Genomic DNA, 57,671 nt, shown 5'->3' on the forward strand with positions numbered 1-57,671 from the left:
ACCCCCGGAGAGTGAGGCGGCTGAATATAGGTAACGAGTTGAAAAGGATGGGAAAGGAGTACAGTAATATGGTCATGGAGGTATGACCATATTACTGGGGATCCCTCAGCCTTTGGGGAGAGGGTTAGGGTGAGGGGTAAGGTTTTTTTAAAAATCCCAATCCTCATCTTCCGTCTCTACCGCCTTGCCCATCACGTACGACGAACCCGACCCGGAGAAGAAATCGTGGTTTTCGTCGGCGTTAGGCGAAAGCGCCGCCAGAATGGCCGGGTTCACCTCCGCCATTTCCGGCGGGAACAGCGCCTCGTAGCCGAGATTCATCAGCGCCTTGTTGGCGTTGTAGCAAAGGAACGCCTTCACGTCCTCCTCCCAGCCCGTGCCGGCGTAGAGTTCGTGGGTATAGCTCAGCTCGTTATCGTACAAGTCCATCAGCAAATCGAGCGCGAAGCCCTTCAATTCCTCGCGCTTCTCGGCGCTTACTTTCTCCAGCCCTTTCTGATACTTATAGCCAATGTAATAGCCGTGAACCGCTTCATCACGAATGATCAGGCGAATCAAATCCGCGGTGTTGGTGAGCTTGCCGCGGCTCGACCAGTACATCGGCAGCCAGAAGCCGGAATAGAAGAGGAAGGATTCCAGAAACACGCTGGCAATTTTCTTTTTCAGCGGCTCGTCGGCGCGATAGTACGCCAGCACCAGCTCTGCCTTTCGCTGCAGCGACGCGCTCTCTTCGCTCCAAGCGTAGGCCGCGTCCACGTCCTTGGTCTGGCACAGCGTCGAGAAAATCGAGCTGTAGGATCGGGCGTGCACCGCTTCCATAAAGCTGATGTTCGACATCACCGCCTCTTCGTGCGGCGTCAGCGCGTCGCTCATCAGCGCGGGCGCGCCGACGGTATTCTGAATGGTGTCAAGCAGCGTCAGGCCGGTAAAAACGCGGATCGTCAGCTGCTGCTCGGCGTGGCTCAGGGTTTGCCAGGCCGGGATATCGTTAGAGAGCGGCACCTTTTCCGGCAGCCAGAAGTTGCTGGTGAGGCGGTTCCACACCTCCAGGTCTTTATCGTCCTGGATCTTGTTCCAGTTGACGGCGCTCACGCGTGACAGTTTCATCCTTTCTCCTTACAGCGCGCAGGACACGCAGCCTTCAATTTCAGTGCCTTCCAGCGCCAGCTGGCGCAGGCGAATGTAGTACAGCGTCTTGATGCCCTTCTTCCAGGCGTAGATCTGCGCCCGGTTAATATCGCGCGTGGTGGCGGTATCCGGGAAGAAGAGCGTTAAGGACAGCCCCTGATCCACGTGCTTTGTCGCCTCGGCGTAGGTATCAATGATCTTCTCCGGGCCGATCTCATACGCGTCCTGATACAGCGCCAGGTTTTCGTTGGTCATAAACGGCGCGGGGTAGTAAACGCGCCCGGTTTTGCCTTCCTTTCGGATCTCGATTTTCGACACGATCGGGTGAATGCTCGACGTGGCGTGGTTGATGTAGGAAATCGATCCGGTCGGCGGCACCGCCTGCAGGTTCTGGTTATAGATACCGTATCGCATCACGTCGTCGCGAAGCTGCTGCCACATTGCGCGCGTCGGCAGCGCAATCCCGGCGCGGGCGAACAGCTCGCGCACCTTCGCGGTTTTCGGCTGCCAGTCGCCTTCCAGATACTGGCTGAAATACGCCCCGCTGGCGTAGCGCGACTGCTCAAAGCCCGCGAACCGCTGGCCGCGCTCGCGGGCCAGCATCATGGAGGTATGCAGCGCGTGCCAGGTGACGGTGTAGAAATAGAGGTTGGTGAAGTCCAGCCCTTCCGCGCTGCCGTAGGCGATGCCCTCACGCGCCAGGTAGCCGTGCAGGTTCATCTGTCCGAGGCCGATGGCGTGCGACGCGGCGTTGCCCGCCGCGATGGACGGCACGCTGCGGATGTTACTCATGTCCGACACCGCCGTCAGCCCGAGGATCGCCGTCTCGACCGTGCGGCCAAAGTCGGGTGAATCCATGGTGTGGGCGATATTCAGCGACCCGAGGTTGCAGGAGATATCTTTCCCGATCTCCGCGTAGTCCAGGTTTTCGTCATAGGTGGAGGCGCTGTTGACCTGCAGGATCTCCGAGCACAGGTTGCTCATGTTGATGCGCCCGGCAATCGGATTGGCGCGGTTCACCGTGTCCTCGTACATGATGTACGGATAGCCGGACTCAAACTGAATTTCGGCCAGCGTCTGGAAGAAGTCGCGGGCGTTGATGTACGTCTTGCGGATGCGGTCGTCGGCAACCAGCTCGTCGTACAGCTCGCTGATGGCTACGTCACCGAACGCTTTACCGTGGATGCGCTCGATATCGTAGGGCGAGAACAGCGCCATCCCGGCATTCTCTTTGGCGAGCGCAAAGGTGATGTCCGGGATGACGACCCCGAGCGACAGGGTTTTAATGCGAATTTTTTCGTCGGCGTTTTCGCGCTTGGTATCGAGAAAGCGCAGGATGTCCGGGTGGTGCGCGTGCAGATACACCGCCCCCGCGCCCTGGCGCGCGCCGAGCTGGTTGGCGTACGAGAACGCGTCTTCCAGCATCTTCATCACCGGGATCACCCCCGAAGACTGGTTCTCAATGCGCTTGATCGGCGCGCCCGCTTCGCGCAGGTTGGAGAGCAGAAACGCCACGCCGCCGCCGCGCTTGGAGAGCTGCAGCGCCGAGTTCACCGCGCGGCCAATCGACTCCATATTGTCTTCGATGCGCAGCAGGAAGCAGGAGACCAGCTCGCCGCGCTGGGCCTTGCCGCAGTTGAGGAAGGTGGGCGTGGCGGGCTGGAAGCGGCCGGAGAGGATCTCGTCGGTCAGCCGCCCGGCCAGCGCTTCATCCCCCTGGGCGAGCGTCAGCGCCACCATCACGGTGCGATCCTCAAAGCTTTCAAGGTAGCGTTTGCCGTCGAAGGTCTTCAGGGTGTAGCTGGTGTAATACTTCCACGCGCCGAGAAACGTCTGGAAGCGAAAGCCGCTGGCGTGGGCGCGTTCGAACAGCTTCACCACGAAGGCGCGATCGTAGCGGGCCAGCGCGCGCGCTTCGTAATAGCCTTCTTTGACCAGATAGTCGAGGCGCTCCTGCTGGCTGCCGAACGTCACGGTGTTCGGACGGACGTGGGCGGCAAAAAAGGCGTCCACCGCCTCGTGGTCCTTGCCGAACTGAATGCGCCCCTCGCGATCGTACAGGTTAAGCATCGCGTTTAGCGCGTGGTAATCCGGCGTCCCCTGGATTACGCGTTCTGCGGTTGTCGTTGCCAAAATTCGTTCACTCCTTTACGCACGTTTTCTACGTCCTGCTGTGTCCCCATCAGTTCAAACCGATAGAGATACGGCACGCCGCATTTTTGAGAGATGAGATCCCCGGCGCGGCAAAACGCGTCGCCGAAGTTGCGATTGCCCGCAGCGATCACCCCGCGAATGCGCTGCCGGTTGTGCGGATCGTTAAGAAAGCGAATCACCTGGCGGGGCACCGCGCCGGCCGTGCCGCCGCCGCCGTAGCTGGGCACCACCAGGATGTAGGGTTCATCTACCTGAATACGCTCCCGCTCGTTGAGCGGAATGCGGATCGCGGGTAGCCCGACGCGCTCAATAAAGCGGAGCGTGTTCTCCGAGCTGCTGGAAAAGTAGACCAGCGTACTCATGCACGGGCTGCCTGAGCGCTCAGGCGGTTGATCATATCCGGGCGAAAGCCGGACCAGCTGGTTTCACCGGCAACGACGACGGGAAGCTGGCGGAAGCCCTGCGCGCGCAGCGCGTCGGCCGCATCCGGCACCAGGTCAACGTTCACCATCTCAAACGCAACGCCGCGGCTTTCCATGGCGCGTTTGGTGGCGTGGCACTGAACACAATCGTTACGAGTGTAAATAATAATGCTCATGATTCGTATTTCCATTTAGAATGAGAAAGCGGCGCGAAGTATCGCGTCGGGTTGTGTGTCTCTTGCTAAGAAGGATACTAGATGTAGTTGTGCCAAGTTTCAACCATACAAGATATGGGAAATTTCGATTGATGTGTTCCAGATGATGAGCCGGGCGGGACAGGGGTTGCCGTACGCGATTTTCAGCTATCGGACAAAGAAAAGCCCCGCTGCCGAAGGCGAACGGGGCTGATGCGGTACGCCTGACTTATTTTCGCAGGCTGAGCAGGGCGCCAATGAAAATCCCTACGGCGGCAACGGTGCCCAGCGCGTACATCGGTTTTTCACGCACGAAGGTGTTTGCGCAGCTCATGGCGTCGCAGGCTGCCTGTGACGCGCGCGAGCGGCCGTTCATTCTGGCGCGCGTTTCGCGCAGCAAAGACTGAGCCTTACGTTTCGCGGCATCCGCTTCATCCTTTGCGTCACTTCCCCAGGATTTCAACACCTCTTCCAGCGTGTCGGCTAATTGGCTGACATCATTACGAACATCCTGAGCGTCGTCGTTAATATCGTTTCGGTTCGGTCTGTTAAACATACGATCCTCCTTAATTTGGCATTCCCGTTAAGTCTAGCTCAGGAATGCAATATCTGAAGCCAGTCACGACGTAAAAGACAGTTTATGGAATATTCTGAAAGCACTGCTATTGCTGAATACTGTAAGGTTGCCGGGCAGGAAAAGATAACGAGGAATATATATGTATTTACGACCGGATGAGGTGGCGCGCGTTCTTGAAAAAGCGGGATTCACCATGGATGAGGTGACGTCAAAAGCCTATGGCTATCGCCGCGGCGAGAATTATGTTTACGTCAACCGTGAAGCGAGAATGGGGCGCACGGCTCTCATTATTCACCCGACGCTAAAAGACAGAAGTTTGTCATTTGCTGAGCCAGCCTCGGATATTAAAACCTGCGATCAATACCAGCAATTTCCGCTCTATTTGGGCGGCGAAGCGCAGGAGCATTATGGTATTCCGCACGGTTTCAGCTCCCGAATGGCGCTGGAGCGCTTCCTGACAGGGGTGTTCGGCGACGTTCAGTAGGTTTGCGACTGGCATGCGCCAGTCGCCTCACCTCAGGCCTTGGCCTGGCCGTACTGGCTGACCTTAAACAGGCGGCGGCAGTAGTCGAGGAAATAGCCATACACCGCGCCCATCAGCATCGACACCACGATGTTGGAGCTTACGGCCGCGGCAATCTGGTGCCAGTCGGCGCCCACCACGAGCAGAATCGCAACGTAGACCGGTGACTGAAACGTCACGTAGGCCAGCACGTCTGCCAGGTTTTTCACCCAGCCCGCCGGGCTTACGCGCCGCGCATGGCGCATAATCACGTCACGATACAAACCGTAGGGCCATGCAATAAGGATATTCACCGGGATCGCAACCAGGCGAGACGAAAGGGACTGCTCAAAGGTCATTCCGGAGAGGAATATCTCGATCAGCATGTTGACGACGGAACAATAGACAACCATCGCGAACGTATCCGCTACCGCATGGCGCAGGCGAGACTGCGGTGAGAACATGACTGAACTCCTTGAGAGCACGCTAAAAATGACGTTTCCAACCGTTTCGGACAGTGATTTAGGTTGGGTTATTTAATGTGCATAGAGTATATCTCTGCCTGCAAACTCACAATGAGTGATTAATTTTTATTTAATGCCGTTTTGTCTATAAAACTCTCTAAATTTTACCGTTTGTTATCCGCGTCGTTATTTTCTCTCTCGGTGTTAATTATATTGTTTAAAATCAATTGCTTAATTTGATTGAGTTGTTTTGGCGCTCACAACGGGCTGCACCCGATGGCCGGTTACGGCGGCATGGCGGGTTTGCGTAACAATCCACCGGATGTCGACCCGTTTGCAGGGTAAAATTCTCCCGCGATAATCTTGATTTTATCTATGAAAAATGAATTTTTATTCACTCGTTAGGTGCGCCGCAGAATGCCCATGCGTTGAGAAAGTCGTTTCTGAATATTGCTGTGGTGATTAATTTGCGAAACATTTATTAAGTAATATCGATAATATTTTAAAAGAAATATTTACATTAATAACGAAAGGCCAGTGCGGGTGGATATTGCGGCAAAAATGAATTATTCTGTTAACTGAATTTCGGCTTACTTACAACGAAAAGGTTTTCGATAAATATGTCTCTGACGTTACAGAATCTTAATAATATCCGTACCCTTCGTGCGCTGGCGCGTGAATTATCACTGGACGTTCTGGAAGAAGTGCTGGAAAAAGTCAGAATCGTTGCAGATGAAAAGCGTAGCGAACTGTCCGAGCTTGAACAGCAGCGTGCCGAGCAGCAGGAAAAAATTAATGCTCTGCTGGAACTGATGAAAGCCGACGGCATTTCTCCATCTGATTTGCTGGGTTCAGAGCAGGCAATCGGCGGTCAGCCGGTGAAAAAACGTAAAGCCCGCGAAGCGAAATACCGTTTTACTGACGCAAACGGCGAAGAGAAAACGTGGACCGGTCAGGGACGTACGCCTAAGCCTATTGCGACCGCGCTGGAAAACGGTAAATCACTGGATGATTTCCTGATCTAACGCCGGATCCGGGCGGAACGTGCCGCCCGGTCATTTATCTTAGCAGACGCCAAAATCACCGGATTCGGTGTAGCGGGTAACGTCCGCCGCGTTGAGCGTGAACTTTTCGCCCTGCTCATTGCTTGCCTGTACCGCCACGATCTCCTCTCCGTTTACTTCAAGAACCTTCAGTTTCGGACCGCCCTGGCGCGGTTGTACATAATCGCCGACAGAAAACATAATAACTCCTCCTCATTGGTTTACATTTCACCTTAGACCACGCGCTCCGCGGCGTACAATCTATTTCAGCGATAGCGCCCTATGCGCTGCGTCGATTCCACGGCATCACCTTCAGCAGCCGCGCCATGCCGCAAAAGCCGGTCACCCCGGCAAACAGCAGGCCCGCGCCGACGAAGCCGCTGAGCAGGAAAAAACCTGAGGACACGCTGTAGCCCAGAACGACGCCGCAGAGGATCAGCGCGCCCGCGGCAATCTGCACCTGGCGCATCAGCGGAAGCGGCTGAGATTTATCTTCCACGGTCGGCAGCCCGGCCTGCTTCCAGCCCTGAATGCCGCCCTCCAGAAGCAAGGCGTGTGCCTGGGGAGCCGCCTGCGCCAGCCGCCCGGCGTTGTTCGACGTGCGCATGCCGGACTGGCAGTGAAAAATCACCGTATCGCCGGGCTTAACCTGCAGTCCGGCGGGCAGGGCGTCGAGCGGAACAGAGCACGCCCCGGCGATGCGCTCGCGGGCGTGCTCGTCCGCATCGCGAATATCAATAAGCGTCGCGCCTTTGGCGATCAGCGCGCTGGCCTGCTGGGGCGAAATAAGAGGTAAAGACATCGCGGCTCCTTACGGGCAGTAAAGGGTTTTCAGGGTGCCGATGAGCTGGTTGACGGCATCATTTTTGATGGCATAAAGGATGCGCTGGGCGTCGCGCCTGCTGTCGATCAGGCCCTCGTCGCGCATCCGCGCCAGATGCTGCGAGGTGGCGGACGCGCTCAGGCCCGTGGCGCGCGCCAGATCGCCCGCGCTGGTGCCCGGCGCACCGCACAGCACGCAGAGGATCAGCAGCCGGTTTGGGTTGCTCATGGCTTTCAGTAACGTTGCGGCCTGCGCGGCGCTGGCCTGGAGCTGTTCGAGTTCGTTCATATTAGTTTAGATTTTGCTTAATTAAGGTAATGCTAAACTAAAGGCGGACGCGCTGCCAGCCCGCTAAACGTAAAAGAGGGTAAAAATGCGCGTTCTCCCGTGGCGTTAGCCGCTAAGCTGGCTACGCTTAAAGTGCATACTTTTTATGACTTTCAATTGGTTAGCTTGTAGGGAGACATCATGGGTTTTTGGCGTATCGTCTTTACCATCATTTTGCCGCCGCTGGGCGTGCTGCTTGGCAAAGGTTTTGGCTGGGCGTTTATTCTGAATATTATTCTGACGCTGCTGGGCTATATTCCCGGCCTCATTCACGCCTTCTGGGTACAAACCAAAAGCTAGGCGCGCCAGAGCAAATCGCTGTAAATACCGGTTAACACGCCCTGCGGGCCAAACTGCTGTTTGATCCAGCGGGTGACCTGGCCGGTAGCCGCATGCTGCGTGGCGAGCAGCATGCGCGAATCCTGGCGCGGGTTGTTGATCCGCCGCGCGATCAGCAGGCCGTCCTCCACCGCCTCCCGCACCATGTACTCCGGTAAAAATCCAATCCCGTCCCCCAGGATCTGACACTGGCACTTGGTGTTGAAGTCCGGCACCAGAATCGCCTCCTGGCCGTGCAGCAGCCAGCCGACCTTCTTGTTGATGGTGTGCGCGGTGTCCTCGACCATGATGTTCGGATACAGGCGCAGCTGGCTTTCGGCAATCGGCTCCGGCACAAACGCCAGCGGATGCGTCGGCGCGATGGCAAACACCCAGCGGATCGCGCCGATCTCGGTGTAATCAATCCCGCCGCCATCCAGTAGCGTGTCCGGCGCGCCGATCGCGATATTGGCCTGGTTGTTGATGATCGAATCCCAGACGCCGTTATACACCTCGGTCGTGACGGTAATCTGGCAGGTGGGGAACTGCTTTTTCAGCACCTGCAGCAGCCTGGCGGTGTGGCGCGGCGTGTACAGCAGCTGGTTAATGCAGATGCGCACCCGCGTCTCGATCCCCTGAGAGATGGTATCGATCCCGCGCTTGATGGCGTGAAAGTCGTTCAGCAGGTCGGTGGCCTTGCGGTAAAAGTAAAACCCGGACTCGGTCAGCTCGATGCTGCGCGTGTTGCGCACGAACAGCACCACGTCCAGCCCGGTCTCCATGCGCTTGATGGTGTAGCTGATTGCGGAGGTGGTGACGCCAAGCTCCGCCGCCGCTTTGCTGAAGCTGCCAAACCGCGCCGCGGTGGTGAAGGCCAGCAGGTTCTCTTCGGTAAAGATGGAATTCATATCACGGCTCCCTGCGGTCATCAGTTTTGAACATATTTTAACAGCGCGGCAACAATACCTTTGATGGCGGTCACAGTTCTGCATATTTCTCGAGAGCCTTGCGGGGCAAGGCCTCGTGAGCCATAAGCATAATGCAGCACCGGGCGGCTAAAAAGCGGTGCGACATAAGAAAAAGGTTGCACGGCCGCACGTTTTAACCGGATTGTTAAATCTAACTCAACAATGAATTGACTGTCGATGAATGAATTTTAAGCGGATTCTTTTCTGCCGGGGCTGTTGCTATTCTCGGCTCATCAGAAATGAATACATCGGGAGTCTGAATATGTCTGCAACTGAACTCGTAACTGAATTTCTGCTGGCGGCAGAGCAGGGAAATATCGACGCGCTCAATGCCTGCCTTGAGAAGGGCGTGGATATTAACGCCACCAACCGCCAGAAAAGAACCGCCATTATTATTGCCAGCCTGAAAAAGCATTACGCCTGCGTTGAACGATTAATTTCCGCCGGGGCGGATATCGACATGCAGGATCAGACCTGCTTCAACCCCTTCCTGATTAGCTGCCTGACGAACGACCTGACGCTGCTGCGCACCGTACTTTCGGCGAATCCCGATCTCGATCGCCTGACGCGCTTCGGCGGCGTGGGCATTACCCCCGCCAGCGAAAAAGGCCACGTTGAGATCGTGCGCGAGCTGCTGGAAAAAACCGACATTAACGTCAACCACACCAACTTCGTCGGCTGGACGCCGCTGCTTGAGGCCATCGTGCTAAACGACGGCGGCGCGAAACAGCAGGAAATTGTGAAGCTGCTGCTGGACCACGGCGCAAATCCGCACATGACCGATAAGTACGGCAAAACCCCGCTCGAGCTGGCGCGGGAAAAAGGCTACACGGCGATAGCCGAGCTGCTGCTGGCGGCTGGCGCATAATCTTCTCGGCCAGCGATAGCCGGCTGGCCGCTTTTCACTATACGCATTTCACCGACGTGCATTTTGCACGCTGGCGGCCCCCTTTTATCCGCGATCAGGAGAAAATAATGCCAACCAAAATTGTCATCAAAAAGAACACCTATTTTGATTCGGTCTCCTTAATGTCGATCTCCACCAAAGCCAATAAATTGCCGGGCGTTGAGCAGGCGTTTGTGGCGATGGCGACCGAAATGAACAAGGGCGTATTAAAAAACCTCGGCCTGCTGACGCCGGAATTAAATGAGGCCAAAAATGGCGACCTGATGATCGTCATTAAGGGCGAGGCGGCGAACGATGAAACGCTGGCCGCCATTGAGGCGCTGTTTGCCCGCAAGGAGAGCGCGGGCAGCCACGAGGCGCGCTACGCGACGATCGCCAGCGCCAAAACCCATCGCCCCGACGCTAACCTGGCGGTGATCTCCGTCAACGGCACCTTTGCCGCACGCGAGGCGCGCCAGGCGCTGGAAAACGATCTCAACGTGATGCTGTTTTCCGACAACGTGTCGCTTGACGACGAGCTGGCGCTCAAGCAGCTGGCGCACCAGAAAGGGCTGCTGATGATGGGGCCGGACTGCGGCACCGCCATCATCAACGGCGCGGGGCTGTGCTTTGCCAACGCGGTGCGCCGCGGGCCGATCGGCATCGTCGGCGCGTCCGGCACCGGCAGCCAGGAGCTGAGCGTGCGCATCCACCAGTTTGGCGGCGGCGTATCGCAGCTGATCGGCACCGGCGGGCGCGATCTCAGTGAAAAGATCGGCGGCCTGATGATGCTCGACGCCATCGACATGCTCGAAGCCGATGATTCCACCGAGGTGATTGCGCTGATCTCCAAGCCGCCCGCGCCGTCGGTGGCGGAAAAGGTGCTGGCCCGCGCCCGCGCCTGCCGCAAGCCGGTGGTTGTTTGTTTCCTCGGCCGCAACGCACCGCCTGCGGATGAAAACGGCCTGCAGTTTGCCCGCGGCACCAAGGAGGCGGCGCTGAAGGCGGTGCTGCTGACCGGCATTAAAAAAGAATCCCTCGATCTTCACCCGCTCAACTGGCCGCTGATCGAAGAGGTGCGCGCCCGCCTGACGCCGCGGCAGAAGTACATTCGCGGCCTGTTCTGCGGCGGCACCCTGTGCGACGAGGCGATGTTCGCCGCGCTGGAAAAGTTCGACGACGTCTACAGCAATATTCAGCCGGATCCGGCTAAACGTCTGGCGGATATCAACGTCAGCAAGGCCCACACCTTCCTCGACTTCGGCGACGACGACTTCACCCACGGCAGGCCGCACCCGATGATCGACCCGACCAACCGCATCAGCCGCCTGCTTCAGGAGGCGCGCGATCCCGACGTGGGCGTCATCGTGATGGACTTCGTGCTCGGCTTCGGCGCGCACGAGGATCCGGTTGGCGTCATGCTCGAGGCGATCGAAGAGGCGCAGGCGATCGCGAAGGCCGACGGCCGGCCGCTTGAGATCCTCGGCTACGTGCTCGGCACCGACCAGGATCCGCAGACGCTGGCGCAGCAGTGCCAGCTGCTAACCGACGCGGGCGTCATCTGGGCCAGCAGCAGCACCAACACCGGGCTGCTGGCGCGCGAATTTGTCTGTAAAGGGGAGAAAGCATAATGACGACCTTATTCAACCAGCCGCTGAACGTCATCAACGTCGGTATTTCGCTGTTCAGCGACGATCTCAAAAAGCAGCACGTTCCCGTCACCCAGCTCGACTGGACGCCGCCGGGGCAGGGCAATATGCAGGTGGTCGACGCGCTCGACCAGCTTGCGGAGCAGCCGCTGGCGGAGAAAATCGCCGCCGCTAACGCCATTGCGCTGGAGCGCATCATCCAGTCCCATCCGGTGCTGGTGGGCTATGACCAGGCGATTAACGTCGTGCCGGGGATGACCCGCACCACCATCCTGCACGCCGGTCCGCCCGTCTCGTGGGAAAACATGTGCGGCGCGATGAAGGGCGCGGTGACCGGGGCGCTGGTGTTTGAGGGGCTGGCGAACGATATCGAAGACGCCGGGCGCGTGGCGGCGTCGGGCGACATCACCTTCTCGCCGTGCCACGAGCACGACTGCGTGGGATCGATGGCGGGCGTGACGTCCGCGTCGATGTTCATGCACATCGTCGAAAACAAAACCTACGGCAACCGTGCCTTCACCAACCTCAGCGAGCAGATGGCGAAAATCCTGCGCATGGGGGCCAACGACCAGAGCGTGATCGACCGCCTGAACTGGATGCGCGACGTGCTCGGCCCGATGCTGCGCGACGCGATGAAGATTATCGGCGAAATCGATCTGCGCCTGATGCTGGCCCAGGCCCTGCACATGGGCGACGAGTGCCACAACCGCAACAACGCGGGCACCACGCTGCTGATCCAGGCGCTGACGCCGGGGCTGATTCAGGCCGGGTATCCGGTCGAGCAGCAGCGCGAGGTGTTCGAGTTTGTCGCCAGCAGCGACTACTTCTCCGGCCCGACGTGGATGGCGATGTGCAAAGCCGCGCTGGACGCCGCCCACGGCATCGAGTACAGCACCGTCGTCACCACCATGGCGCGCAACGGCTACGAGTTCGGCCTGCGCGTCTCCGGCCTGCCGGGGCAGTGGTTTACCGGCCCGGCGCAGCAGGTGATTGGCCCGATGTTCGCGGGCTATAGGCCGGAAGACTCCGGGCTGGACATCGGCGACAGCGCGATTACCGAAACCTACGGCATCGGCGGCTTTGCGATGGCGACGGCCCCGGCGATCGTGGCGCTGGTGGGCGGCACGGTGGACGAAGCCATCGACTTCTCCCGCCAGATGCGCGAAATCACCCTCGGCGAAAACCCCAACGTCACCATTCCGCTTCTGTCGTTTATGGGCATTCCGACCGCCATTGACATCACCAGAGTGGCGGGCAGCGGCATTTTGCCGGTGATCAATACCGCCATTGCCCATAAAGACGCGGGCATTGGCATGATTGGGGCGGGCATCGTTCACCCGCCGTTTAGCTGTTTTGAAAAGGCGCTGTTGACCTTCCGCGATCGCTACTTTTAATAAGGCAAGCATCCATGAAAAACATCAAGCTGGAGTGGAAAAGAGGTGACTGGGCGGCATATTTCGGGTTGATGACCAACAACCTGACCAATCTGCTGACCATGATGGGGCTGCTCATTTTTGTCGTCGGCATCCCGAAGGAGATTGTTTATGGACGCATCGCGCCGGCCTTCGGGCTGGCGGTGCTGGTGGCGAGCGTTTGCTACACGTGGTTTGGCCTGCAGATGGCGCGCCAGACCGGGCGCAGCGACGTGACTGCGCTGCCGTCCGGCCCGAGCGCGCCGTCGATTTTTACCGTCACTTTTCTGGTGCTGATGCCGGTCTACCAGCAGACGGGCGACGCGGATTTCGCCATCCAGATTGGCCTGGTGTGGTGCTTCGTGGAGGCGCTGATCCTCGCGGGCGGTTCGTTCTTGGGCGAAACCATCCGCAGGATGATCCCGCGCACCGTGCTGCTGTCGTGCCTCTCCGGCTTAGGCCTGCTGCTGCTGGCGATGAACCCAATGCTGCAGGCGTTCGAAGCGCCGACCGTCTCCTTCATCGTGCTGCTGCTGATCTTCATCAACTGGTTCGGTAAAAAGCCGATCTTCGCCCGCATCCCGACCGGCCTGCTGCTGCTGATTGCCGGTACCGCGCTTGCGTGGATCTCCGGCCTGCAAAGCCCGGAGGCGATCAAAGCGTCGATGTCGTCGTTCGGCTTTAACCCGCCGTCGGTACACATCGACGGCTTTATGCAGGGGCTGCCGCACGCGCTGCCGTACCTCGCCTCGGCGGTTCCTCTGGGGCTGGCGAACTACATCTTTGACCTGGAAAACATCGAGAGCGCCCACGCGGCGGGGGACGAATATCCAACGCGCAAGGTGATGCTGGCGAACGGCCTGGCGTCGATGCTCGGCTGCCTGATGGGCAACCCGTTCCCGGTGACGGTCTACGTCGGCCACGCGGGCTGGAAGGCGATGGGGGCCAGCATCGGCTACACGCTGGCCTCGGGCGTCACCATGTTCATCGTGCCGCTGTTCGGGCTGGGGGCGTTTATGCTCGCCATCATTCCGATGACCGCCATCGTGCCGATTCTGGTGTTTATCGGCGTCGTCACCGCCAACCAGGTGGTGAGGGAGACGCCCAAAGTTGAGGTGCCGGTGATCTTCATCTGCCTGTTCCCGTGGATCGCCAACTGGGCGCTGACCATGATGAACAGCGTGATGGGGGCGGCGGGCACCAGCGCGGCGAAAATCGGCACCGACGTGCTGCACAGCAAGGGCATTTACTACGAAGGGCTGGTGCACCTGGGCAGCGGTGCGCCGCTCGCCAGCATGCTGTGGGGCTGCATCGCCATCTTCGCCATCATCAACAAGCCGCTGCGCGGAGCCGTCGCCGCCGCGGGCGGGGCGCTGCTGTCGCTGTTCGGCGTGATCCACGCCCCGGTCGTGGGCTTCGCCGAGGGCAGCTCGCTGATGTTCGTCACGTCCTACCTGATGATGGGCGGCATGTTCGTGGTGAAGCATGTGCTGGATAGCCGGGAAGCGGCGAGCGCGGCGGCACCGATTTCCGAAGCTTAAAAGCGACCCCTCACCCTAACCCTCTCCCCATAGGGGAGAGGGAACGATTACACCCTCTCCCCTATGGGGAGAGGGCAGGGGTGAGGGGCCCAGACCGCACCGTTACGAAGGAAAACGTATGAAACAACTCATGGTCGTCGCCATCGGCGGCAACAGCATTATCAAAGATAACGCGAGCCAGTCGGTCGAGCACCAGGCGCAGGCGGTAAAAGCGGTGGCAGAGTCCGTGCTGGAGATGCTGGCGTCGGACTATGACATCGTCCTCACCCACGGCAACGGCCCGCAGGTGGGGCTGGATCTGCGCCGCGCCGAAATCGCCCACGAGCGGGAAGGGCTGCCGCTGACGCCGCTGGCGAACTGCGTGGCGGATACCCAGGGCGGCATCGGCTATCTAATCCAGCAGGCGCTGAACAACCGCCTGGCCGCGCGCGGCGAGCAAAAAGCCGTCACCGTCGTCACCCAGGTGGAGGTGGATAAAAACGATCCCGGCTTCACGCACCCGACGAAACCGATCGGCGCGTTCTTCAGCGAGGCGCAGCGCGACGAACTGCAGCGTGCTCACCCGGACTGGCATTTTGTCGAGGATTCAGGACGCGGCTATCGCCGGGTAGTGGCCTCGCCGCAGCCCGTTCGCATCGTCGAGGCGGACGCCATCAAGGCGCTGACGCAAAAAGGCTTTGTGGTTATCGGCGCGGGCGGCGGCGGCATTCCCGTTGTGCGCTCGGCGCAGGGGGATTATCACAGCGTTGATGCGGTCATCGATAAAGATCTCTCCACCGCGCTGCTGGCCCGCGAGATCCGCGCCGACGTGCTGGTGATCACCACCGGCGTGGAGAAGGTGTGCGTTAACTTTGGAAAGCCGAACCAGCAGGCGCTGGACGTCGTCAGCGCGGCGCAGATGACGCGCTACATGAATGAGGGCCACTTCCCGGCGGGCAGCATGCTGCCGAAAATCGTCGCCTCGCTGGCATTTTTACAGCACGGCGGCAGGCGGGTGATTATCACCTCGCCGGACCGCCTGCCCGCGGCGCTGCGCGGCGAAACCGGCACCCACATTGTGAATGAAGGAAACTAAGATGAGCGAAAACAAAAGCCGCCGCGCGTTTATCAGCCAGAGCGGCAAAATGGTCACCGCCTGCGCGCTGTTTGGCGCGACCGGCTCCGTCGCGTATGCTGCGGATACCGCGAAATCCACCTGCGAGACGGGCAAGCCGATGAACATCACCGCAACGCATTACTACCTCGACAACGTGCTGCTGGAGGCCGGATTTGCCTTCGACGGCGGCGTGGCGACGAGCACCCGCACCGAGCTGAAAACGCTCGAAATCAAGGACGGCAAAATCGTCGCCCTGCGCGAGAATAAAAGCCACGCCGACGCCTCGCTCCCGCACTACGACGCGGGTAAAAAGCTGATGCTCCCGGCGATGCGCGACATGCATATCCACCTGGACAAAACCTTTTACGGCGGGCCGTGGCGCTCGCTCAACCGCCCGGCGGGCACCACGATTCAGGACATGATCCGCCTGGAGCAGAAGCTGCTGCCGGAGCTGCAGCCGTATACCCAGGAGCGCGCGGAAGCGCTTATCGACCTGATTCAGTCCAAAGGCTCGACTATCGCCCGCAGCCACTGCAACATCGAGCCGGTGTCCGGCCTGAAGAACCTCGAGAATTTGCAGGCGGTGTTATCGCGCCGACGCGCAGGGTTTGACTGCGAAATCGTTGCCTTTCCGCAGCACGGCCTGCTGCTGTCCCATTCTGAAAAGCTGATGCGCGAGGCGATGCAGGCGGGCGCGCACTACGTGGGCGGGCTGGATCCGACCAGCGTGGACGGCGCGATGGAAAAATCCCTCGACACCCTGTTCCAGATTGCGCTCGACTACGTTAAAGGCGTGGATATCCACCTGCACGAAACCAGCCCGGCGGGCGTGGCGGCGGTGAACTACATGGTCGAAACCGTGGAGAAAACGCCGGAGCTGAAGGGCAAGCTGACCATCAGCCACGCCTTCGCGCTGGCGACGCTGAACGCGCAGCAGGTGGACGAAATCGCCACCCGCATGGCGGCGCAGCGGGTGACGATTGCCTCGACGGTGCCGATTGGCACCCTGCACATGCCGCTCAAGCAGCTGCGCGATAAGGGCGTGTTTGTCATGACCGGCACCGACAGCGTGATCGACCACTGGTCGCCGTACGGCCTGGGGGACATGCTCGAAAAAGCGAACCTTTACGCCCAGCTTTACATCCGCCCGAACGAGCAGACGCTCTCCCGCGCGCTGGGCATCGCCACCGGCGACGTGCTGCCGCTGAACGACAGCGGCGAGCGCGTGTGGCCAAAAGCGCAGGATGACGCCAGCTTTGTGCTGGTGGACGCCTCCTGCTCCGCCGAGGCCGTGGCGCGCATCTCCCCGCGCACCGCCACGTTCCACAAGGGCAACCTTGTCTGGGGGACGGTGGGGTGAGGGCATCAGGCCGCACGCTCCTTTTGTAGGCCGGGTAAGCGCAGCGCCACCCGGCAGGGCTGGCTGACCGACGACGGCGAGCGTTTCTGGGGCGTGAATCGTTATCAGGACGAAGGCCAGCGCGTCAGCAGCTGGCTGGCGGACGGTGTCATCAAATATCACCGCACGCTGGGCACGACGCTGAACGCGCTGATCGGGGCGGGGTTAACGGTAAGCAACGTTAACGAATGGGGGCCAACGCGGGCGCAAATCGAGGCGTGGCCCGCGCTGGCGGAAGAGGCCGAGCGCCCGATGCTGGTGCTGATCTCGGCCCGCAAGGCTCAGTAGCCCACTTTATACACGCGCCCGCTCTGCACCCCTTCCACGCTGCGGCGATAGGCTTGCGCCACGCTCGCGGCGGGAACGCTTTCAAAGCCGGGGAAGAAGCCGTCGTAGGCTTCGGCGGATTCGGTAAGCACCGTTGGGCTAATCAGGTTGATGCGAATGCCGCGCGGCAGCTCGCACGCCGCGGCGCGAACGAAGCCTTCCAGCGCCGCGTTCACCGTGGTGGCGTTCACGCCCTGCGCAATCGGCTCGTGCGCCACGATGCCGCTAATCAGCGTAATCGAGCCGCCTTCGTTCAGGTAATGCTGGCCGGTCAGCGCCAGGCGCACCTGCCCGAGCAGCTTATCCTGCAGGCCCTGGTTAAAGTCGCTGTCCTTCATCGTTGCGAGCGGGCCGAAGTGCAGGCCGCCGCTGGCGGAGACGATCGCATCGACCTTGCCGATGCTCTCAAACAGCGCCTGCACGCTCGCCTGCGAGGTAATATCCACCTGCTCGTCGCCCTGCGTGCGGCCGACGCGAATCACCTCATGACGACGGCTCAGCTCTTCCGTCACCGCACGTCCTACCGTACCGCTGGCACCAATAATCACGATTTTCATAGTCGACTCCTTAGGTTGTGAGCCTTCATTGTTTAATAAATAAAAAGGCGGATAAACTGGGCTAAAGTTAGAAGATTACTAACCAGGGGTTTGCAATATGGATAAGCTTCGCGGCATGGAGACGTTTATCGCGGTGGTGGAAAGCGGCAGCTTTACCGGCGCGGCCTCGCGGCTGGAGATGTCGGCGGTGATGGTCGGAAAGTACATCGCCCAGCTGGAGGCCCGGCTCGGCACCCGGCTGCTGGAGCGCAACACCCGCCGACAAAGCCTCACCGACGCCGGGCGCGTCTACTTTGACGAGGCAAAGCGGGTGCTGGAGCAGGTTTCTGTCGCCGAGAGCGCGGTCGAACGGCTGCGCGCAGCGCCAGCCGGAACCCTGCGCGTGACCGCGCCGACCTCGTTCGGCGGCTGCGTCATCGCCCCGCTCGTCGCCACCTTTTTGCAGCGGTATCCGGACGTGCGCGTCGAGCTGGATCTGACCAACCGGATGGTCGATCTGGTGGAGGAGGGGGGCGATCTGGCGATCCGTATCGGCGACATCCACACCGAGGATCTGGTGGCGAAATACCTTTGCCCGTACCGGATGGCGATCTGCGCCGCGCCGGACTATTTAGCCCGCCACGGCACGCCGCAGACGCCGGACGATCTGGTGGAGCATCTTTGTCTGTCGCACACGGTGTGGACCGCGCGCAACGAGTGGCGGCTGCCGGGCGTGGAAGGGGAGGTGCGCTGGAAGCGCGATGCGATTTTGCGCTGCAACGATGGCTACGGCCTGCGAACGGCGGCGATTGCCGGGGCGGGATTGCTGTTACAGCCGGAGGTGCTTGTGGCGGACGAGCTGGCGAATGGTCGACTTATACGAGTGTTAGAACGTTACACACCACAACCCCGACCGGTGCATCTGCTGTGGCGCCAGGACTTACGACCGTTACCGAAACTTACCCAATTTATCGCACATATCATGAAACATGCACAGAATGTCCCCTCTCCCTTTTAGGGAGAGGGTTAGGGTGAGGGTCAGAAGCGATAACCTATGCCCACATTCCAGCCGTTGATGTCGTAATCGTCGCCCAAATCGGCGGTGGTGCCTTCGTAACCGACGTGGATCGCCAGATCAGGCGTTGCGTTAAACTGCACGCCCGCGCCATAGGCAAAAGAGGTCGATTTTTCATCGATGCCGTCGCGCTGGGTGTAGTTGTCGCCGCCGTTCACCCATGTGGTGTGGCCGTCTGCTTTCACGCGCGCCACACCGCCCAGCGCATACAGGGACACGAACTCATTCAGGCGATATGCCGGGCCTGCCATCAGAGAGTAATATTTCACTTCAATATTTGGTGCCGTTTTCTAATAAAAAGAGCACCAGATTAAAAAAAGCTTTTACATCAGACGCAGGACCAACTTCTGTCATAGTCATCGCTGCAAATATTCCTACATTTTCCGCGCTTATAGCATTCATTTTCGACCTTCATCTGCTCTTTAGCCACTTGCTTTGTGGTTTACTTAGCATCAGTGCCGCTGCGATGTTCCCCTCAATTATGTATAGAGGGTATCGTCGTAGGGCGCTTCAGCCAGAATTTTTTGAATGTCAACTCGCGCTTCTGACTCCCAGTCTGGGTTCATATTCGCCATTATTTCAATAAATTTTGGAAAAGCGATGCGCCGTCCATCCCTGCCTTCAACCCTATGATCTAACTCATACTGGTAGGCAATCTTATAGGCGAATTCGCACATTATCCAATAAAGCAGCGTATTCAAAGAGTGAGTGACTTTTCGGGAGAACTCATACCCTCTTTCTGAATAAATATAGTTATATAAATCATTTTCGAATGAAATATAGGGGGTGCCATCGCCATAGGGAGCAGAACACAGATTCACTGAATGTTTTGGAAAGCCTGCTCGTAAAATCATCTCATCAGCTTGTCTTTGTATTTCATCAATATTGACTAACATATCAGCGAACCTCGCGAATATACTCCTAACGGATACCAAAAATCCAGAACACTATCCCCGCAGGTATACCTAACACACTGATTTTTAATAGAGTAATCATCTCTTCTTTGCCGAAAGGAAAAGGCTTATCAAAGTCCCAGATTAACCAGCCTTTCACCAGATAAGAAAAAACACCAATTATCATCAATGCGATGCACATCAAAAAACATAGACCCAAAAGCGTCCATAGGGATTTTTTTGAATTATCGAGTCTCATTTTACTTTGCCCTAAAGCCAACCTCCTGCCGGAAGGGCGGAAGATGTTTCACATTGCAACCTGTATGGGCTTTTTACCGGGGATAAAAAAACCAGATGATCAAACCCGCAGGCAGCCCCAACCAGGTTAACTCAAGACATATCAACACATCTTTGAAAGAGAAGGGGAAATCCTCCATCATATTCCATGCTAATCCCGCACCGACTAAACGGCCAAGGAGCGTCAGCATGAACACCGCCAGACCTATCGCGCAGCACAGGTAAACAAGGTTAATAAACGATTTAGTGCTGTTTTTCATTCTTGAAATGCCCACCTGCGAAAGCGAATCCTTTCCGTTTCTATACAATACGAGATCGCTTAGTGACCCCATTCCACTATAGAAATTTAGAAAAATGTATTGGGTGTCATCACGATCAAGCTCATATTTTTAGCCAGTTTAAAAATACTGGATGACCATTCGGGATATTCCCCTGATTCTAATAAAGTAGCCATTCGTTGCATGTTATCTACGATTAGAGTCGTTTTCTCGATAGTCATTATACCGTCTTAATATCCATATTTTCAGTGGTTTAAAGTCCATAACATAGATAATGTAGATTTGTTCCCGCCAATGCAGGTCTGTAAGAACGATTCATTAAATGAGGTTAACGTAAACCCAGCGTATCGGGAAGGGCTTTGATAAAGTCGGACTCATCTCCTTGGTACGCTTTCGCAATCTCTGCAAAGGAATCGATAACGCGCTCTTTCTCATCGTCCGTTAATACCTGAAGCTCGGCGGCAATATGTTCCATCATTTCCACAGCAGCATCTGGATTGAGCGAATGTTCGTCAGTGAATTCAAGAAAAATGGCCATATCTGCAATAACTTTAATCAAATGATGTGAGTGAGTCACAGACCTTTTCCCCTTATATGTCCCGTAAAACCAACCTTCCGCCGGAAGGGGCGGAAGGCCGTTTGTTAATCCTCATACTTGAAGTCAATACCAATCCTGAGTGTCTCTGTATCTATCGTTATTTCGCAACCCTGCCAGAACGGTGTTTGTTGTGATTTGATGTTATTAACAAATAACGTTCTAAGCTCCACGAGAAGATCCAGCAAACGACCATTGGCTTGCGCGCCCGCAGTAAACCAGTTTGTCTGCCCTGAGGTGCTATCCACATAATCAAATTCACATTTACAGTGATCTCCTTCAGGAGATAACTCTGCCCGCATAATAATTTTTGACGCGTTATCGGGTGCTGCTGCCAGTAATACTGACCCAATATCGTTGTAGATTTCCTGATCAGAACGCATTATTTTCCCCCCGGTGCATTCTTAAATGTTTCAGCTATCGGTCTGCCACCATCGATGGTGTATTCGATGTAGAACTTATCTGGTCTGACGCTATCACCCACATACGTTGGTTGAATGTTAACCTTCACCTCTTTACCTTCGCTTACTGCCTTGGCCCAGGTATTTTCCATCTGTTTCCATGCGCCTTTGTTCAGATTACCATCCATCGGCACCAGGTTTAACTTTTCTCCAGGCCCATTAAAAATACTGGCGATTAAGTGACCACCCTCATCACCGGGATTACCGCATTTCCCGGCCTTACACTGTTGATAACCATTCCTGTCTTTTACGTTCGCACTCAGGGTTGCTTCGACCTGTTGAGGCCTTGCCAGATGGTCCGTTTTGTAGACTTTGTCGCCATCAAGATTATAGGTCTTATTAGGGAGCGGCTTGTTGAGTTCCTTATTCCAGTTCCATTTAGCACCAGACACGGCATAAATCTCATCACTGGCCTGGTTAATCAGCTTAGATGCCGCTTCCAGATCGCCTGCTTTAAGCGCTTTTTCCGCACCCTTAATGGCTTTGCCCGCAACATCCCCTGCGCCAGGGATGATGCCAATCGTCGCGGCCAGATAATCAAGCGCACTGTGCGCTTCCGCAAAGCTCTTAATGTCACCAACGACCGGGACAAAATCCACCCCGAACAACGCCATATCCTTCAGCGCTTCCCGTCGCTCGGTATACATTTTAACCGCGCAGGCTTCGGCGCTCATCCCGCCACAGTTTTCGCGCTTGTAGCGTTCATTTTCGGCCTTCACCTGCTCTTCGGCCACCTGCGCGGTGGTTTTACCCTGTGCCAGCGCCGCGGCGATGTCGCCAAGGGAATTATTCTCCACCGTCGTCTTACCCGCCTGCGCCCCCGCCACGGCAGAAGCAGAGCTGTCGCCCGCCAGCCCGCCGGAAAGCCCCGCCGCCAGCGTCGCCAGCGCGGAAACCGTCTGCTTCTGGGTTTCATCCAGCTCATCGGCAGGTTTGCCGTACATCTCGGTGGCGATCATCCCTACCAGCTCGCCCGTGGCGGCCCCGGCGGCACCCGCGAGTGCGTTTTGATTCTGGGCGGCAGCCAGCGCGGCGTTGACCACCGCGTGGGCGGCCACTTTGCCCGCGTCGTTCAGTTCGCTGTAGTGACCAATCACTTCCGCCACGTACGGCGCGGCGCCGCCAGCAAGGGCCGCGCTAAGATCGCTCCCGGCTAGCCCCTGAACCGCTGCCGTCGCCGCCTGAATCGCCTGCTGATACTGACCGCCGGTGCCAAAGCCCGAGGCGTTCATCGCATCGTTATAGGCCGTCTGGTAGATCTGGCCGTTGATGTCGCTAAGGGTCGCGGTTTTGCCCGGGTTGGCTTTTTCCCACGCCGCTTTCGCCTCCTGCAGATCCTGCGCGTTAACGTTTTTAAGCTTCTCTTTCGCGGCGTTAGTGGCGCGGATGCTGCCCTCGGTGCGGGCAATATCCGCCACCTGAGTACCAATCTCGCCGATCGGCGGCGCCTGCTGGAGCCGCTCCTGTTCTTCCTCCTTGTCGCGCCTGACTGACAACTACTGGTCAACGCAAACCAAAGGTATCGGGCAGATCCTTGACGAAGTCAGCTTCCTCTCCACTGTACATTTTTGAAATGTCATCAAAAGATTTAATAAGGTTCACTTTTTCGTCATTGCTGAGCAGGTCAAGATCGGCGGCAATGCTTTCCATCATCTCAACTGCAGCATCGGGATTTAGGGTATCTTCATCATTAAATTCCAGGAAAATAGCGAAATCAGCGATAATCTTTACTAATTGATTTGGATTACTCATGGACAATTTTAACCTCTATGTTTTTAATTCCGAGCTCATCAAACATCTTTTGAGCGCGGTTTGCCTGTGTCTGATTTGGCACTTCCCAGCGTCCAGTCATGCCGTTGTTTTGGAGTGCTTCCGATTGTCTTAGCGCTTGGTTTTTCGCGTTTGCTGTTGTCACGACCGAAATTTTACGATCAATCATGATGTTACCCTCCACTCCATCAAAACGAACAGGACGAGTAACTCCTTTATCATCAATGCGATCGATAGCGGGTGCTTGCCCTTTTTTGGTTTCAATATTGGAACGAGCGCCGGAGGCAGAGTCATTGTAATCTCTGGCTCTATTACTCATACGTGCATTTTCGTCCACCCATTTAATGTTGATCTCATGGCTGGCTTCATTGATGAACTTAGATGCCGCCTCCAGATCGCCCGCTTTAAGCGCTTTCTCCGCGCCTTTTATCGCCTTTCCAGCAACATCACCGGCACCGGGTATAACCCCGATAGCTGCTGCCAGATAATCAAGCGCACTGTGCGCTTCCGCGAAGCTCTTGATATCACCCACGACCGGGACAAAATCTACGCCAAATAACGCCATATCCTTCAGCGCTTCGCGACGCTCGGTGTACATTTTAACCGCGCAGGCTTCGGCGCTCATCCCGCCACAGTTTTCGCGCTTATAGCGTTCATTTTCGGCCTTCACCTGCTCTTCGGCCACCCAGGATGTGCGAGAGATTTAGAGAGTATTTGAGGGGGAGGGCCGAACTACGGCTATACTGAAAGGACAGCTTTGATAAGGTTAATAAACGATTTAGTGCTGTTTTTGATTTGGCTAAATGTTTGAAAAATCTCATAGCCCGATGCAAATGATCGGGCTGTTCTTTACCTGAAACGGGACATTCTGGCGTGCCGACACAGATTTCAGGATTTTTACTTTTTATACTCCACAAACTTTTCTTCTAAATAATTCACCCAGTTCTCCATTAAATGATTCATATTTTCCGTCTGAGAATGCGTGGATGGATCATATCCATCAGAAGGAGGCATATATTTAACAAAACCCTCTATTTCAGCGGGGTAGTCAAAATCTGCATAAATAATTTCAACTTCAGATAATGGATCTGCAAAACTAGCACGATTGTTCCAAAGCCAGCTTAGAACAATAAACAACCATTTTTGCCTGATCGTCGAGTCATTGTCTTGCTCAAACCCTGTGCACAACTTCTCTAAAAAGAGAGACACCTCATTTGAACTCTCAGGCATAAGGAATGATAATTCAAGTTCAGAATCAGTATAACTTCCCGTTAAGACTATTTGTTCCGCCATCTTTATGGGCACGTCTGATGCAATGAGATTATTTTCATAACCCCACTTCACATCACACCATGAAAGATGAGTATTTTTAACAATAAAATCATAGGGTACCGGATATAACGTCATGTCACTTATCCTTCGGTGGCCGTTGATTAGGAAGACCGGTTATATTACCACCTTCAATAAATCTTTGGTGTGTAACGTTCCCTTGCTTATCATAGATATACTCGTATATACCTTTCTTATCATTAAAGGAACCTTCAGCCTGAAGAAGTTTTCTTTCTACACCATCACCCCCTTTGAGAGTGAAAACTTTCCCTTCCATCAATTGCTCCCGGCTCAGATAACTCGCCCCCCGATGAGTTGGGTCAGGTTTTAAACCACTACCAATTCTGTCTGCTTTAAGAATTTTATTAACAACCGAAGATTTTAATGCTGTTTCCACCATAGTCGTGGTTTTCACAACAATCTTCTCCGTGAGAACGACGCCGTTTTTCACCACGCCTGCACCACCAGCAAGCAGTCCAGCTATATCGGTAACCAGCTTGCCACCTTCGACCCCCGCATTAAACGAACCACTGGCGCCAGCTTTCTGATACTCCGCTTCCATATGGTCAATACGATCTATATAGGACTGCTTTATCGCATCTGAAACGTTACCTAACACATCGCCACTGTTAAACAGTGATTTCAGCGCTTCGTAAGTTTGCTGAGGATTTGCCCCGACCTTCACGATACCGTCAACGGCATCATACAGTCCTGCCGGCACGCCTGCGATCATCCCTGCTGCAAAGCTGCCATCCTGTCCAAGGTCAATCGCAGTCCATTTAGCCTGTGCGCCTGCCTTACACGCTAAAGTCTGACATTCGGCAATTTCTTTATCTCTCTGAGCCTGTTGTTTCTGGCTTAAATAGTTATTCTCCACCGTCGTCTTACCCGCCTGCGCCCCCGCCACGGCAGACGCAGAGCTGTCGCCCGCCAGCCCGCCGGAAAGCCCCGCCGCCAGCGTCGCCAGGGCAGAAACCGTCTGCTTCTGGGTTTCGTCCAGCTCATCGGCAGATTTGCCGTACATCTCGGTGGCGATCATCCCCACCAGCTCGCCCGTGGCGGCCCCGGCGGCACCCGCGAGTGCGTTTTGATTCTGGGCGGCAGCCAGCGCGGCGTTGACCACCGCGTGCGCGGCCACTTTGCCCGCGTCGTTCAGGTCGCTGTGGTGACCAATCACTTCCGCCACGTACGGCGCAGCACCGCCCGCGAGGGCCGCGCTGAGATCGCTCCCGGCCAGCCCCTGAACCGCCGCCGTCGCCGCCTGAATCGCCTGCTGATACTGACCGCCGGTGCCAAAGCCGGAGGCATTCATCGCATCGTTATAGGCCGTCTGATAGATCTGGCCGTTGATGTCGCTAAGGGTCGCGGTTTTGCCCGGGTTGGCTTTTTCCCACGCCGCTTTCGCCTCCTGCAGATCCTGCGCGTTAACGTTTTTAAGCTTCTCTTTCGCGGCGTTAGTGGCGCGGATGCTGCCCTCGGTGCGGGCAATATCGGCCACCTGATTGCCAATCTCGCCGATCAGCTGCGCCTGCTGCAGTCGCTCCTGCTCTTTCTCTTTGTCGAAGATAGGGGAGAGCGTCTGGTTGGCGTGCGCCACGTCGCGGCTGAGCTGATTCACATCCTGAACCTGACGATCCCGATCGCGGACGATCAGCGTACCGTCCGATACCGCCGCGTGCGTGGTGCTGCTGTCATGCCCGTCGCGGTTCGCGCCCACCAGCAGGCCGTTGGCCATGTTGCCGGCAAACTGGCTGCCGATGCTGCCCCCGGTGCTCATGCCCACGCTCTGGTGTTCTACTTCGAAATCGGCGCGGTTTTCAATATCGCTAAAGCCAATGGTGCCGGTATCGAGACGGTTTTTATCGGCGGTTGCCGTCGAGCCAATCACCGCCCCGTTGAGCTGGGTATGCTCGCCCACGCTGACGTCATACCCGCCTTTACCGGCGAAGATCCCGGTCTGTTCAACCACCGAGTCGTAGTTGCTGTGCATCTTGTCGCGGCTGACGTTGACGCTGGCCGAGCCGGTCATGGAGCCGATGCTGAAGCTTCCGCCCGCGCTGGCGTTCTGCTGTTTCGAGTCGTAGCGATCGCTGTCCTGCTCGGAGGTGAGGGTCAGATTGCGGCCAATGTCCGCTTTCACCGTTTCGCCGCTCACCTGCGCGCCGGTCAGGGTGGCGTCGCGTCCGGTCAGGATATTCACCTGGCGGCCCGCGTCCACGGTAGTTTCGCTGTGGGTGGTGCCGTTGCCGCTCTCGCTGCCTTTGCCGCGGTTGACGCTGGCGGAGATGTTAAGGCCCGCGCCGCCGGAGCCATATCCGATACCTACCCCGACGCTGCCGCCCTTGCTCTCGTTTTTGCCGTCCAGCAGCTGCGTATTTTGCGCCGAGCGCAGGTACAGATCGCGGTTGGCGGCAAGGGTGATATCGTTGCCCGCCTTCAGCTGGCTGCCTTCCACGATCAAATCGCCGTCCGCGCCCCGCTCGCCGCTGCCGGTGGCAATGACGCTGAGATCGCGCCCGGCGTTAAGGGTGCTGCCCTGGGCGGTGTTCTGCTCGCTGTATTGGGTGGATTTCGACGACTGGCTGCCGTAGGAGAGGCTAATACCTACCGTGTTGGTGTTAGAGGCATCCGCGCCCATGGCCTGATCCATCCGCGCAGCCTGCGCGGCCTGTACGCCGGAAAGCGCCGCCTTAACGCCCTGCAGCGCCTGCAGGCGGCCGCTGCCGGAGGATTTCGCCTGCTGTGAAGCCTCGACGGCGCTGTTCAGCGCGCTGCCGACGGTGCCGGAGAGCGCCAGGGTCAGCCCGGAGGTTTTCTGCTCCACCTCGTGGGTCTGCTGGCTGCGGTTGTTCACCGCCGTGATATCAACGTTTTTACCGCTGAGGGCCATATCCTGACCGGCCACCAGATCGGAGCCGCTCACCGCCAGGCGATTGCCCGCGCGCAGCGACAGGTCGCCGTTGACGCTGCCGACGGTGCTGCCCGCCTGGGTGGCATCGCTGCCGGTATCGGTAGTTTTGACGCTCTGCGAGCCCACGCTAAAGCCGATGCCGCCGGAGCTCATCAGCCCGGATTTTTTCTCCTGCTTCATGTGCTCTTCGGCATTGCGCTCTTCGGCGGTTTCCACGGTCAGGTCGTTGCCCGCCAGCAGGGCAACGTCGTCCGTGCCCGCCACGCTGCTGCCGCGAACGGTCAGATCGTTGCCCGCCGTCAGGCTGACCGTGTTGCCGTTTAGCTCGCTGCCCTCGGCGGTTTGACGGGAAATCACGTCGCGCGTGGTGGTGGTGGTTTTCGACAGGAAGCCGTTACCGCCCACCACTTTATGCCGCTCGTCCAGATCCAGGGTGTTTTCTCCCGCCGCCAGCGTCAGGTTATTCCCGGCGCTGACGTTCAGCGCCTCGCCAGCGGAGAGGGCGGCGGCGCGCGCGCTGAGGTCGTTACCGGCGGTCAGCGTGACGTCGCCTTTGCCCGTCACTTCGCTGCCGACGCTGTTGGTCTGCCCCTGTTTCAGGCTGTTGTCGGCATCCCACACCAGGCTATCGCGGCTGGCGGTTTCCACCGTGTTCAGGTTCATATCCCGCCCGGCCACCAGCTGCGCTTTGCCGTTTTCGCCGCTGGCGATCACCTGCGCCCCGGTCAGGGTGATATCGCGCCCGGACTGCAGCGCCAGCCTGCCGTCGTCGCCCTGGACGTAAATGCCGGACACGCTGTCAATGGTGGTGCGGGCGAAGCGGTTCTCACCGTTCACGCTGGAAGCGCTGTTGGTCGTGCTGGTGAGGGTGATGTCACGTCCGGCGCTCGCCAGCACGCTGCTGTCGCCCACGATGGCGCCACCAATATTGTTGATATCGGTGCGGGCGTTCAGGCTGACGTCTGCCCCCTGGATCGTACCACTCTGGTTGGTGATGTTGTCGGCATCCAGCTGCAGCACCTTGCGCCCGGCGAGGGTGCCGCTGTTAAAGAGATCGCCGTTGAGCTTAATCGAGACGTTGTTCCCGGCAATCAGCGCGCCGGAGCCGTCGATATCGCCCGGTTTTACTTTGGCGTACACCTGCGGGACCAGTACGTTTTCCATTGAACCGTTCGGCATCTTCACCTGGGTGTTGACCAGCCAGACGATATCCCCGGTCAGCAGCGCCATCTGCTCCGGCGTCAGCGCCACGCCGATCTTCAGGTCGTACTGCTTGCCGAAGGTAATACCGCGATCCATCAGCGCTTTGTACTGCTCTTCATCGTTGCTATAGCCGTCGAGATAGCGCTGCCCGGTAATGCCAATCACCTGCTCGCGGATCAGGCGTTGCTCGTAGTAGCCATCGCCCAGGCGTTTCAGCGTGTTATCACCGTCGCTGGCGAAGGCGTCCTGCATGTAATCGCTGCCGAGCCACTGGCGTTCATTGGTAAAGCGCGGATCGGTTTCCACCAGATACGGTACGTCCGCCGACGGATTGACCTTGAACAGGCTGTTGTCCGGCAGGGTGGTGTTCGGGCCAATGATGCGAATAGCGCCGTCGGCAGGCGTCACCTCAAACTGCTGGCCCGCTGGCGGTACCACGGGCTCGCCCGGCTTCACGGTTTGCTGCGCCGCAGGGGCGCCCGCCTGGCCAATCGCCACGCTGGTGCTCTGTAATACCAGAGGCGCGATGCTGAGGCTGCTGCCCTCGACGCTGCCGTTGCTCACCAACTGGCCCGGCTTGAGGGAGATGCTCTGAATGGTCGTCGGCGGGGTATACGCGGTGCGGTCGCGCCCCTGCTCGTCGTCGCCCTTGTGGCGAATACGGTAGTAGTGGGTAACGGTACCCTCATCCGTGGTGAAGCGCTGACCGGGCACGTCGTCGTTCTGCACGCTGCCCATCTGGTCAATCTGCAGCGTACCGCCTGCAATCACCTGACTCTTGTCGTTAAACAGCCTGTCGCCGGTCAGGCTCATGCTGCCGCCCGCGAGGATCTTCGCCGGATCGCTCTCTTTGATGCGCGTTTCGTCAATCGTGCGGGTGTAGTCGTACTGGTTAAAATTGTCGTTGTTCGCGCCGGTATCTTCTGGCGTATTCAGGTTCCGCAGCCCGTCGGAGGAGTTGCGGTCCACCCAGACGCCGTTCTCCGTCGAGCTCCAGCGGGAGGTGGAGCCGGAATGCTGGTAGTCGGTTAGCTGTTCTTCCGAGACGCGGACCACCTCGGTGGAGAAGTTATCGTTGATGTTGTTGATCTGCGAGGCGGCGATCGCCATATCCCCGGCGGATTCAATGGTGGCGCTGTGGTTGTTAATCGCGCCCGCGCGCCCGGTCGCCGCGCCGCTGTCGTTCAGCGCGCCGCCGATCAGCAGTGTACCAGCGCTGTAAACCAGGCTATGGCCCACGTTGTTCAGCGTCTGCACGCCGAGATCGACCCGCTCGCGCCCGGCAAGCGTCGCGGCCGTGCCGTTCTCGGCCAGGTTATTGAAGGTGATGCTGTTAACGCCCACGGCGTCGCCGTAGATGCGCCCCGAGCCGACGTTGGTCAGCGTATCGGCATGAATAAGGGTGTGAACCCCGTCAATCAGGCCGTAGTTCAGCACCGTGCCCGCGGCGTTCAGCGCGTTGCTTCCGGCGTTGATTTCACCGCTGGCCGCGTTCGTCAGGTTGGCGCTCTGCACGTTCAGCGCGCTGCCTGCCATCAGCCTGCCGCTGTTGGCGATATCGCCCGGCGTGGTGAAGGTGAGATTGCCGTTGGCAACGATGTTCCCGCTGTTGATGACGCTGCTGGCGCTGCCCAGCGTCATATCCCCCTGCGACAGCAGCTGGCCGCTGGCATCGAGGGTGTGCGCCTGAATGCTCAACGCCTTGCCCGCGTTGACCGTACCGCCAGCATTTATCAGGTTCAGGCCGCTACCGTTCAGATCCAGCGTGCCGCCAGAGGCCAGCGCGCCCGCGCTGTTATTGAGCACGCCGTCGGTGCGAACGAAGAGGGCATCGTTCGCCAGCAGGCTCCCGCTCTGGTTATCGAGGGCTGCGGCGGCGAGGGTCACGCGCTGTCCTTCCAGGCCCTGATTCTCCCCGAGGGTGTTCTGGTTAATAACGTTAAGGGCGTTCACCGTCACCGCTTTGCCACTGCGGATCAGGCCCGAGGCGTTATCCACCAGCCCTCTGGCGCTGTCGATCAGCAGATCGCCGACGCTCTGGATCTGCCCGCCGCCGTTTTGCAGGCTATCGCTGTGCAGGTCCGCGCCGGAGAGGCTGACGAGGCGACCGCTGCGGTTATCGAGCGCGCGGGTGCTGATGCTGATGCCGCTGCCCTGGAGAATGCCCGATGCGTTGCCTACTTGATTCGCTGCGTTCAGCGACAGATCGCCCGTCGCGGCCAGCTGTCCCGCCTCGTTGTTCAGCGTTTCACCCGTGAAGGCGAGGCCCGCGCCCGAGAAGGCGGTGCCGCGCGCGTTATCCAGCTCGCCGCCGCTGAGGGCCATCGCGCCGACGGATTTCAACGCGCCGCCGTCATTATGCAGGGCGGTGAACGTCGCGCTGAGAGTCTGGTTTGCGCCAATCTGCCCGCCGCGGTTGTCCACATCGCCGCTGTGGAGGGTGAAATTCCCCTCGCTGGCGAGGAAGCCGCCCCGGTTGGCGAGCGCGCCGCTTTCAAGGCTTAACGCGCCGCGCGAGAGCAGGGAGCCGGAGGCGTTATCCAGCGTGCCGCCGCCGAGGGCAACCGTCGCGCCGTTCGCGACGATCGTACCCTGGCGGTTGTTCAGCCCGGAGGCGGTGATGCGCTGGGTTTTGGCGGATTCGATACGGCCCTCCGCGTTGTTGATCTCCCGCCTGGCGGCGATCTCGCCGTCATCCGATACCGCCGAAATCAGCCCCTGCGCGTTGTTCAGCGTGCCGGTTTCAATATGGTTTTTTCCCGCCACGGCGATGATCTTGCCCTGGGTATTATTGACGGCCTCGGCGCCGATCTGCACCGTCTTCGACGCGCCCAGCGTGCCGCCGGTATTGTTGAGCTTGTTGCCGGTGCGGACGCTCAGCTCGCTGGCGTTCACCTTCGCGCTGGCGGTGTTCACGTCGCCCGCGCCGCCATCAAGCACAACGCGCTTCCCCTGCGTCTGGCTGCCGCTCAGGTCCAGGCCCTGGCCGCGAGCGCTCAGGTTGCCGCCCGCCAGCGTCTGCCCGTGGGCGCTGAGCTGGCCGGTGGTGCTAAGCTGTAAATCACCCGCATCGCCCAGCCTGCCGTCGTTTTTTACCCCGGCTGCCAGGACGCTCCCTTTGCTGCTGGTGAGGCTCGCGGCCTTGACCTGCACGCCGCTGGCCGCGGTGAGCATGCCGCTGTTGGCGAGTTCGCCTGCGGCCTGAACGCTGGCGCTGTCGCTGGCGCGCAGGGTGCCGCTGTTCTCAATGCGTCCGTCGGCGGTGATCGTCACATTGCCCGCCTGCGCGCCTATCGCCCCGGCATTGCGCACGCCCACGCCGCGCTCGGTGCCGACCATGCGAATTTTACCCGCGTACATGCCGCCCAGGCTGGAAACGTCCACCGCCAGCGTAGGGCGCGCGGTGGCGTCATCGCCGCCTTTTTCAATCTTCGCGTGGGCGGCATCCACCGTATTGCGCCCGGTGGTGACCTTGAGGTCTTTCGCCCACAGTCCGGCGTTAACCTTTACCGAACGGGCGATGATATCGGTGTAATCCGCACCGGAGGTGTCCATCCCGGCACCGTCTACCGTCACTTCGCCGCGCTCAACCCTGTAACCCGTCAGCTGCCCGTCCTTCATCTGCGCCTGGCCGGTGGTGAGGGTCGCCCGGTTGGCGTTGATAAAGCCGCAGCCGCTGCAGGTAATGCCCGCCGGGTTGGCGATCACCACCTGTGCCTTTTGCCCGGCCACTTCAATCATGCCGTTTAGCCTGCTCGGATCGCGCGAGCTGACTTCGTTGAGAATGACGTTGGCTTCCCCTTTGGCGAGCCACGGGTTGCCCGCCACCATGCCGCCAAGGTGGGTCTGCACGTTTTTATGGGAGTTGTTGAGAATGGCGCCGTTTTTGTCGACGTCGAACCGGGTGTAGTTATTGCGCGAGACGCCCGCTTGCGATGGCGTCTGGATATTGACCTGCGGCGTGCCGTTGGCGCTGCTGACCACCGTCGGCTGCTGGCTTTTGGGCGCACCGGTATTGGCTACGATCGAGGCCTGCGCCGTGTGCACAACCCCCGTGGCCAGCCACAGGCTCAGGCTGAGCGCGCTTACCCTGCCGATCATCTGGCTGTGGGTGTGGGCGATACCGGAAGAACGAGGCGAACCTGCGCGGCCAGAACGGGCGATATCCGCCACCACCATCAGCATGCCGCGCGCTTTGTTGAAGACAATTCGGTACAGGTTCTTATTCATGGTTCGTTCCTTTAAGCGCTTCCGGCAGGTTCACGGCGAGCGGGTGTTGCCGTTGCCACTCTCTTGCCTCTTTACGGCTGACGCGGCTGCCGTGGAAAATCATCACGCGCTTGCCGCGCTCCGCGCCGCGGTGATAGAGCGCGCGGCAGATATGGTCCGGGAAAACGTCGCGGCACATCAGGGCGTACATCTGCGCGGTGTGCCCGAACGGGGCGATCCAGTCGCAAAACCAGAACCGATCCCCGCTGTCCCAGTCCTCCTCCCGCATCTCGATAGCCGGGTGGGTCAGGTAGCGCGCTTCCGACTCCTCGTTCAGCCAGGCCCAGCTGAGGAAAAATACCGGCCGGTTGTTCTCGGAAACAAGCACGTACTGACCGCGCTTGATAATGGGCAGCAGCAGCGTTGGCAGGGCGTGCAGCGGGGCATCGCGGTGCATCGGGGAGTGCATCCACAGCCAGACGGTTGCGCCCAGCACCTCGGCTTCGCTCTCTTCACCGCCGAGCATCAGCGGGGCTTTGATATCCAGATTTCCGATGCGCATTACCAGCTCCAGTTGAGGTTAAACCCGAGGGTCAGGCTGCTGGTGGTAAAGCCGTCCGGCTTCGAGAACGGCGTGCCGGCGAAAAGGTCATAGCCCGTATTGAACGCGCTGCCGCGCAGGCCCACCACGCCGCCGGCGAGGTGTTTACCGATCAGGTCGTCCGAGCTGTAGCCGCCGACCTCGCCGTAATCCGCGCCGAGATACAGTTCCTGATTCGGCAGCGGCGTGCTCCAGGCCAGATCGTTACGCACGTACCAGCCGTGGCTGGCGTTCAGGGTGCGTTCCCCGTCAAAGCCGCGCACCGTCCAGCGGTTGCCGATGGCGAACTGATCCTGCGGCGTCAGCGGCGTGTTGCTGATCTGGCGCAGGTACTGCACGCTGTAGCGGAAGTTCTGCGAGCCGACGTCAAACGGCAGGTTGAGCTGGGCGTTAAGCTGGGTGATTTTGCCAAGCGCGGTGGCGTCGCCAAAGGTCTCTTCCGGCGCAGGCCGTGCGCCAAACCAGCGGGTGCCGCGCTGGTAGCTTAACCCGGTATCCAGCGTGGCCTGGCCGATATAGTGGCGATGTTCCAGCCCGATGCGCCAGCCCGCCGTCTGTCGGCGCTGAACGCCGACTTCGGTATCGTCGATGTAGTTGCGGGTTTCGCGCGCCAGCACGTCGTAGGTCAGCGTGGTTTTTTGCGTGCCGCTGCGGTGCAGCACGCGGCTTAGCTGCACGTCGAGATTTTTGCTTTTCCCGCTGTAGCGGTAGTCTCCGTTCTGCCCGGCGACGGTCTGGTGATAGTCGTAATCGCTGCCGGTCACGCCGAGCATCCAGTAGCCAAACGGCACGGAGTAGTGCGCGGTGTAGTTTTTGCTGCCCTTGCCGCCCCTGTCGTTCAGATCGTGGCTGGCAGACACGTAGAGCAGATCGCTTAGCGAGAAGGGATTATCCAGCGACAGCGTCACGCCGCCCTGATAGCGCCCGGTGGTTTCGGTGCCAGCATCGTCGAGCGACAGGCCCACGCGCCACATTTTGCTCTGCTTACGGGTGATGATGACGTCGCTTTCACCGGGTTTTTCACCGGGCAGGATCTCCATATTCGCTTCTACCGTCGGCAGCCGCTGCAGGTTTTCCAGCCCTTGCTCAATATCACGCAGATCCAGCAGGTTGCCCTCGTGCGCCGGGAACGCGCTGTAGAGCTGAATGTACTTATCGCTCTCTTCAGTAAGCTTCACGTGGCGAACGTAGCCCGGCACGATGGCGAGCTTCAGCGTGCCGCTTTTCAGATCCTGCGAAGGGGCCAGCACGCGGGTGGTGATCCAGCCGTGGTCGACGATGCGGTTTTGCATCGTGGTCATCAGCAGGTTGATGCCTTTGCCGCCCAGGCAGCGTCCCTGAGCCTGATCCGCCATGCGCTGCAGGGGCAGCCAGTGTGGCAGGGCATCCTGACCGCTCAGCTCAACGCGGTGAATCGGGAAGCAGGGCGTTTCGGTCGGGAAGTTAATTCTGCCGAAGCTGGAGGCAGGCTCAGAGAGGCGCACGTCCGGAACGGGCGGCGTCAGCTGCTGTTCCAGCGCTTTCTGGCGCTGCTGCTGGATAATAAACTGATTTTCCGGCTCGGCGGCACGGGCGGAAAACATCAAAAACAGGCCAGCGGCCGTCGATATTATTATCGCTCTATTTTGTCGGGCTATCATCGGGGTATTCCGCGCTGTGTAAGCAAAATGGACGCAATGTGAATATGTGTAAGATTGTTTAAATATTGGCGGGGTAATAAAAGGGGGATTAATCCTAAAGGTAAGAAAGTTCCGAGCCTGAATATCCTTAAATCTGGTAGTTCATGTTCGTCGGCTAAATAAATTTTACTTTAGTCCGAAATATTCCTTATTCCTTAATAAGGGTGAGGTTATGGCGCCGACCCGGCACAACGCGCGAAAAGGAGTTATCAAGGCCGCTGACATGTGCTACTAAGACGGGTCATATCATAAAAAAAGAAGGTAAAGAGAGAATGTCTGTCAGTAAACTCGCCAGCAGCGCGCAGGGCCTGCAATCGTCCGCCATCCGTGAATTATTAAAACACAGCAAAATGGCGGGCGTGATTTCGCTTGGCGGCGGTATTCCTAACCCCGACCTGTTCGATCACGAAGGGCTGAAGATAGCCGCGGATGGCGTGCTATCACAGCAATTTGGCGAGGCGTTTCAGTACGGCCTGACCGAGGGCGTGCCGGGGCTGCGCGACGCGATCGAGCGCATCTGCTCAGGAAGGGGCATTGCCTGCAAGGCCGATGACGTGGTGATCACGTCCGGTTCGCAACAGTCTCTCGACGTGCTGGCCCGCGCGTTAATTAACCCAGGCGATACCGTTGTTGTCGAACGCCCAACCTATCTGGCCGCGCTGCAGGTATTTGGTCTGGCGCAGGCAAACTTTGAATCCGTGGGCACCGACGGTGACGGAATGAAAGTGGATGAGCTGGAAGCGCTGGCGGCAAATAAAACCATCAAAGCCGTTTATATTGTCCCGACGTTTGGTAACCCGGGCGGCGTAACGCTTTCTGAAGCGCGTCGTAAACAGCTGGTGGAATTATCAAAGCGCTTTGATTTCGTTATTATTGAAGACGATCCCTACAGCGAAATTAATTATACCGACGAGACGTTTCGCCCGTTAATTGCTCACGCTAAAGATATCGGCAATGAAGATAACGTGGTGTATACCTCAACCTTCTCCAAAATCCTCGCGCCGGGAACCCGCGTGGGCTGGGTGGTGGTACCCGAGTGGCTGAAGCGCGCGGTGGTGAACCTGAAGCAAACCACCGATCTGCATACCAGCACCCTGTCGCAGCTGATGACCTACGAGTACCTGAAAACGGGCCGTCTGGCCGGGCAAATTACGATGATCCGCGAAGCGTATCGCCAGAAGTACCAGACGTTTGCCACTGCGCTGGAAGCGGAGCTGGGCGACGTGATGACGTTCCACAAGCCGAAAGGCGGTATGTTCCTGTGGGCGAAAATGAACAACGGCATCAATACGACGAAATGGCTGCAAAAAACGCTCAGCAACGGCGTGGTGTTCGTGCCGGGCGAATTCTTCTACTGCAGTGAGCCGGACCAGACGACGCTGCGCATGTCGTTTGTCACGCCGACCGACGAGCAGCTGGTCGAGGCGGTCAGGCGTTTGAAAATTTCGCTGTAAGCAAAGCCCCGGCAGGTTGAGTAAACGCTGCCGGGCTGTTGCATTCGGGTTCAGCCAAAAACATTATCCCGCTTTTCGCTTTGCCAATACTTCCGCTGCGGTTTTTACCCGGCTCAGCTCTTCCTGCGTTCTGGCGTTGGTTTGCACTTCCCAGATATCAACATTCAGCTGCAGGTTCAGCCAGAATTCGATGCTGGTATCGAACGCTTTCGCCAGCCTGACGGCCATGTCGGCGGTAAGTTTCCGGTTATTGTTCACCAGCGCGCTCGCGGTATTGCGATGCACGTTGAGCATGTCCGCGAGGTCTGCAACTTTGAGGTTGAGCGGTTCAAGATATTCATACTGCAACACGTCGCCCGGCGTTGTCGGCTTACGTAATGCCTGTTGAAAAGTCATGGGTGATACCTCACTTGTGTAGCGTGTATTTGTGGGGGGAGAGGTAAAGATCTTCTGCCTTGCCGTCCGCCCACCTGAATACCAGCCGATACTGTCTGTTAATGCGAATAGAGAAAAAGCCGTCAAGAGGGGGATTCAGCGCTTCGAACCTGTTTCCCGGCGGCGAACGGAGGTCTTTGTACGACGCGGCGGCATTGATCATATCCAGCTTTCTTGCCAGAACCGACTCGATGCTGCTCGGAATAACGCAGCTCGTCTTGCCATACAGAAAAAAATCCCTAAGCCATTCATCGCGAAAATGTTTAATGCTTTTTAGCATCATGGTGGTTAGCTCCTGTCCCTGTGAAGCTGAGGTCATGGTAATGCACCGATGCACTGTGCGCAAGTGCATTTCTTTTGTTAATGACGATAGTGTTACGGGGTATGAAAATGGAGGAAAGGGGAGTAAAAGAAAATGTGTCGATTCTGCGAGGCGGCTTCAGATAGATCCCCTCATCCCAAATGAGAGAGGGGACGGTTAGCGCATTTACCGCTCCCGCAGCGCCTCTTTCGCCCGGTTGAACGGCTTGATCATATAATCCAGCACCGTTTTCTCGCCGGTCTTGATATCCACCGTGGCGATCATCCCCGGCACAATCGAAAAGTGCCGGCCCGCCTTGTTCACCAGGTAGTCCTGGCTGGTGCGGATAAATACCCGATAGTAGAACACCTCCGGCTTGGCTTCGTCCTGAATGGTGTCCGGCGATATCGTCTCGACCACGCCGTGCAGGCCGCCGTAAATGGCGTAATCGTAGGCGGTGATTTTCACCAGCGCCTCCTGGTTGGGGTGGATAAAGGCGATGTCGCGCGGCGAAAGGCGGGTTTCAATCAGCAGGTGATCGTCCACCGGCACAATCTCCATCAGCTCGCCGTTAGGCGGGATCACGCCGCCGATGGTGGTGACCTTGATGTTTTTCACGATCCCGCGCACCGGGGATTTCACCGTCAGGCGCGTGACCGAATCCTCGCGCCCTTTGAGGATCGCCGACACCATATCCACCTCCGCGTTGGCCTTGGACAGCGCCTCGCGCGCCTGCACGTAGTACTGCGAGCGCACGTCGGTCAGCTTCAGCTCCAGGTCGCTTTTTTGCCGCTGCAGCCGCAGCACCTCAACGTGGCTGGCCGCGCCGGTTTTGACCAGCCGCTGGGTGATCGCCAGCTCTTTGTTCACCAGATCCAGCGCCGAGCGCAGCTCGCGCTGGGTGTCCTCCAGCTGCGCGCGCCGGGAGTTGTACAGGCGCGTTTCGGCCCCCGTGAGGTCCGTCCACTTCGCCAGCGACGGCGGGAATTTGAGGGGCAGATCGTTCACCTCGGCGTACAGGCGCACGCTGGAGGCGAGGGCGGCCCGGTAGCGCGCCGCGCTTTCGCCGACGTTAGACTCCGAGCGCGTCGGATCGAGGCGTGCCAGCACCTGTCCGGCCTGCACCTGATCCCCCTCGTGGACGTTCAGCTCGGTCAGAACCCCGCCGTCGAGAGACTGCAACACCTGCTCGCGCGAGCTGGGGATCACCTTGCCCGTGCCCGTCGAGACCTCGTCCAGCACCCCGAACCACGCCCAGATCCCGACGGCGACGAACAGCAGCAGGGAGAAGATCACGATGCGCCGGGCACCGGTGTAGCCGCTCTCCGAGTCGAGGGCGTTGTCCAGATCTTCCATTGCGGCAACGTCACGCTGACTGATTTTCATTTTTCCACTCCCGTCCGGTTGCCTGCTGTTGCTGCTGCTGTTGCATGCGGCTGTTGCTGAGCGCCTGCGCCTTCGGCGCATCCATCACCAGCATGCCCTCTTTCAGGACGACGACCCGCTCGACCAGTTCCAGCACCGGCACGCGGTGGGTGGCGACGATCAGCGTGCGGTTGCCGAGCCAGGCCCCCAGGCGCTGGATAAACTCGCGCTCGGTGTGCTCGTCCAGCGACGCGGTCGGCTCGTCCAGCAGAACGATGTTCGGATCGCGCAGCAGCATGCGCGCCAGCAGGATGGACTGCCGCTGCCCGCCGGAGAGCCCCACGCCGTTCTCCATGATCGGGTAGTCCAGCCCCTTCGGCAGCTTCTGCACGAAGCCCGCCGCGCCGCACATCTCCAGCGCCTCGAAGATCTCCTCGTCGGTGGCGCGCGGCATGCCGAGGGTGATGTTCTCGCGCAGGGTGCCGTAAAACAGCCGCGCGTTCTGGGTCATAAAGCCGACGTTGCGCCGCACGTCCGCCACGTCCAGGTGCGGCAGGCTGAGGTTGTCGAGCCGCACTTCGCCTCCGGCCAGATCCATGCCGCCCGCCAGCGCCTGCAGCAGCGTGGATTTGCCCGCGCCGTTGCGCCCGAGGATCGCCACCTTTTCGCCGGGCTTGATCTCCAGGCGGTTGATGCGCAGCGCCATGCGCGGATCGTCCGGGTGATAGCGGAACTGCGCCTGCTCAAACAGATAGTGTCCGCGCAGCACGTCCTGGCGGATCGGCGTCTCTTCACGCTGGTTCTCGGTCGGCAGCTGCATAATGCTGTCCAGCCCCTCTTTTGCCGCCTTGACCTGCTGCCAGCGGGCCAGCACGCCGCACAGGGTCGCCATCGGGGCGATCATCCGCGACGCCAGCATCGAGGCCGCCACCACCGAGCCGGTGGTCAGCGTGCCGTCGATCACCATCGGCGCGCCCACCACGATCACCCCGGCGTACACCAGACTCTGGATCGTCATGCCCCAGTTGATCAGGTTCTGCGTCAGCTCGCGGGTGCGCAGGCCCGATTCGGCGGTGATCTGGATATAGCTGTTCCACTGCTGCAGGAAGCGGTTTTCCGCCTGCATCAGCTTGATGTCCTCCAGCCCCTGCACGCTCTCCACCAGCACCGCGTTGCGCAGGGTCGATTCATGCGCCGACTGCTTCGCCAGCTCGGCGAGCCGCTTTTGCAGCAGCAGGCCGGGCAGCACCATGATCACCGCCGCCACCGGGGCGATCCACGCCAGCTGCGGGGCGATGATCGCCAGCACGATCACGAACAGGAAGAAGAACGGCAGATCGACGATGGTGGAAATGGTGGAGGAGGTGACCATCTCGCGGATCTGCTCCAGCTCGCGCAGCTGGGAGATAAAGCTCCCGGTCGAGCGCGGGACCGCGCTGTTGCGCAGGCGCAGGGCGTGGCCGAAGACGCGATCCGACACCCGCAGATCGGAACGCTTGCCCAGCAGATCCATAATGTGCCCGCGCGCCACGCGCAGCACGAAGCCAAACAGCGTGGCGATCAGCACCCCGATGGTCAGAACGTAGAGCGTTGGGTAGGACTGGGCGGGGATCACCCGGTCGTACACCTGCATGGAAAAGACAATGCCGGAGAGCGACAGCACGTTGATGAACAGCGCGGCGAGCATCACCCAGCTGTAGGGCCGCAGGTCGCGCATCACCAGCCGGTAGAGCCAGTCCGGGCGGTATTTCGAAATATAGGCGTCCACGCGGCTGTCCTTCAGCGCGGCCAGCGGGCGCAGGGCGATCACGTGGCGGACGCTGGGCAGCATCGCCGCCATCGACAGGCGGTTGGTGTGCATCTTGTCGTCGAAAAAACAGACCTCAAGGGTATCTTCGCCGTCGAAATGCTCAATGACGCCAATTTTGCCCCCGTCCAGCTCCACCACCACCGGCAGGCGCCAGCTGTTGATGGCCTGCTGGTCCGCCGTCAGCAGCTGAAACGACAGCCCCGCCTCGCGGGCGAGCTGGGTGAGGGCGGGCACCATCGGCTTTCCTTTTAGCCACGGCGCACCGGCAATCAGCGACCCGGGCGAACAGGCCACGCGGTAGCGGGTGGCGACGTAGCCGAACGCCTGCGCCCACTGCGCCAGCGCATCATCCGTTATGCTCTCCCCTTGCGGAATATCACCTGGCTTCATGGCTGGATCTCCACGGTCTGGATGGTGCGGTTATCAAGGTCGAACGCGTGACGCAGGCGCCCGGTGTTGTACAGGCAGTTAAGCTGCAGCTGGTGCAATTGCCCGGCGGTCTGCTGCTGGGTGAAGCGGGCCTGGTAGACCTCCTGCTCGGCGTTAAGCACGTCGAGCAGCGGGCGGGAGCCGAGGTCGAGATACTGCTGCTGGTACAGCTCGCGGGTGCGGGCGCTGAGCGTCTCCTGGCGGCCCTGAATTTGCAGGGTGCTGAGCAGGCTCATCACCTGGCTGCGCGCCTCCAGCAGCTTTTGCCGCACGTCGAGGCGCGTGCGCTGGATAGTGGCCTGGGCGGATTCCACCGCGTGCCCGGCGGCGTCGCGCCGCGCGGTCAGCCCGCCGCCCTGGTAGAGCGGCATCTGCACCTTGACCCACGCGGAGTACTGGGTGCGGTCCCGCACCTCGCTGCCGGAGTAGCGGTCGTTCAGGTAGTGGCGCACCTCCGGCTCCAGCGAGACGGTCGGCGTCATCTGCGCGTTGGCGTAGTCGAGGTTCGCCTGCGCGACGTTGGCCTGCGCCCAGGCCGCCAGCACCGCGGGCACCAGGCGGTCGTCCGGCTCGGCGATGTCGCAGCTTCGCGTCAGGCTGGCCGGAAAGTCATTGCTTACGCCGTTCAGGCCGTCCCAGCCGAGAAAGCTCATCAGCGTGGCGCGGGCGCTGTCGAGGCTCGCCTGGTACTGCATCAGCTGCGCCCGCGCGCCTTCGATGCGGGCATCGGTCTGCACCACGTCGGAGAGCGAGCTGGCCCCCTCGTCGTTACGCTGCTTTGCCAGCGTGCCGATGGAGGAGAGGGCGTCGAGCTGCTCTTTGGCGGTGTCGACCATCTGCTGCCAGGTCTGCACCTGCACCAGGGCGATGGCGGTGTCGTGGGCGATGGTGTCGATGCTCACCAGCACGTTCGCCTGCTGCTGGGCCACGCCCGCGCTTTCGGCGCGCACCTGGCTTGCCATCTTGCCAAAGTCGTACAGCATTTGTGAAAGCGAGAGCACCAGCGACGGCGTAAAGCCGTTGTCGTCGCCGTCGTGGGTATAGCCGTTGTCCATCCCGGCGCTTATCTGCGGATAGTATTTCGATTTGGCGACGTCCACCTCTTCGCTCTGCTGGTAGAGCTTGCCGACCGCTTCGCTGATGGCGGGGTGCCAGGTCACGGCGCGGTTAACGGCTTCGCCGAGCTGCAGCGTGCCGGGCGCGGCTTTGCCGGCCACCGGGGCCACGCGTCCGCTCAGGGAGGGAAGCTCCTGCGCGTCGCGCAGGTCTTCGGTATTGATCGTCGAGGCCGGGTTTGCCGCGAGCGTGGGTACAGATATCAGGCAGCACGAGAGCCACCAGCAAGGCATCTTCTTTCCCATGTCATGTCCCTAATAAATGAGTACGGCTTTATTGTTTATGCCCGGGCGCTGTGCGCCCGGGTCAGGTGGTGCTTGTTATTGTCAGGTAATGATGTGCTGCTGATTGACCAGCTCGTCGTAGGTGGTTTGCACGTTATCCAGCGTCACCAGCGTGGTGTTGGTGTACGTGCTTCCCGCGCCGTCGCGGTCGATGGAGATCACCGTGCTGCCGCCGCTCTGGGTGACGTGGAGATAGTTCCCCAGCGTCGAGGCGCTGCCGTTCCAGCCCACCAGCAGATCGCCGATGTCGATTTTGTCCCCCTGCGACAGCGAGAAGTTGGTCCAGTGGTCGCCCGCGGTGCTGCTGACGTTGCCGCCCGTACCGTTGCCTGCGGTGGTGTTCAGCACCTGGTAGATCAGCGTGTCGGCATACGCGGTGCCGGTAATCAGATCGTTGTGTTCCGAGCTGATGAACTGCGGCGCCATGTTGATGGTCAGCGTCGCGCTGTCCGTTTTCCCGGCCGCGTCGGTCAGGGTGTAGTTGAAGACCTCCTTCGAGGTGATGCTGGAGAGCGACACGCCAGCGTTCAGGGTGTAGGTGTAGTGACCGTCTGCGCCAATCGCCAGCGTGCCGTAATGGCCGACGACGTTGACCGTGGCGCTGCCGGAGTACGGATCTACCGTCGTGGTGACGCCGTTGTAGCCGGTGATGCTCAGGCGGGTATCCACCGAGTGCAGCTGATCCATCGCCCCGGCGGAGTCCGTGCCGTCAAAGATGTTGCCGTTGACGGCGTGGCCGCTGGTGGAGTCAAACTGGCTCAGGGAGTAGGTGGTCCCGGTGACGCTTGGGGTGATGGTTACCGTGCCCAGCCCGAGCGCCGGCACGCTGCCGGTGTAGCTCAGGGTGTAGGTCCCGGCGTTCAGATCCAGCCCCGACACGGCGATATCCGCGTTGCCGCCCAGCAGCAGCCCGCCGCCGAAGGAGCCGGAACGGATCGTGGTGCCGCCCTGGGAGATCGTCCAGTTGACCGTCAGGCCGCCCAGCGTCAGGAGCGAGGCGACGTTGAAGTGCAGCACTACGTCATGCAGCGCCGTGTTCGGGTCGACCACGAAGGTGCCGCTGCCGCTGCCCGAGGTGGTTGCCAGCAGCGCCGAGCTCCAGCTTGCGGTGCCCACCGAGGTATCCGAGTAGAGTGACGTGTGGTGTACCGAGGTCACATCCATCACGCTGCTGACGTCGTTGACGGCGTCCATCGCCCGCGCGGTTGGGGTGATGTTCAGCGAGGCGGTGTCCTTCGCCCCCGTCGGCGAGGTGATGGTGTAAACGAAGGTATCCGGCGTGCTGATGTGGTCCGCGCCGATGCCGGTTTTAAGGGTGTAGGTGTACTGACCGGAGGCGTTAATGGTCAGCGTGCCGTATTCCCCGACGATGGTGGTCGTACCGTTGGCGTTAACCGCCACGCCGTTGACGTCCGTGACCGTGGTGCCGGACGGCGCAATATCGTCCGCCAGCACGTCGCCCGTGGTGCTCGCCCCGACACTCGACACGCTGTAGACGTGATCTTCAAGCACGTTCAGGGTGTAGGCGGTCAGCGCGGTGATCCCCGCCGCGGTGTTGAGCAGGAACAGGTACTCGCCGGAAGGCAGGTTAAGCGTCAGCTGGGACGAGGTGCCGCCCAGCAGCGGCGCGCGCAGCCAGCCCGGCTGAACGCGCATCTGCTCGAAGGTCTGGGTCGCGTCGTTGAACTTGTAGATGTAGAGATCGAACACCGAGGCCAGCGCCACGCCGCCGACGGAGGCCTGGATGGTCATGGTGCGGGTGGTGCCTTCCTCCACGTTGTAGATGATCGGGTTGCTCAGGTCGTCCAGCAGGTTCAGCCCCAGCGTGTTGCCGAGGTTGATCCCCACCACGGTGAAGCCGCCCTGCGACGAAGTGCCGTTATTGATCTCATGCACCGTGGTGTCGTAGGTCAGCGAGCCCGTGTCGTCCACCGCCACGATGCCGGTCGCCACGGTGCCCGCGCCGAGGTTCAGCACAAGGCTGGCCGAGGCTGACGCCCCGTTGTGGGTGATGGTGTAGGTGAAGCTCTCCGTGCGCCCCAGCACGGCGGCGCTGGTGTTGGTCAGGTTATAGGTATAGCTGCCGTCGAGGTTGATGGTCAGCGTGCCGTACAGCCCCTGCACCACGGTGCCGTTGGCGGTGACGTTCACCGTGTCGCCGTTGGCGTTGGTGACCGCGCTGACGGTGGTGCCCGCCGGGGCGTTGTCGCTGCCCGTTGTCGGATCGACGTCAAGGATCACGTTCCCGGTGAGGCTGGTTTCGCCCGTCACGGTGCCCGCGCTGGTCTCCTTCACGCCCACGTCGATGCTGGTGTAAGAGCCGGTCGCCAGCAGGTTGGTGTTGTAGCTCAGCACGCGGTACTGGCCGTCGGCAAGCCCGTTGAGGTTAAGCGACACGCCGTTCGCCCCGAGCGTCAGCAGGTAGGCCCACTGCGGCTGGCCGGTATCAACCACCGTCGTCCAGGTGTTGTTGACGGCGTCGAAGCGCTGCACCACCAGCTCGAGTGTGTTCAGCAGCGAAAGCACCGCGCCCGTGGCGTTGGCGTTGACCACGATATCCGCGCTGCCGCCGGTGCCGACGGTAAAGCCGACCTGCGCGGTGTCGTTGCCGAGCAGGGTCAGGGCGTTGCCGAGTGCGCCCACCAGCAGGAAGCCGTAGTCGCTGTACTGGGTGTTGGTGACGGTGGCGGTGGTGCTCAGCTCCAGCTCCTCAAGGTTGGTGCTGGCCGACAGCGGCACCACCGGTGCCACCACGGAGCCCGGCTGCGACACGTTACCGGCCGCGTCCGTGGCGGTAATTTGCAGCGTCTGGCCTTCGGTCTGCTTGTTGAGGAAGGTGTAGCTGTAGGTGCCGTTGCTGCCCGCGACGGTGGTGACCGTGTTGCCTCCGCCGAGGTTGATGGTGACGGTGCTTCCCGCTTCGGCGGTCCCGGTCAGCACGCTGCCGTCGGCGTTGAAGGTGCCGGACGGCGCCCCCGGAGGCGTGAGGTCGACGATCACCGTGGTGGCGCCGGAGACCGGGCTGGTGCCGGAACCGTTAGCCGCCGTCGCCGTGAAGGCATGGGAGCCTTCCGTGAGCGTCGGCGTGGTGAAGGTCCAGCTGCCGGTGCCGTCGGCAACCACGGTGCCCATCGCCACGCCGTTGTTGTACAGCGTGACGGTGGCGTTGGGCTGCGCCGTGCCGCTCAGGGTCGGCGTGGCGTCATCGGTCGCTTTCCCGTTGGTCAGATTGCCCTGGATCGTGCCGACGTTATCGGCCACGGTCGCGATGACCGGCGCGTTCGGAACGGTGGTGAACGGCGCGGTTACCGACGCGCTGGTGCCCGCGTTTCCGGCCTTATCGGTGGCGTACACCAGCAGCGATTCGCCGCCCGTCTGCGCCGGGGTGATGGTGGCGTTAAAGTTGCCGTTCCCGTCCGCCGTCGCCGTGCCGAGCACCGTTCCGGTGCTGGAGGTGATGGTGACGGTGCTGCCCGCTTCCGCGACGCCCGTTACGTGCGTGCCGTTGGTGATGACGGCGAGCGTGGTGGGCAGCGCAGGCGGCGTCAGGTCCACCGTGATGGCGGTCGGCGCGGAGGCGGCGCTGGTGTTGCCCGCCGCGTCGGTGGCGGTAACGGTAAAGCTGTGCTGCCCCTCGCCCAGCGCAATGTTGGTTTGCGGCAGCGTCCAGGCGCCGTTGGCGTCGGCCGTTACGGTGCCCACCAGCGTGGTGCCGTCATAGATGCGCACGGTGGAATTGGCTTCGGCGGTGCCGTTCAGCGTCGGGCGCGGATCGTTGGTCGGGCTGCTGCCGATAATCGGGCCGGTCACGGTGCCGACGTCATCGACGATCGAGGTGATGGTCGGAACGGTCGGCGCGGTGGCATCGACGTTAACCACGAACGCGGCGGTAGGATCGCTGACGTTGCCCGCGGCGTCCGTCGCCGTCACGGTAAACGAGTGCTGCCCGTCGCCAAGCGTAGGCGTATAGCTCCAGGCGCCGCCGGTGGCGGTCACGGTGCCGACGAGCGTCGTGCCGTCGTAGATTTTGATCGTCGTTCCCGCTTCCGCGGTGCCGCTGAGCGTCGGCTGGTTATCGTTGGTCAGGCCGCCGTTGGTAATCGGCGTGGCGGCATTGCCCACGTCGTCGGTGACGCTGACGATGACCGGCACGGCGGGCGGCGTGGTGTCAATCGTCAGGCTAAAGCTCGCCGACGGCTGGCTGTTGTTGCCCGCGGCGTCCGTCGCCTGGGCGGTGAAGTTGTGCTGGCCCGTGTCCAGCGTGGTGGTGAGGGTTATCGCCCAGCTGCCGCTGGCGTCGGCCACGCCGGTTCCCACCAGCGTTGAGCCTTCATAGATCCGCACCGTTGCGTTCGGTTCGCTGGTGCCGATCAGGCGCGGCACGGTGTCGTCGGTGGTCTGGCCGCTGGCGAGCTGCCCGGTCACCGCGCCGACGTCGTCCAGCGCGTAGGTGATGACCGGCGCGTTTGGCGCCGCGGTATCAACAATCACCGTAAAGCCCGGCGAGGCAGGGCTGACGTTGCCCGCCGCGTCGGTGGCCGTGGCGGTCCAGGTGTGGCTGCCGCTGGCTAATGCCGGTGGGGTAAAGGTCCACGCCCCGGAACCGTCCGCCTGCGCGGTGCCAACCGCCGTGCCGTTTTCATAAATCGTGACGGTCGAGTTCGGCTCGGCGGTGCCGTTCAGCGTTGGCGTGGTGTCGTCGGTGCTCTGGCCGGAGGTGAGTGGGGTCTGAATCGCGCCGACGTTATCGCTGGCCGTGGTAATCGCCGGGGCGACGGGCACGCCCGTATCCACCGTCAGGTTAAACGGCAGGCTGGTCGGGCCGGTATTGCCCGCCGCGTCGGTGGCGTTGAGCGTCACCGCGTGCGGGCCCTCCGCCAGCGCCGTGGTCGGCGTGAAGGTCCAGTTGCCCTGGGCGTTGACCAGCGCGGTGCCGACCTCGGTGCCGTCGACGATGACGTGGACGGTCGCGCCGACTTCACCGGTGCCGTTGAACGTTGGGCGCGCGTCGTTGGTGGCGCTGCCGCTGGTCAGCGTGCCGGTGACCGGGCCAACGTCGTCAATCACGGCCGACAGCACGGGCTCAGCTGGCCCGGCAGTGTCGACGGTGAAGCTGTAGACCGGCGAGTTGGCCGAGACGTTGCCCGCCGCGTCGGTGGCGTTGACCCTGAGGACGTAGCTGCCGTCCGCCAGCGGCGTGGTAGGGGTAAAGCTCCACGTCCCGCCCGCGATAACCGTCGCTGAGCCGATTTCAGTGCCGTTATTGAAGATATGCACCACGCTGCCAACCTCGCCGGTGCCGCTCAGCGTTGGCGTGTTGTCGTTCGTGACCTGCCCGGTGGCGATATTGCCAATGGTGCCGCCGACGACGTTATCCTCCACGCCGGTCAAGGTCGGTGCGGTTGGGGCGACGGTATCAACCGTCACGCTCCAGGCCGCGGAGGCGCTGCTGACGTTTCCTACCGGGTCGGTCGCTACCGCCGTGAAGCTGTGCGATCCCTCCCCGAGCGCCGTTTCCGGCGTAAAGGTCCATGCGCCGCTGGCGTTGGCGGTGACGGCGCCGATTTGCGTGGCGCCGTCAAAAATCGCCACCGTGCTGTTCGGCTCCGCCGTGCCGCTCAGCGTCGGCGTGGTGTCATCGGTCGTCGTGCCGCTCGGCACGTTGCCCGTCACGGTGCCGACGTTATCGTTAACGCTCACGATCGTCGGCGTGACCGTGCTGGTATCGACCACCACGGTAAAGGCCGGCGAGGCCGCGCTCTGGTTGCCCGCCGGATCGGTCTCGCGGATGGTCAGGGCGTGGCTGCCCTCGGCCAGCGGCGTCGATGGGGTAAAGCTCCAGGTGCCGGTCTGGCCGACCACCACGCTGCCGATGGAGACGCCGTCGTTGTAGACGGTGATGGTGTCGCCCGCCTTCGCGCTGCCGCTCAGGGTCGGCTGGGTATCGTTGGTGGACTGGCCGCTGGTGAGCGCGCCCGTGCCCGGGCCGACGTCGTCCGTCACCGAGCCGATAACCGGCGCCGTCGGCGCGGTCAGGTCGATGGTAACGCTGGCGGCAGGGGAGCGACCGCTGGTGAACAGCCCCACGGTGGTGGTCGCTTCGAAGGTGTGCGGGCCTTCGCCCAGCGCCTGAAGCGCCGTTGCGGTATAGCTCCAGGTGCCGCCCACGCCGACCGGGATAATGGCGAACGGAATCAGGCTACCGTCCAGGTAGAGCGTAACCGTGCTGCCCGCCACGGCGGTCCCGCTGATGGTTGGCGTGGTGTCGTCCGAGGTTTTGCCCAGCACGCTGCCGGTGACGCTGCCCGCGTCGTCGATGATATCGGTGATGATCGGCACGTCAGGCAGCCCCGCCGTCACGCCGGTGACGGTGAGCGACGACGGATCGCTGGCGTTGCCTGCCGCATCGGTTGAGGTCACGGTGAGATCCGCGCCGTTGGCCTGCGCCGGGCTGACCGCAACGGAGAACGCGCCGCTGCCGTTCGCGACGCCGGTGCCAATCACCGTACCGCCGCCGTCTTTAATGGTGATGGTGGTGCCCGGATCGGCATTCCCGGTGACCGGCGTGCCCTGGGTATTGATGGCCAGGTTGCTCGGATCCGCAGGCGGAACGCTGTCCACGGTGACTACCGTGGTCGGGCTGGTGGTGCTGTTGCCCGCGGCGTCCGTCGCGACGACGGCGATGCCGTTGCTGCCCTGGTCGAGCGGGGCGGTCGGCGTGAAGGTCCAGGTGCCGTCTGCCGCCACGTTGGCGAAGCCCACCGAGGTTTCGTTGACGAATACCTCAACGGTGCTGCCCGGCTCCGTTTTGCCGGAGATCGTCGGCGTGGTGTCGTTGGTATAGAGCACGTTGTTTGCCAGCGTGCTGCTGGAGATGCTGTCAATCTGCGGAATGGCGGGCGGCACGGTATCAACGGTGACGTTGAACTGGGCGCTCGGCGCGCTCGGGTTCCCCGCCGCGTCCACCGACACGGCGGTGAGGTGCAGGGTGCCGTCCGGCAGAGCGGAAGGCGTCACCGTCCAGGTGCCGTTCACCACCGTCGCTTCGCCAATCGCCACGCCGTTGTTGTAGACAATCACCCTGTCGCCGTTTACGCCCGTGCCGGTAATCGCCGGGGTATTGTCGTCCGTGGCGCCGCCCGCGGCTGCGCCACCGGCCAGGGTAATCACCGGAGAGGCCGAAGGCGTGGTATCAACGTTGATGGTGATCGGATCCGAGTTCAGCGACACGTTGCCCGCTTCGTCGGTGGCGGTGGCGGTGTACTGGTGCGAGCCCTCGTCGATATTGGCGTCCGGCCTCCAGCTCCAGTCCCCGCTGGCGTTGGCGGTGACGCGGCCAACCTCAACCGGCGCGGCGCCGTCCTGGCTGTCGTAAATAATCACCACGGCGTTTGGTTCGGTCTCGCCGCTCAGCACCGGGCGCGGGTCGTTGGTGCTGCCGCCGTCCGCCACAGGGCCGGTGATTTGGCTGACGCTGTCGCTAACGGTTGGGACGCCCGGTTTGTCCGGTGCGTCGGTGTCAATCACGATGGTAACCGGCTGCGACGGTGAGCTTTCGTTGCCCGCGCCGTCCTTGTTGGTGACGGTCAGGGTCACGTCATAGGTGCCGTTAGCCAGCGGCGGGGCGGTCCAGGTCCAGGTGCCGTCGTTGCCGACGGTCACTTCGGTCTGCTTCACGCCGTCAACGTAAATCGCCACCGTATCGCCCGGCGTGCCCGTGCCGCTCAGGGTTGGGGTGGTATCGCGGGTGGTTTCCCCCGGGTTCAGCGCGACTCCCGCGCCGCCGTCCGGGTTAACGGTGACTTCCGGCGTATCCGGCGTGCCCGGCGCAACGGTATCAATCACCAGGCTGAACGGCGGCGAGGTGGTGATGTTACCCGCCGCGTCGGTGGCCTTAACGGTGAGGGTGTGCGTGCCGTCGGTCAGCGGGGTGGTTGGGGTAAAGCTCCAGCCGCCGCTGCCGTTGAGCGTGGCGGTGCCGAGCAGCGTCGTGCCGTCATACACGGTAATGGTGCTGCCCGCCGGGGCGGTGCCCTGCAACAGCGGGCGGGTTTCGTCCGTCGGCGTGCCGCTGGTGACCGGGCCGGTCACGTCACCGGTGCTGTCGGTGACCGTGCCGATCGTCGGCGTGCCCGCCGGGGTGGTATCGATGTTCAGGGTAAAGCCGCCGGTAGGATCGCTGGCGTTACCCGCCGGGTCGATCGCCACGGCGGTCAGCGCGTGGCTGCCGTCCGGGATAGCGGTTGGCGGCTGGAAGCTCCAGCTGCCGTTTGCGTCTACCGTCGCGGTGCCGATCTGCGCGCCGTCAATGCGGATGCTGATGGTGCTGCCCGGCTCGCCGGTTCCGCTGATGACCGGGCGGTTGTCGTTCGTCGGCTGGTTGCTGGTCAGCGGCCCGGTGTAGCCTTCGACGGCATCCACCACCTGGGTGATAACCGGGGTGGCGGGCGGCGTGAGGTCGATGGTGATGCTCCAGCTGTTGGACGTGCCGCTGGCGTTGCCCGCGGCGTCGATGGCCGTGGCGGTAAAGACGTGCCCGCCCGCCTGCATGTTGGCGGCGGGGGTAAAGGTCCAGACGCCGCCCGCCGGGATCACCAGCGTGCCGATTTGCGTCTGGCCGTCAAAGATGTACAGGCGGGTGCCCGCTTCGCCCGTGCCGTGAAGGGTCGGCGTGCCGTCGTTGGTCAGGCCTCCGCTCGGAATGGTGCCCACCACGTTCTGCACGTTGTCTTCCACCGAGGTGATGACCGGCGTTTCTGCCGGGAGCAGGTCCGGCGCGATCGCGGAGGCCGTCGGACCCGTATTTCCGGCCTTGTCGGTGGCATCGGCGGTCAGCGTTTCGCCGTTAAGCACTTTTGGCACCAGCGGGATGTTGAACGTGCCGTCGTCTCCCGCCTTGCCGCTGGCGATCTCGGTGCCGCCGGGGCCCTTGATGCTGACGGTGCTGCCCGGCTCGGCGGTGCCCGTAATGGCGGTACCGTCAGGAAGTACCTTCACGTTTTCAGGGGCGAGCGGATCGGTGGTGTCTGGCGCGGTGGTTGTCCCCGGCTGACTGGCGTTATTCGCCGCGTCGGTTGCGACCACCTGCAGCGTTTCGCCGTTGGTTTGCGCTGGGGTAATGCCGATGGTGAAGGTGCCGTCATTGCCCGCCTTGCCGGTGCCTATCACATCGCCTGCGGGGTCTTTTATCGTCACCGTGCTGTTGGCTTCGGCTTTACCGGTCACCGTTTTACCGTCGCCGGAGACCACCAGATCGCTCGGTGGGGTCGGCGGCGTGGTGTCCGGCGTGACCTGAAGCGACGTGGTGGTGGCGACCGGGCTGACGTTACCGGCCGCGTCGACGGCCGTGACGTTAATGACCACGCCGCCGGGCTGCGGCGGGTTCAGCGTGATGCTGTAGTTGCCGTTAGCGTCCACCGGAATCGACCCAATCCGGTTGCCGCTGCTGTCGGTGATAATAATCGTGGTGTTGGCGTCGGCGTGGCCCGTTGCCACGGTGCCCGCGGCGTTGAGCGAGACCGTTGGCCTGTCTGGCGCGGTCACGTCGACGATCAGGGTGATGGCCGGGGAGGGCGCGCCCTGGTTGCCCGCGACGTCGGTGGCGCGGGTGGTGATCTGGTGGCTGCCTTCGCTCAGGTTGACCGACGGCGTGAAGGTCCAGGCGCCGCTGGCGTTGACGTTCGCGGTGCCGATGGCGATGCCGTTGTCATATATCGTGACCGTCGAGCCCGCTTCCGCCGTTCCGCTGAGCGTCGGGCGCTGGTCGTTGGTGCTGGAGCCGTTGCTGAGCGCGCCGGTGTTAAGGGCGACGTCATCGGTGATGCCGGTGACGACGGGGGCCGATGGCGCCACGGTATCGACGATAAAGGTCGCCGCCGTGGACGGCGCGCTGGTGTTTCCGGCGGCATCGGTCGCGGTAGTGGTGATCGTATGATTGCCGTTAGCGAGGGCCGTGCCCGGCGTAAAGCTCCAGTTGCCGTTGGCGTCGGCTTTGGTGGTGCCGATCTGCTTGCCGTTGTCGTAAATCGTGATGGTGGCACCGGCCTCGGAAATACCGCTGATCGCCGGGCGGGCATCGTCGGTGCGCTGGCCGTTGGTGAGCGGGCCGGTCTCGGCTCCGACGTTGTCGTCGACAATCAGAATGTCCGGGGCGTCAGGCGCGGTAAGGTCCGGCGCGGTGACGTGCCCCGCCTGGCTGGTGTTGCCCGAGGAGTCCGTTGCCGTGGCGGTGATCTGCTCTCCGTTGGTCAGCGGCGTGCCCAGCTCAATGGTGAAGGTGCCGTCGCTGCCGGTTTTGCCTGTCCCCACTACGTGTCCGCTGCTGTCCTTCAGCGTAATCGTGCTGCCGGGCTCTGCGGTGCCGGTCACGGAGGCGCCGTCGGAGGAAAATTTCAGGTCAGAGGGCGGGTTAGGCGCCGTTGTGTCAGGCGTGGACGGGTTTCCCGGATTGCCCGGATTGCCGTTGTTGCCATTGTTGCCGTTGTCGTCACCGCCGCCACCGCCGCCGCCTCCTGCTGCCAGCGCAACCCCACCGCCGACCGCCAGGGCACCCAGCACCCACGGCCAGACGGCGGCCCCGCCGGCTTCGCCGCCCGATGAGGCCAGCAGCGCATCGACGGAGGCGATCGCTTCGTAATGTTCTACGCCGGTGGGATCTTCAATCCACCACAGCGCGCCGTTGCCTTCTTCCAGCACCAGCTGGCTCGCCCCCTGCGCATCGTTTACGTAGAAATTTTTGAGCGTAATGACTTCACCCGAATGAAGTGAAATCACCAGATCGTTGCCGCTGCGGGCGTAGTGCGCAATATCGGCACGCTCTACGTGAAGCTTAACGACAGAGGAATGGCCCAGGGTAACCTGTGTGCCCTCAGTGGTCGTTTCCACGCCAGTAAGTTTAGAAATAACAGAGATTTGGCTCATACAGTTATTACTCCAGCAGAGATATTATTAACGGCGTGCAGGACGTCGCTTTCTCAGTGTGGGGTAATACGGGCTCCCGGCAGAGCCGCCGTTATTTATGCAAAGCTCACCGTAACTTTCTTTAGAGCGACCGATGCCCGCCAGCATCGAGAGTGGCAACATCAGGGGCAAATCTATTTATTTATCAGATACAGCGATGTTTTTATTTCTTCGTAATGGATAAACCTTGTGATTAATGGAGGTATTTTTTTAAAAGGGATAAAAATGATATAGCTAGGAATTAATGAATATGCAAACTCTGCTTATGTAAACGTGACGCGTCTTAATTAAACAGAAGCGATCTTCTGTATTGTAGTCGCTTCGTTATTGTGTAACTTGTTGATTTTTAATGGTTTTGTGTTTTTGTTGGGGGTGTTTTATAGGTGGGGGTATAAATAGTAACGACACAGGCGTGATTATTTAACTTTGTTAAGTTAATGCCGCTTAAATATAATTTTAGGGCGAGTAAACTTTATTAATTATAGATATATTATATTTCTGGTTGTTTTTTGGTTATTTTCTTGAAGAGCGGTCATAATCTGCTATAGCGTAAAATAATGTCGGTAGCAGGTAATGAAAAAATACCCTAATAAATTTTTGCAGATAATACGACAGAGGTATGAATTTTGACGAGAAGTTCGCAAGGGCGATGAAAAAAGGGCCGCGCTGGCGGCCCTTTTAGGCGGGAAGCATTACTCAGTGACTTTCTTTTCCAGGTCGCTAGCGCCCTGTTTAGTCTTGTTCCAGCCTTTCTCTGTTCCTTCTTTGGTGGCGTCCCACCCTTTTTCCGTGCCTTCTTTGGTTTTGTGCCAGGCTTTCTGTGAATCTTCACTTACCTTGCTGCCAAAGCTCTCGCTTTTGCCTTCAGCGGCGTGCTTTTGCTTGAGCTTCAGCTCTTCACCTTTGTGCTGCTCTTCGTGCAGCTTTTGCTCGGCATCGTTGGCGTTGGCTTTTGCCGCGGCTACGGTATCGTCAGTGGCGTGTGTGGTCGCAGCAAAAACGGGAGAAGCCAGCAGAACGGCAGACAGTGCAATAATTGTTTTTTTCATAATTTCCTCATTTCACATTTCGGTTATGAGCGTGATTCAGCATGGCACAAGCGAACCGGCAAGGCTTTAGGAAAAAACTGTAAGTGGTTCGGGACGCCGTCGCGAGGGGATTTCGTATAAGAATGAGCGCATGTAAGAAAATATATCCAGGAAGCATTAGCTTTGGTCATGAGCCTGCGTAGAGCATTCACGCTTTCAATTACTGAGGGGGGCGAGGCTATTTATGTAGTGAATTTTTCCTGGATAAGTTTTTGCATAATGTATGGAATCGAACTTATCGGTTGCGTTTTGTTTCCTGGCTCACGGTTTTTTCCGCAAGAAAATTCCTAGGTTTTTTCCCGGATTTAAGAAGATATATCATATTATTAATAAAAGTCTTATTATGGACTCATTGGCAGTAGCATAAAGGTTTGAATTTGCTTTTACGCTGTGTATCGTATGCTCCCTGCAAGGCGTGCTTTTTCTGTGTTGATAAATATCAATTTACGGCCCGTAAGGTTGTATTGAGCCAATATTTTTAACATAATTAGATAATCATTCTTTCATTTGTTTAATAAGCAGTGACTCCCGCCTCTTTTACGCTGCGTTTGCAGTAGGCTTCTCTTCTCAATTCAGAAGAAAATTCTTAATAAAATTCCTAAAATGGATCATTGATCTGCCAAGTTGATCTTGTATGGGTGTTTATTCTATTATGGTTTCGCAAAAAAACCGCTGTTAAATCACTCTTCATTCCTAAAGGAAAGGGACTGCTATGGCTGATACGTTCCAGAACGAAGTGCCTAAGGCACGCATCAATTTAAAACTGGCTTTACACACGGGAGGCGCGCAAAAGAAAGTTGAATTGCCTCTGAAGCTATTGACCGTTGGCGATTTCAGTAATGGCAAAGAGTCCCGTCCGTTATCTGAAAGAGAGAAAATCAACGTCAACAAAAATAACTTCAACAGCGTGCTCTCAGAATTTTCTCCGGAAGTAAATCTTACCGTTAAGAATACGCTGGCGGGCGACGGTTCGGAGGAGAGCGTGAAATTAAGCTTCTCCGAAATGAAAGACTTCGAGCCAGAGCAGGTTGCGCGCCAAATTCCCCAGCTGCGCGCCATGCTGGCGATGCGTAATTTATTACGCGACCTCAAATCCAATCTGCTGGATAACGCCACTTTCAGAAAAGAGCTCGAGAAAATTCTTAAAGATCCGGCCCTGTCCCAGGAATTACGCGATGAGATGAGTGCGCTTGCCCCGAAATAAGCCGCGCGCACGTTTTTTAATGGATTACACGAGAGAATGCTGATGTCTGTTAATACTGAAACAAGCCCGGCACAGGGGCAAACCACGGTTCTTGAGAAAGAGGGCGTTTACGCCTCCCTGTTTGAAAAAATTAATCTTGCCCCGGCGTCAAGCCTGGGCGATATCAACGCGTTTCTGGACGATGCGGCGCTGTCGGAAGCCCCGGCGGGCGAACGCCTGACCGCCGCGATGCAGGTCTTCATGGACTGCATCCGCAAGTCCGGCCAGCAGGTGGAAAAGCTCGACAAGTCGCTGATTGACCACCACATCGCCGAGTTGGACTTCCAGATCAGCCGCCAGCTCGACGCGGTGATGCACCACGAGGAGTTCCAGAAGGTGGAATCCCTGTGGCGCGGCCTGAAGCAGCTGGTGGACAACACCGACTACCGCCAGAACGTGAAAACCGAAATTCTGGACGTCTCCAAAGACGACCTGCGCCAGGACTTCGAGGACGCGCCGGAGCTGATCCAGAGCGGCCTGTACTGGCACACCTACACCGCCGAGTACGACACCCCGGGCGGCGAGCCGATTGGTTCGGTCATTTCTTCTTATGAGTTTGATGCCAGCCCGCAGGACATCGCCCTGCTGCGCAACATCTCCAAGGTGTCTGCCGCCGCGCACATGCCGTTCATCGGCGCCGTTGGTCCGAAATTCTTCCTGAAAGACTCGATGGAAGAGGTGGCCGCGATTAAGGACATCGGCAACTACTTCGACCGCGCCGAATACATCAAGTGGAAATCCTTCCGCGACACCGACGACTCCCGCTACATCGGGCTGGTGATGCCGCGCGTGCTGGGCCGCCTGCCGTACGGTCCGGACACCGTGCCGGTGCGCAGCTTCAACTACGTTGAGCAGGTGAAGGGCCCGGATCACGAGAAGTACCTGTGGACCAGCGCGTCGTTCGCCTTTGCCTCGAACATGGTGAAGAGCTTCATCAACAACGGCTGGTGCGTGCAGATCCGCGGCCCGCAGGCGGGCGGCGCGGTGAAGGACCTGCCGATCCACCTGTACGACCTCGGCACCGGCAACCAGGTGAAAATCCCGTCAGAGGTGATGATCCCGGAAACCCGCGAGTTCGAGTTCGCCAACCTGGGCTTTATCCCGCTGTCGTACTACAAGAACCGCGACTACGCGTGCTTCTTCTCGGCGAACTCCACCCAGAAGCCAGCCCTGTACGACACCGCGGACGCGACCGCCAACAGCCGCATCAACGCGCGCCTGCCGTACATCTTCCTGCTGTCGCGCATCGCGCACTACCTGAAGCTGATTCAGCGTGAAAACATCGGCACGACGAAAGACCGTCGCCTGCTCGAGCTGGAGCTGAATACCTGGGTTCGCGGGCTGGTAACGGAAATGACCGATCCGGGCGACGAGCTGCAGGCGTCACACCCGCTGCGCGATGCGAAGGTGGTGGTGGAAGACATCGAGGACAACCCGGGCTTCTTCCGCGTGCGCCTGTACGCGATCCCGCACTTCCAGGTGGAAGGGATGGACGTGAACCTGTCTCTGGTCAGCCAGATGCCGAAAGCGAAAGCGTAAAACAGGACGAAAATGAAGACGGAACTACCGTTATGGGGGCGGGGGATCATGGTCTCGCCCCAGCATTTTCAACAGCAGGCTGCGTACGCAGCCTGGTCTGCTGAATGCATTGCGCAGATGGGGCTTAACCACCCCTGGGGCGTCATCGACGCGCGCTTTGAAGCGGACGCGCTTAGGCTTGGGCGTCTGCAGGCCCGCCGCCTGCACCTCCGCTTTCAGGACGGCACGCTGATCGACACGGAAAATGCCGATCCGCTCCCGCCCGCGCTCACGCTGGATAATGACCAGCAGGACGTGGTGGTGCTGCTGGCGCTTCCCCTGATGCGGGCAAACGGCGGAAATTGCCTGAAGCCTGATGAAGTGGCCGAGCGTCCGATACGCTATCGCCAGCGCTGGCACGACGTGCGCAACCAGTTCGGCGACGATTCACGTCAGATCGCCGTTCTGCAGCCGGAGCTGACGCTGCGCTTTGCGCATCAGAACAACAGCGACTATCTGACGTGCCCGGTGGCCCGCCTTCAGCAGGATACGCAGGGGGGCTGGCGGATCGATGAGACGTTTCTTCCGCCGCTGCTGACGCT

At 59.9% G+C, this 57,671-nt stretch carries 44 protein-coding genes and 3 pseudogenes (1 of these 47 running past the window's edge); 15 read left to right on the forward strand and 32 right to left on the reverse strand.

Annotated elements, in window-relative coordinates; translation table 11 throughout:
- Positions 1 to 147 precede the first annotated feature (147 nt).
- The 5 genes from nrdF to AB8804_RS19295 form a co-directional block, all read right to left on the reverse strand.
- Positions 148 to 1,107, reverse strand: a complete 960-nt coding sequence (gene nrdF, locus AB8804_RS19275) for a class 1b ribonucleoside-diphosphate reductase subunit beta (protein WP_371189087.1) — start codon at positions 1,105 to 1,107, stop codon at positions 148 to 150.
- Positions 1,108 to 1,116: 9 nt separating this feature from the next.
- The gene (gene nrdE, locus AB8804_RS19280) at positions 1,117 to 3,261 is read right to left on the reverse strand and encodes a class 1b ribonucleoside-diphosphate reductase subunit alpha (RefSeq protein ID WP_371189089.1); all 2,145 of its coding nucleotides are present in this window, start codon (positions 3,259 to 3,261) and stop codon (positions 1,117 to 1,119) included.
- Positions 3,234 to 3,644: a class Ib ribonucleoside-diphosphate reductase assembly flavoprotein NrdI gene (gene nrdI, locus AB8804_RS19285; RefSeq protein ID WP_371189092.1), complete on the reverse strand. Its 411-nt coding sequence runs from the start codon at positions 3,642 to 3,644 to the stop codon at positions 3,234 to 3,236. Before nrdI ends, nrdE begins: the two co-directional genes overlap by 28 nt.
- Positions 3,641 to 3,880, reverse strand: a complete 240-nt coding sequence (nrdH, locus tag AB8804_RS19290) for a glutaredoxin-like protein NrdH (protein ID WP_371189095.1) — start codon at positions 3,878 to 3,880, stop codon at positions 3,641 to 3,643. The genes nrdI and nrdH overlap by 4 nt, the downstream gene beginning before the upstream one ends.
- A gap of 247 nt (positions 3,881 to 4,127) precedes the next feature.
- The gene (locus AB8804_RS19295) at positions 4,128 to 4,454 is read right to left on the reverse strand and encodes a DUF883 domain-containing protein (protein WP_371189099.1); all 327 of its coding nucleotides are present in this window, start codon (positions 4,452 to 4,454) and stop codon (positions 4,128 to 4,130) included.
- Positions 4,455 to 4,614: 160 nt separating this feature from the next.
- On the opposite strand from AB8804_RS19295, the gene AB8804_RS19300 reads away from it, so the two are divergent.
- Positions 4,615 to 4,959 carry a DUF2002 family protein gene (locus tag AB8804_RS19300; protein ID WP_371189102.1) on the forward strand — a complete coding sequence of 115 codons (345 nt, stop codon included), beginning with the start codon at positions 4,615 to 4,617 and terminating at the stop codon, positions 4,957 to 4,959.
- Between the two features lie 32 nt (positions 4,960 to 4,991).
- On the opposite strand, the gene alaE is transcribed toward AB8804_RS19300, so the two are convergent.
- Entirely contained in the window at positions 4,992 to 5,441 is a 450-nt protein-coding gene (gene alaE, locus AB8804_RS19305) for an L-alanine exporter AlaE (RefSeq protein ID WP_371189106.1), read from the reverse strand.
- Positions 5,442 to 6,061: 620 nt separating this feature from the next.
- Between alaE and stpA the strand changes: the two genes are divergently transcribed.
- Entirely contained in the window at positions 6,062 to 6,466 is a 405-nt protein-coding gene (stpA, locus tag AB8804_RS19310) for a DNA-binding protein StpA (protein ID WP_371189109.1), read from the forward strand.
- A gap of 39 nt (positions 6,467 to 6,505) precedes the next feature.
- Here stpA and AB8804_RS19315 read toward each other — a convergent pair whose 3' ends face one another.
- From AB8804_RS19315 to AB8804_RS19325, 3 genes are all read right to left on the reverse strand, one after another.
- Positions 6,506 to 6,685, reverse strand: a complete 180-nt coding sequence (locus AB8804_RS19315; protein WP_371189114.1) for a hypothetical protein — start codon at positions 6,683 to 6,685, stop codon at positions 6,506 to 6,508.
- Between the two features lie 79 nt (positions 6,686 to 6,764).
- Positions 6,765 to 7,286 carry a rhodanese family protein gene (locus tag AB8804_RS19320; RefSeq protein WP_371189117.1) on the reverse strand — a complete coding sequence of 174 codons (522 nt, stop codon included), beginning with the start codon at positions 7,284 to 7,286 and terminating at the stop codon, positions 6,765 to 6,767.
- Between the two features lie 9 nt (positions 7,287 to 7,295).
- On the reverse strand, positions 7,296 to 7,595 hold the full coding sequence (locus tag AB8804_RS19325; protein ID WP_371189121.1) for an ArsR/SmtB family transcription factor: 300 nt from the start codon (positions 7,593 to 7,595) through the stop codon (positions 7,296 to 7,298).
- 180 nt (positions 7,596 to 7,775) lie between these two features.
- On the opposite strand from AB8804_RS19325, the gene AB8804_RS19330 reads away from it, so the two are divergent.
- The gene (locus tag AB8804_RS19330) at positions 7,776 to 7,934 is read left to right on the forward strand and encodes a YqaE/Pmp3 family membrane protein (RefSeq protein ID WP_371189125.1); all 159 of its coding nucleotides are present in this window, start codon (positions 7,776 to 7,778) and stop codon (positions 7,932 to 7,934) included.
- Here the strand turns inward: AB8804_RS19330 and AB8804_RS19335 are convergent.
- Positions 7,931 to 8,860, reverse strand: coding sequence for a LysR substrate-binding domain-containing protein (locus tag AB8804_RS19335; protein WP_371189128.1), 930 nt, complete (start codon positions 8,858 to 8,860; stop codon positions 7,931 to 7,933). The genes AB8804_RS19330 and AB8804_RS19335 overlap by 4 nt on opposite strands.
- A gap of 322 nt (positions 8,861 to 9,182) precedes the next feature.
- Between AB8804_RS19335 and AB8804_RS19340 the strand changes: the two genes are divergently transcribed.
- The 7 genes and pseudogenes from AB8804_RS19340 to AB8804_RS19370 form a co-directional block, all read left to right on the forward strand.
- Entirely contained in the window at positions 9,183 to 9,788 is a 606-nt protein-coding gene (locus tag AB8804_RS19340; RefSeq protein ID WP_371189131.1) for an ankyrin repeat domain-containing protein, read from the forward strand.
- A gap of 107 nt (positions 9,789 to 9,895) precedes the next feature.
- On the forward strand, positions 9,896 to 11,437 hold the full coding sequence (gene fdrA, locus AB8804_RS19345) for an acyl-CoA synthetase FdrA (protein WP_371189135.1): 1,542 nt from the start codon (positions 9,896 to 9,898) through the stop codon (positions 11,435 to 11,437).
- Positions 11,437 to 12,849: a DUF1116 domain-containing protein gene (locus AB8804_RS19350; protein ID WP_371189138.1), complete on the forward strand. Its 1,413-nt coding sequence runs from the start codon at positions 11,437 to 11,439 to the stop codon at positions 12,847 to 12,849. The genes fdrA and AB8804_RS19350 overlap by 1 nt, the downstream gene beginning before the upstream one ends.
- A gap of 14 nt (positions 12,850 to 12,863) precedes the next feature.
- Positions 12,864 to 14,408, forward strand: a complete 1,545-nt coding sequence (locus AB8804_RS19355) for a xanthine permease (protein WP_371189142.1) — start codon at positions 12,864 to 12,866, stop codon at positions 14,406 to 14,408.
- A gap of 118 nt (positions 14,409 to 14,526) precedes the next feature.
- Positions 14,527 to 15,483 carry a carbamate kinase family protein gene (locus AB8804_RS19360; protein ID WP_371189145.1) on the forward strand — a complete coding sequence of 319 codons (957 nt, stop codon included), beginning with the start codon at positions 14,527 to 14,529 and terminating at the stop codon, positions 15,481 to 15,483.
- A 1-nt stretch (position 15,484) separates the two neighbouring features.
- On the forward strand, positions 15,485 to 16,864 hold the full coding sequence (locus AB8804_RS19365; protein ID WP_371189148.1) for an amidohydrolase family protein: 1,380 nt from the start codon (positions 15,485 to 15,487) through the stop codon (positions 16,862 to 16,864).
- A 45-nt stretch (positions 16,865 to 16,909) separates the two neighbouring features.
- Positions 16,910 to 17,191, forward strand: a pseudogene (locus AB8804_RS19370) (SAM-dependent methyltransferase); the annotation flags it as partial.
- Here AB8804_RS19370 and AB8804_RS19375 read toward each other — a convergent pair.
- Positions 17,185 to 17,787 carry a short chain dehydrogenase gene (locus AB8804_RS19375; RefSeq protein ID WP_371189151.1) on the reverse strand — a complete coding sequence of 201 codons (603 nt, stop codon included), beginning with the start codon at positions 17,785 to 17,787 and terminating at the stop codon, positions 17,185 to 17,187. The pseudogene AB8804_RS19370 and the gene AB8804_RS19375 sit on opposite strands and share 7 nt — an antisense overlap.
- Before the next feature lie 97 nt (positions 17,788 to 17,884).
- Between AB8804_RS19375 and AB8804_RS19380 the strand changes: the two genes are divergently transcribed.
- Positions 17,885 to 18,784 (forward strand): LysR substrate-binding domain-containing protein, encoded by a 900-nt coding sequence (locus AB8804_RS19380; RefSeq protein WP_371189154.1) that lies wholly within the window; start codon positions 17,885 to 17,887, stop codon positions 18,782 to 18,784.
- A gap of 20 nt (positions 18,785 to 18,804) precedes the next feature.
- Here AB8804_RS19380 and AB8804_RS19385 read toward each other — a convergent pair whose 3' ends face one another.
- The 14 genes and pseudogenes from AB8804_RS19385 to AB8804_RS19450 form a co-directional block, all read right to left on the reverse strand.
- Positions 18,805 to 19,110 (reverse strand): Ail/Lom family outer membrane beta-barrel protein, encoded by a 306-nt coding sequence (locus AB8804_RS19385; protein WP_371189157.1) that lies wholly within the window; start codon positions 19,108 to 19,110, stop codon positions 18,805 to 18,807.
- Position 19,111: 1 nt separating this feature from the next.
- Positions 19,112 to 19,243 (reverse strand): hypothetical protein, encoded by a 132-nt coding sequence (locus tag AB8804_RS19390; protein WP_371189161.1) that lies wholly within the window; start codon positions 19,241 to 19,243, stop codon positions 19,112 to 19,114.
- A gap of 77 nt (positions 19,244 to 19,320) precedes the next feature.
- A complete protein-coding gene (locus tag AB8804_RS19395; RefSeq protein WP_371189164.1) occupies positions 19,321 to 19,737 on the reverse strand; it encodes an Imm63 family immunity protein in 417 nt (138 codons plus the stop codon).
- Positions 19,738 to 20,066: 329 nt separating this feature from the next.
- Positions 20,067 to 20,291, reverse strand: coding sequence for a hypothetical protein (locus AB8804_RS19400; RefSeq protein WP_371189168.1), 225 nt, complete (start codon positions 20,289 to 20,291; stop codon positions 20,067 to 20,069).
- 36 nt (positions 20,292 to 20,327) lie between these two features.
- Positions 20,328 to 20,387 (reverse strand): annotated as a pseudogene (locus tag AB8804_RS19405) (hypothetical protein); the annotation flags it as partial.
- A gap of 250 nt (positions 20,388 to 20,637) precedes the next feature.
- Positions 20,638 to 20,886 (reverse strand): hypothetical protein, encoded by a 249-nt coding sequence (locus tag AB8804_RS19410; protein ID WP_371189171.1) that lies wholly within the window; start codon positions 20,884 to 20,886, stop codon positions 20,638 to 20,640.
- Between the two features lie 65 nt (positions 20,887 to 20,951).
- Positions 20,952 to 21,287 carry a hypothetical protein gene (locus tag AB8804_RS19415; RefSeq protein ID WP_261645174.1) on the reverse strand — a complete coding sequence of 112 codons (336 nt, stop codon included), beginning with the start codon at positions 21,285 to 21,287 and terminating at the stop codon, positions 20,952 to 20,954.
- A pseudogene (locus AB8804_RS19420) lies at positions 21,287 to 22,846 on the reverse strand (DNA/RNA non-specific endonuclease); the annotation flags it as partial. The pseudogene AB8804_RS19420 and the gene AB8804_RS19415, both read right to left, overlap by 1 nt.
- 22 nt (positions 22,847 to 22,868) lie before the next feature.
- Positions 22,869 to 23,117: a hypothetical protein gene (locus AB8804_RS19425; protein WP_166183555.1), complete on the reverse strand. Its 249-nt coding sequence runs from the start codon at positions 23,115 to 23,117 to the stop codon at positions 22,869 to 22,871.
- Positions 23,110 to 23,820, reverse strand: a complete 711-nt coding sequence (locus AB8804_RS19430) for a hypothetical protein (protein WP_371189180.1) — start codon at positions 23,818 to 23,820, stop codon at positions 23,110 to 23,112. Before AB8804_RS19430 ends, AB8804_RS19425 begins: the two co-directional genes overlap by 8 nt.
- Before the next feature lie 212 nt (positions 23,821 to 24,032).
- Positions 24,033 to 24,542 carry a DUF2247 family protein gene (locus AB8804_RS19435; RefSeq protein WP_077227765.1) on the reverse strand — a complete coding sequence of 170 codons (510 nt, stop codon included), beginning with the start codon at positions 24,540 to 24,542 and terminating at the stop codon, positions 24,033 to 24,035.
- A 1-nt stretch (position 24,543) separates the two neighbouring features.
- Positions 24,544 to 32,808 (reverse strand): hemagglutinin repeat-containing protein, encoded by an 8,265-nt coding sequence (locus AB8804_RS19440; protein WP_371189186.1) that lies wholly within the window; start codon positions 32,806 to 32,808, stop codon positions 24,544 to 24,546.
- The gene (locus tag AB8804_RS19445) at positions 32,801 to 33,349 is read right to left on the reverse strand and encodes a toxin-activating lysine-acyltransferase (protein WP_371189190.1); all 549 of its coding nucleotides are present in this window, start codon (positions 33,347 to 33,349) and stop codon (positions 32,801 to 32,803) included. The genes AB8804_RS19440 and AB8804_RS19445 overlap by 8 nt, the downstream gene beginning before the upstream one ends.
- A complete protein-coding gene (locus tag AB8804_RS19450) occupies positions 33,349 to 34,971 on the reverse strand; it encodes a ShlB/FhaC/HecB family hemolysin secretion/activation protein (RefSeq protein ID WP_371189194.1) in 1,623 nt (540 codons plus the stop codon). Before AB8804_RS19450 ends, AB8804_RS19445 begins: the two co-directional genes overlap by 1 nt.
- A 368-nt stretch (positions 34,972 to 35,339) precedes the next feature.
- On the opposite strand from AB8804_RS19450, the gene AB8804_RS19455 reads away from it, so the two are divergent.
- Positions 35,340 to 36,521, forward strand: coding sequence for a PLP-dependent aminotransferase family protein (locus AB8804_RS19455; RefSeq protein WP_371189198.1), 1,182 nt, complete (start codon positions 35,340 to 35,342; stop codon positions 36,519 to 36,521).
- A gap of 63 nt (positions 36,522 to 36,584) precedes the next feature.
- Here AB8804_RS19455 and AB8804_RS19460 read toward each other — a convergent pair whose 3' ends face one another.
- The 7 genes from AB8804_RS19460 to AB8804_RS19490 form a co-directional block, all read right to left on the reverse strand.
- Complete coding sequence (locus AB8804_RS19460) at positions 36,585 to 36,917, reverse strand: HigA family addiction module antitoxin (protein WP_371189202.1); 333 nt, start codon at positions 36,915 to 36,917, stop codon at positions 36,585 to 36,587.
- A 10-nt stretch (positions 36,918 to 36,927) separates the two neighbouring features.
- The gene (locus AB8804_RS19465; protein ID WP_371189353.1) at positions 36,928 to 37,236 is read right to left on the reverse strand and encodes a type II toxin-antitoxin system RelE/ParE family toxin; all 309 of its coding nucleotides are present in this window, start codon (positions 37,234 to 37,236) and stop codon (positions 36,928 to 36,930) included.
- Between the two features lie 207 nt (positions 37,237 to 37,443).
- On the reverse strand, positions 37,444 to 38,613 hold the full coding sequence (locus AB8804_RS19470; protein ID WP_371189356.1) for an HlyD family efflux transporter periplasmic adaptor subunit: 1,170 nt from the start codon (positions 38,611 to 38,613) through the stop codon (positions 37,444 to 37,446).
- Positions 38,614 to 38,623: 10 nt separating this feature from the next.
- A complete protein-coding gene (locus AB8804_RS19475) occupies positions 38,624 to 40,822 on the reverse strand; it encodes a type I secretion system permease/ATPase (RefSeq protein WP_371189205.1) in 2,199 nt (732 codons plus the stop codon).
- Complete coding sequence (locus tag AB8804_RS19480) at positions 40,819 to 42,222, reverse strand: TolC family outer membrane protein (RefSeq protein WP_371189208.1); 1,404 nt, start codon at positions 42,220 to 42,222, stop codon at positions 40,819 to 40,821. The genes AB8804_RS19475 and AB8804_RS19480 overlap by 4 nt, the downstream gene beginning before the upstream one ends.
- 81 nt (positions 42,223 to 42,303) lie before the next feature.
- Positions 42,304 to 53,181, reverse strand: coding sequence for a BapA/Bap/LapF family large adhesin (locus AB8804_RS19485; RefSeq protein ID WP_371189325.1), 10,878 nt, complete (start codon positions 53,179 to 53,181; stop codon positions 42,304 to 42,306).
- Positions 53,182 to 53,912: 731 nt separating this feature from the next.
- Entirely contained in the window at positions 53,913 to 54,269 is a 357-nt protein-coding gene (locus AB8804_RS19490) for a hypothetical protein (RefSeq protein ID WP_371189328.1), read from the reverse strand.
- Between the two features lie 751 nt (positions 54,270 to 55,020).
- Between AB8804_RS19490 and tssB the strand changes: the two genes are divergently transcribed.
- The 3 genes in view from tssB to tssK are tightly spaced (at most 42 nt apart) and all read left to right on the forward strand, a layout consistent with a single transcriptional unit that may run on beyond the window.
- Positions 55,021 to 55,512, forward strand: a complete 492-nt coding sequence (gene tssB, locus AB8804_RS19495) for a type VI secretion system contractile sheath small subunit (protein ID WP_371189332.1) — start codon at positions 55,021 to 55,023, stop codon at positions 55,510 to 55,512.
- A 42-nt stretch (positions 55,513 to 55,554) separates the two neighbouring features.
- Positions 55,555 to 57,090 carry a type VI secretion system contractile sheath large subunit gene (gene tssC, locus AB8804_RS19500; RefSeq protein WP_371189337.1) on the forward strand — a complete coding sequence of 512 codons (1,536 nt, stop codon included), beginning with the start codon at positions 55,555 to 55,557 and terminating at the stop codon, positions 57,088 to 57,090.
- A 12-nt stretch (positions 57,091 to 57,102) separates the two neighbouring features.
- Positions 57,103 to 57,671, forward strand: the 5' end (the start) of a protein-coding gene (gene tssK, locus AB8804_RS19505) for a type VI secretion system baseplate subunit TssK (RefSeq protein ID WP_371189342.1). 772 nt of this gene lie beyond the right edge of the window; only the first 569 of its 1,341 coding nucleotides appear in the window; its start codon is at positions 57,103 to 57,105; its stop codon lies beyond the right edge, outside the window.

Source organism: Enterobacter sp. KBR-315C3_2022 (genome assembly GCF_041399425.1).
In the GTDB taxonomy this organism is placed as follows: Bacteria; Pseudomonadota; Gammaproteobacteria; order Enterobacterales; family Enterobacteriaceae; genus Enterobacter.

Coding starts and splice junctions, on each gene's coding strand:
- AB8804_RS19375 (WP_371189151.1), bottom strand. CDS start 17,787: ATGAAAATCGTGATTATTGGTGCCAGCGGTACGGTAGGACGTGCGGTG.
- AB8804_RS19300 (WP_371189102.1), top strand. CDS start 4,615: ATGTATTTACGACCGGATGAGGTGGCGCGCGTTCTTGAAAAAGCGGGA.
- AB8804_RS19435 (WP_077227765.1), bottom strand. CDS start 24,542: ATGACGTTATATCCGGTACCCTATGATTTTATTGTTAAAAATACTCAT.
- AB8804_RS19440 (WP_371189186.1), bottom strand. CDS start 32,808: ATGAATAAGAACCTGTACCGAATTGTCTTCAACAAAGCGCGCGGCATG.
- AB8804_RS19340 (WP_371189131.1), top strand. CDS start 9,183: ATGTCTGCAACTGAACTCGTAACTGAATTTCTGCTGGCGGCAGAGCAG.
- nrdF (WP_371189087.1), bottom strand. CDS start 1,107: ATGAAACTGTCACGCGTGAGCGCCGTCAACTGGAACAAGATCCAGGAC.
- AB8804_RS19325 (WP_371189121.1), bottom strand. CDS start 7,595: ATGAACGAACTCGAACAGCTCCAGGCCAGCGCCGCGCAGGCCGCAACG.
- AB8804_RS19330 (WP_371189125.1), top strand. CDS start 7,776: ATGGGTTTTTGGCGTATCGTCTTTACCATCATTTTGCCGCCGCTGGGC.
- AB8804_RS19390 (WP_371189161.1), bottom strand. CDS start 19,243: ATGAATGCTATAAGCGCGGAAAATGTAGGAATATTTGCAGCGATGACT.
- stpA (WP_371189109.1), top strand. CDS start 6,062: ATGTCTCTGACGTTACAGAATCTTAATAATATCCGTACCCTTCGTGCG.
- AB8804_RS19295 (WP_371189099.1), bottom strand. CDS start 4,454: ATGTTTAACAGACCGAACCGAAACGATATTAACGACGACGCTCAGGAT.
- AB8804_RS19445 (WP_371189190.1), bottom strand. CDS start 33,349: ATGCGCATCGGAAATCTGGATATCAAAGCCCCGCTGATGCTCGGCGGT.
- AB8804_RS19365 (WP_371189148.1), top strand. CDS start 15,485: ATGAGCGAAAACAAAAGCCGCCGCGCGTTTATCAGCCAGAGCGGCAAA.
- tssB (WP_371189332.1), top strand. CDS start 55,021: ATGGCTGATACGTTCCAGAACGAAGTGCCTAAGGCACGCATCAATTTA.
- AB8804_RS19450 (WP_371189194.1), bottom strand. CDS start 34,971: ATGTTTTCCGCCCGTGCCGCCGAGCCGGAAAATCAGTTTATTATCCAG.
- fdrA (WP_371189135.1), top strand. CDS start 9,896: ATGCCAACCAAAATTGTCATCAAAAAGAACACCTATTTTGATTCGGTC.
- AB8804_RS19400 (WP_371189168.1), bottom strand. CDS start 20,291: ATGAAAAACAGCACTAAATCGTTTATTAACCTTGTTTACCTGTGCTGC.
- AB8804_RS19350 (WP_371189138.1), top strand. CDS start 11,437: ATGACGACCTTATTCAACCAGCCGCTGAACGTCATCAACGTCGGTATT.
- nrdH (WP_371189095.1), bottom strand. CDS start 3,880: ATGAGCATTATTATTTACACTCGTAACGATTGTGTTCAGTGCCACGCC.
- nrdI (WP_371189092.1), bottom strand. CDS start 3,644: ATGAGTACGCTGGTCTACTTTTCCAGCAGCTCGGAGAACACGCTCCGC.
- AB8804_RS19395 (WP_371189164.1), bottom strand. CDS start 19,737: ATGTTAGTCAATATTGATGAAATACAAAGACAAGCTGATGAGATGATT.
- AB8804_RS19360 (WP_371189145.1), top strand. CDS start 14,527: ATGAAACAACTCATGGTCGTCGCCATCGGCGGCAACAGCATTATCAAA.
- AB8804_RS19470 (WP_371189356.1), bottom strand. CDS start 38,613: ATGGAAGATCTGGACAACGCCCTCGACTCGGAGAGCGGCTACACCGGT.
- AB8804_RS19425 (WP_166183555.1), bottom strand. CDS start 23,117: ATGAGTAATCCAAATCAATTAGTAAAGATTATCGCTGATTTCGCTATT.
- AB8804_RS19320 (WP_371189117.1), bottom strand. CDS start 7,286: ATGTCTTTACCTCTTATTTCGCCCCAGCAGGCCAGCGCGCTGATCGCC.
- AB8804_RS19490 (WP_371189328.1), bottom strand. CDS start 54,269: ATGAAAAAAACAATTATTGCACTGTCTGCCGTTCTGCTGGCTTCTCCC.
- AB8804_RS19465 (WP_371189353.1), bottom strand. CDS start 37,236: ATGCTAAAAAGCATTAAACATTTTCGCGATGAATGGCTTAGGGATTTT.
- AB8804_RS19480 (WP_371189208.1), bottom strand. CDS start 42,222: ATGGGAAAGAAGATGCCTTGCTGGTGGCTCTCGTGCTGCCTGATATCT.
- alaE (WP_371189106.1), bottom strand. CDS start 5,441: ATGTTCTCACCGCAGTCTCGCCTGCGCCATGCGGTAGCGGATACGTTC.
- tssC (WP_371189337.1), top strand. CDS start 55,555: ATGTCTGTTAATACTGAAACAAGCCCGGCACAGGGGCAAACCACGGTT.
- AB8804_RS19455 (WP_371189198.1), top strand. CDS start 35,340: ATGTCTGTCAGTAAACTCGCCAGCAGCGCGCAGGGCCTGCAATCGTCC.
- AB8804_RS19335 (WP_371189128.1), bottom strand. CDS start 8,860: ATGAATTCCATCTTTACCGAAGAGAACCTGCTGGCCTTCACCACCGCG.
- AB8804_RS19460 (WP_371189202.1), bottom strand. CDS start 36,917: ATGACTTTTCAACAGGCATTACGTAAGCCGACAACGCCGGGCGACGTG.
- AB8804_RS19315 (WP_371189114.1), bottom strand. CDS start 6,685: ATGTTTTCTGTCGGCGATTATGTACAACCGCGCCAGGGCGGTCCGAAA.
- AB8804_RS19485 (WP_371189325.1), bottom strand. CDS start 53,181: ATGAGCCAAATCTCTGTTATTTCTAAACTTACTGGCGTGGAAACGACC.
- AB8804_RS19475 (WP_371189205.1), bottom strand. CDS start 40,822: ATGAAGCCAGGTGATATTCCGCAAGGGGAGAGCATAACGGATGATGCG.
- AB8804_RS19355 (WP_371189142.1), top strand. CDS start 12,864: ATGAAAAACATCAAGCTGGAGTGGAAAAGAGGTGACTGGGCGGCATAT.
- AB8804_RS19380 (WP_371189154.1), top strand. CDS start 17,885: ATGGATAAGCTTCGCGGCATGGAGACGTTTATCGCGGTGGTGGAAAGC.
- AB8804_RS19415 (WP_261645174.1), bottom strand. CDS start 21,287: ATGCGTTCTGATCAGGAAATCTACAACGATATTGGGTCAGTATTACTG.